Origin of the sequence: Rhodoferax sp. U2-2l (assembly GCF_020594515.1) — a bacterium.
GTDB lineage: Bacteria > Pseudomonadota > Gammaproteobacteria > Burkholderiales > Burkholderiaceae_C > Rhodoferax.
In genome coordinates this window covers 1-57188 of sequence record NZ_JAJCTH010000012.1, presented here as the reverse complement: position 1 = coordinate 57188, position 57188 = coordinate 1, and the positions used below count along the sequence as shown (strand labels likewise).

General features: G+C 60.6%; 51 protein-coding genes, 2 tRNA genes and 2 riboswitches. Of the genes, 33 read left to right on the top strand and 20 right to left on the bottom strand.

Annotated elements, in window-relative coordinates:
* Window positions 1-79: 79 nt before the first annotated feature.
* Complete coding sequence (locus tag LHU53_RS11960) at window positions 80-1450, top strand: tryptophanase (protein WP_227332884.1); 1371 nt, start codon at window positions 80-82, stop codon at window positions 1448-1450.
* Here the strand turns inward: LHU53_RS11960 and LHU53_RS11955 are convergent, their stop codons facing one another.
* Complete coding sequence (locus LHU53_RS11955) at window positions 1451-2218, bottom strand: sulfite exporter TauE/SafE family protein (RefSeq protein WP_227332883.1); 768 nt, start codon at window positions 2216-2218, stop codon at window positions 1451-1453.
* 235 nt (window positions 2219-2453) lie between these two features.
* Here LHU53_RS11955 and LHU53_RS11950 point away from each other — a divergent pair, with 235 nt between their 5' ends.
* Together LHU53_RS11950 and LHU53_RS11945 are read left to right on the top strand one after the other, a co-directional pair.
* On the top strand, window positions 2454-3239 hold the full coding sequence (locus tag LHU53_RS11950) for a hypothetical protein (protein ID WP_227332882.1): 786 nt from the start codon (window positions 2454-2456) through the stop codon (window positions 3237-3239).
* A 234-nt stretch (window positions 3240-3473) separates the two neighbouring features.
* A complete protein-coding gene (locus LHU53_RS11945) occupies window positions 3474-4004 on the top strand; it encodes a GNAT family N-acetyltransferase (protein WP_227332881.1) in 531 nt (176 codons plus the stop codon).
* A 57-nt stretch (window positions 4005-4061) separates the two neighbouring features.
* On the opposite strand, the gene LHU53_RS11940 is transcribed toward LHU53_RS11945, so the two are convergent.
* Complete coding sequence (locus LHU53_RS11940) at window positions 4062-5183, bottom strand: beta-ketoacyl-ACP synthase III (protein WP_227332880.1); 1122 nt, start codon at window positions 5181-5183, stop codon at window positions 4062-4064.
* 147 nt (window positions 5184-5330) lie between these two features.
* Here LHU53_RS11940 and LHU53_RS11935 point away from each other — a divergent pair, with 147 nt between their 5' ends.
* Complete coding sequence (locus tag LHU53_RS11935) at window positions 5331-6251, top strand: DUF808 domain-containing protein (protein WP_227332879.1); 921 nt, start codon at window positions 5331-5333, stop codon at window positions 6249-6251.
* Between the two features lie 5 nt (window positions 6252-6256).
* Here LHU53_RS11935 and LHU53_RS11930 read toward each other — a convergent pair whose 3' ends face one another.
* Window positions 6257-6727 carry an SRPBCC family protein gene (locus tag LHU53_RS11930; protein WP_227332878.1) on the bottom strand — a complete coding sequence of 157 codons (471 nt, stop codon included), beginning with the start codon at window positions 6725-6727 and terminating at the stop codon, window positions 6257-6259.
* A gap of 160 nt (window positions 6728-6887) precedes the next feature.
* On the opposite strand from LHU53_RS11930, the gene LHU53_RS11925 reads away from it, so the two are divergent.
* The 3 genes from LHU53_RS11925 (at window position 6888) to clpA (ending at window position 10649) form a co-directional block, all read left to right on the top strand.
* A complete protein-coding gene (locus tag LHU53_RS11925; RefSeq protein ID WP_227332983.1) occupies window positions 6888-7868 on the top strand; it encodes a tRNA-dihydrouridine synthase in 981 nt (326 codons plus the stop codon).
* Between the two features lie 9 nt (window positions 7869-7877).
* Window positions 7878-8240 carry an ATP-dependent Clp protease adapter ClpS gene (gene clpS / locus LHU53_RS11920; protein WP_227332877.1) on the top strand — a complete coding sequence of 121 codons (363 nt, stop codon included), beginning with the start codon at window positions 7878-7880 and terminating at the stop codon, window positions 8238-8240.
* Window positions 8241-8321: 81 nt separating this feature from the next.
* Window positions 8322-10649, top strand: a complete 2328-nt coding sequence (clpA, locus tag LHU53_RS11915; RefSeq protein WP_227332876.1) for an ATP-dependent Clp protease ATP-binding subunit ClpA — start codon at window positions 8322-8324, stop codon at window positions 10647-10649.
* Window positions 10650-10939: 290 nt separating this feature from the next.
* On the opposite strand, the gene LHU53_RS11910 is transcribed toward clpA, so the two are convergent.
* A complete protein-coding gene (locus LHU53_RS11910; protein ID WP_227332875.1) occupies window positions 10940-11485 on the bottom strand; it encodes a phasin family protein in 546 nt (181 codons plus the stop codon).
* A 195-nt stretch (window positions 11486-11680) separates the two neighbouring features.
* Between LHU53_RS11910 and LHU53_RS11905 the strand changes: the two genes are divergently transcribed.
* The 19 genes from LHU53_RS11905 (at window position 11681) to LHU53_RS11815 (ending at window position 28742) form a co-directional block, all read left to right on the top strand.
* The gene (locus LHU53_RS11905; RefSeq protein ID WP_227332874.1) at window positions 11681-12625 is read left to right on the top strand and encodes a histone deacetylase; all 945 of its coding nucleotides are present in this window, start codon (window positions 11681-11683) and stop codon (window positions 12623-12625) included.
* Between the two features lie 26 nt (window positions 12626-12651).
* Window positions 12652-13464: a (Fe-S)-binding protein gene (locus tag LHU53_RS11900; RefSeq protein ID WP_227332873.1), complete on the top strand. Its 813-nt coding sequence runs from the start codon at window positions 12652-12654 to the stop codon at window positions 13462-13464.
* Entirely contained in the window at window positions 13461-14135 is a 675-nt protein-coding gene (locus tag LHU53_RS11895) for a lactate utilization protein C (RefSeq protein ID WP_227332872.1), read from the top strand. The genes LHU53_RS11900 and LHU53_RS11895 overlap by 4 nt, the downstream gene beginning before the upstream one ends.
* A complete protein-coding gene (locus LHU53_RS11890) occupies window positions 14132-15565 on the top strand; it encodes a LutB/LldF family L-lactate oxidation iron-sulfur protein (RefSeq protein WP_227332871.1) in 1434 nt (477 codons plus the stop codon). The genes LHU53_RS11895 and LHU53_RS11890 overlap by 4 nt, the downstream gene beginning before the upstream one ends.
* A 38-nt stretch (window positions 15566-15603) precedes the next feature.
* A complete protein-coding gene (locus LHU53_RS11885) occupies window positions 15604-16326 on the top strand; it encodes a nitroreductase (protein WP_227332870.1) in 723 nt (240 codons plus the stop codon).
* Between the two features lie 245 nt (window positions 16327-16571).
* The gene (locus tag LHU53_RS11880; RefSeq protein WP_227332869.1) at window positions 16572-16844 is read left to right on the top strand and encodes an HU family DNA-binding protein; all 273 of its coding nucleotides are present in this window, start codon (window positions 16572-16574) and stop codon (window positions 16842-16844) included.
* A 15-nt stretch (window positions 16845-16859) separates the two neighbouring features.
* Window positions 16860-16935 (top strand) — tRNA-Val (locus tag LHU53_RS11875).
* A 59-nt stretch (window positions 16936-16994) separates the two neighbouring features.
* Window positions 16995-18917, top strand: a complete 1923-nt coding sequence (locus LHU53_RS11870) for a SurA N-terminal domain-containing protein (RefSeq protein WP_227332868.1) — start codon at window positions 16995-16997, stop codon at window positions 18915-18917.
* A gap of 48 nt (window positions 18918-18965) precedes the next feature.
* A tRNA-His gene (locus tag LHU53_RS11865) sits at window positions 18966-19041 on the top strand.
* Window positions 19042-19178: 137 nt separating this feature from the next.
* Window positions 19179-21308 carry an excinuclease ABC subunit UvrB gene (gene uvrB, locus LHU53_RS11860; RefSeq protein ID WP_227332867.1) on the top strand — a complete coding sequence of 710 codons (2130 nt, stop codon included), beginning with the start codon at window positions 19179-19181 and terminating at the stop codon, window positions 21306-21308.
* A gap of 191 nt (window positions 21309-21499) precedes the next feature.
* On the top strand, window positions 21500-22033 hold the full coding sequence (locus tag LHU53_RS11855; protein ID WP_227332866.1) for a Fe-S cluster assembly transcription factor: 534 nt from the start codon (window positions 21500-21502) through the stop codon (window positions 22031-22033).
* A gap of 31 nt (window positions 22034-22064) precedes the next feature.
* Entirely contained in the window at window positions 22065-23285 is a 1221-nt protein-coding gene (locus LHU53_RS11850; RefSeq protein ID WP_227332865.1) for an IscS subfamily cysteine desulfurase, read from the top strand.
* A gap of 130 nt (window positions 23286-23415) precedes the next feature.
* On the top strand, window positions 23416-23814 hold the full coding sequence (gene iscU, locus LHU53_RS11845; protein ID WP_227332864.1) for a Fe-S cluster assembly scaffold IscU: 399 nt from the start codon (window positions 23416-23418) through the stop codon (window positions 23812-23814).
* Between the two features lie 67 nt (window positions 23815-23881).
* On the top strand, window positions 23882-24205 hold the full coding sequence (iscA, locus tag LHU53_RS11840; protein WP_227332863.1) for an iron-sulfur cluster assembly protein IscA: 324 nt from the start codon (window positions 23882-23884) through the stop codon (window positions 24203-24205).
* Between the two features lie 18 nt (window positions 24206-24223).
* Window positions 24224-24745 (top strand): Fe-S protein assembly co-chaperone HscB, encoded by a 522-nt coding sequence (gene hscB / locus LHU53_RS11835; RefSeq protein WP_227332862.1) that lies wholly within the window; start codon window positions 24224-24226, stop codon window positions 24743-24745.
* A gap of 38 nt (window positions 24746-24783) precedes the next feature.
* A complete protein-coding gene (gene hscA / locus LHU53_RS11830) occupies window positions 24784-26724 on the top strand; it encodes a Fe-S protein assembly chaperone HscA (protein ID WP_227332861.1) in 1941 nt (646 codons plus the stop codon).
* Window positions 26725-26784: 60 nt separating this feature from the next.
* Window positions 26785-27123, top strand: a complete 339-nt coding sequence (gene fdx / locus LHU53_RS11825) for an ISC system 2Fe-2S type ferredoxin (protein WP_227332860.1) — start codon at window positions 26785-26787, stop codon at window positions 27121-27123.
* A gap of 224 nt (window positions 27124-27347) precedes the next feature.
* Window positions 27348-28067, top strand: a complete 720-nt coding sequence (gene dnaQ / locus LHU53_RS11820) for a DNA polymerase III subunit epsilon (protein ID WP_227332859.1) — start codon at window positions 27348-27350, stop codon at window positions 28065-28067.
* Window positions 28068-28121: 54 nt separating this feature from the next.
* Window positions 28122-28742, top strand: a complete 621-nt coding sequence (locus LHU53_RS11815) for a CHRD domain-containing protein (RefSeq protein ID WP_370632284.1) — start codon at window positions 28122-28124, stop codon at window positions 28740-28742.
* Between the two features lie 86 nt (window positions 28743-28828).
* On the opposite strand, the gene LHU53_RS11810 is transcribed toward LHU53_RS11815, so the two are convergent.
* Window positions 28829-29578 (bottom strand): NAD(P)H-binding protein, encoded by a 750-nt coding sequence (locus tag LHU53_RS11810; protein ID WP_370632283.1) that lies wholly within the window; start codon window positions 29576-29578, stop codon window positions 28829-28831.
* Between the two features lie 218 nt (window positions 29579-29796).
* Window positions 29797-29894, top strand: a riboswitch (TPP riboswitch).
* A gap of 39 nt (window positions 29895-29933) precedes the next feature.
* On the opposite strand from LHU53_RS11810, the gene thiM reads away from it, so the two are divergent.
* The 3 genes from thiM (at window position 29934) to thiD (ending at window position 32365) form a co-directional block, all read left to right on the top strand.
* Window positions 29934-30782 carry a hydroxyethylthiazole kinase gene (gene thiM, locus LHU53_RS11805; protein WP_227332858.1) on the top strand — a complete coding sequence of 283 codons (849 nt, stop codon included), beginning with the start codon at window positions 29934-29936 and terminating at the stop codon, window positions 30780-30782.
* A gap of 3 nt (window positions 30783-30785) precedes the next feature.
* Window positions 30786-31451 (top strand): thiamine phosphate synthase, encoded by a 666-nt coding sequence (gene thiE / locus LHU53_RS11800; RefSeq protein ID WP_227332857.1) that lies wholly within the window; start codon window positions 30786-30788, stop codon window positions 31449-31451.
* Window positions 31452-31531: 80 nt separating this feature from the next.
* Window positions 31532-32365, top strand: a complete 834-nt coding sequence (thiD, locus tag LHU53_RS11795) for a bifunctional hydroxymethylpyrimidine kinase/phosphomethylpyrimidine kinase (protein WP_227332856.1) — start codon at window positions 31532-31534, stop codon at window positions 32363-32365.
* A 4-nt stretch (window positions 32366-32369) separates the two neighbouring features.
* Here the strand turns inward: thiD and LHU53_RS11790 are convergent, their stop codons facing one another.
* The 7 genes from LHU53_RS11790 to fdxA form a co-directional block, all read right to left on the bottom strand.
* Window positions 32370-33311, bottom strand: a complete 942-nt coding sequence (locus LHU53_RS11790; RefSeq protein WP_227332855.1) for a thiamine phosphate synthase — start codon at window positions 33309-33311, stop codon at window positions 32370-32372.
* 126 nt (window positions 33312-33437) lie between these two features.
* On the bottom strand, window positions 33438-34259 hold the full coding sequence (locus LHU53_RS11785) for a thiazole synthase (protein ID WP_227332854.1): 822 nt from the start codon (window positions 34257-34259) through the stop codon (window positions 33438-33440).
* 18 nt (window positions 34260-34277) lie between these two features.
* Complete coding sequence (thiS, locus tag LHU53_RS11780) at window positions 34278-34475, bottom strand: sulfur carrier protein ThiS (protein WP_227332853.1); 198 nt, start codon at window positions 34473-34475, stop codon at window positions 34278-34280.
* Window positions 34472-35638, bottom strand: coding sequence for an FAD-dependent oxidoreductase (locus LHU53_RS11775; RefSeq protein WP_227332852.1), 1167 nt, complete (start codon window positions 35636-35638; stop codon window positions 34472-34474). The genes thiS and LHU53_RS11775 overlap by 4 nt, the downstream gene beginning before the upstream one ends.
* Complete coding sequence (locus tag LHU53_RS11770; protein WP_227332851.1) at window positions 35635-36945, bottom strand: cytosine permease; 1311 nt, start codon at window positions 36943-36945, stop codon at window positions 35635-35637. Before LHU53_RS11770 ends, LHU53_RS11775 begins: the two co-directional genes overlap by 4 nt.
* 77 nt (window positions 36946-37022) lie before the next feature.
* A riboswitch (TPP riboswitch) is annotated at window positions 37023-37131 on the bottom strand.
* A gap of 195 nt (window positions 37132-37326) precedes the next feature.
* A complete protein-coding gene (locus tag LHU53_RS11765; protein ID WP_227332850.1) occupies window positions 37327-38373 on the bottom strand; it encodes an NAD(P)/FAD-dependent oxidoreductase in 1047 nt (348 codons plus the stop codon).
* A gap of 23 nt (window positions 38374-38396) precedes the next feature.
* Window positions 38397-38726: a ferredoxin FdxA gene (fdxA, locus tag LHU53_RS11760; RefSeq protein ID WP_227332849.1), complete on the bottom strand. Its 330-nt coding sequence runs from the start codon at window positions 38724-38726 to the stop codon at window positions 38397-38399.
* A 271-nt stretch (window positions 38727-38997) separates the two neighbouring features.
* Here fdxA and LHU53_RS11755 point away from each other — a divergent pair, with 271 nt between their 5' ends.
* The gene (locus LHU53_RS11755) at window positions 38998-40368 is read left to right on the top strand and encodes a TrpB-like pyridoxal phosphate-dependent enzyme (RefSeq protein ID WP_227332848.1); all 1371 of its coding nucleotides are present in this window, start codon (window positions 38998-39000) and stop codon (window positions 40366-40368) included.
* Here LHU53_RS11755 and serB read toward each other — a convergent pair.
* The 5 genes from serB to LHU53_RS11730 form a co-directional block, all read right to left on the bottom strand.
* Window positions 40365-41078 (bottom strand): phosphoserine phosphatase SerB, encoded by a 714-nt coding sequence (gene serB / locus LHU53_RS11750; protein ID WP_227332847.1) that lies wholly within the window; start codon window positions 41076-41078, stop codon window positions 40365-40367. The two genes, LHU53_RS11755 and serB, sit on opposite strands and share 4 nt — an antisense overlap.
* Before the next feature lie 94 nt (window positions 41079-41172).
* A complete protein-coding gene (locus LHU53_RS11745; protein ID WP_370632282.1) occupies window positions 41173-41790 on the bottom strand; it encodes an energy-coupling factor ABC transporter permease in 618 nt (205 codons plus the stop codon).
* A gap of 67 nt (window positions 41791-41857) precedes the next feature.
* Entirely contained in the window at window positions 41858-42622 is a 765-nt protein-coding gene (locus LHU53_RS11740; protein ID WP_227332845.1) for an NRDE family protein, read from the bottom strand.
* A 10-nt stretch (window positions 42623-42632) separates the two neighbouring features.
* Complete coding sequence (locus LHU53_RS11735; protein WP_227332844.1) at window positions 42633-43121, bottom strand: DUF1854 domain-containing protein; 489 nt, start codon at window positions 43119-43121, stop codon at window positions 42633-42635.
* On the bottom strand, window positions 43118-45400 hold the full coding sequence (locus tag LHU53_RS11730) for an ABC transporter ATP-binding protein (protein ID WP_227332843.1): 2283 nt from the start codon (window positions 45398-45400) through the stop codon (window positions 43118-43120). The genes LHU53_RS11735 and LHU53_RS11730 overlap by 4 nt, the downstream gene beginning before the upstream one ends.
* Window positions 45401-45539: 139 nt before the next feature.
* On the opposite strand from LHU53_RS11730, the gene cphA (LHU53_RS11725) reads away from it, so the two are divergent.
* Both cphA (LHU53_RS11725) and cphA (LHU53_RS11720) read left to right on the top strand, forming a co-directional pair.
* Complete coding sequence (cphA, locus tag LHU53_RS11725) at window positions 45540-47699, top strand: cyanophycin synthetase (protein WP_227332842.1); 2160 nt, start codon at window positions 45540-45542, stop codon at window positions 47697-47699.
* A gap of 14 nt (window positions 47700-47713) precedes the next feature.
* Window positions 47714-50284, top strand: a complete 2571-nt coding sequence (cphA, locus tag LHU53_RS11720) for a cyanophycin synthetase (RefSeq protein WP_227332841.1) — start codon at window positions 47714-47716, stop codon at window positions 50282-50284.
* A 72-nt stretch (window positions 50285-50356) separates the two neighbouring features.
* Here cphA (LHU53_RS11720) and mfd read toward each other — a convergent pair whose 3' ends face one another.
* A complete protein-coding gene (gene mfd / locus LHU53_RS11715) occupies window positions 50357-53875 on the bottom strand; it encodes a transcription-repair coupling factor (protein ID WP_227332840.1) in 3519 nt (1172 codons plus the stop codon).
* 189 nt (window positions 53876-54064) lie between these two features.
* Between mfd and ispD the strand changes: the two genes are divergently transcribed.
* On the top strand, window positions 54065-54790 hold the full coding sequence (gene ispD / locus LHU53_RS11710) for a 2-C-methyl-D-erythritol 4-phosphate cytidylyltransferase (protein WP_227332839.1): 726 nt from the start codon (window positions 54065-54067) through the stop codon (window positions 54788-54790).
* A 52-nt stretch (window positions 54791-54842) separates the two neighbouring features.
* Here ispD and LHU53_RS11705 read toward each other — a convergent pair whose 3' ends face one another.
* Both LHU53_RS11705 and LHU53_RS11700 read right to left on the bottom strand, forming a co-directional pair.
* Complete coding sequence (locus tag LHU53_RS11705) at window positions 54843-56069, bottom strand: glycosyltransferase (protein WP_227332838.1); 1227 nt, start codon at window positions 56067-56069, stop codon at window positions 54843-54845.
* 73 nt (window positions 56070-56142) lie between these two features.
* Window positions 56143-57111 carry a hypothetical protein gene (locus LHU53_RS11700; protein ID WP_227332837.1) on the bottom strand — a complete coding sequence of 323 codons (969 nt, stop codon included), beginning with the start codon at window positions 57109-57111 and terminating at the stop codon, window positions 56143-56145.
* Window positions 57112-57188 lie beyond the last annotated feature (77 nt).

The following is a 57188-nucleotide window of genomic DNA, read 5'->3' as shown; positions in this document are numbered from 1 at the left end:
ACAGTGTTGGAATTAACCGACACCATGTGGTTAAACCCGGTGCTACCTTCTCGCCTCCTTTTCCTGAGACGAGAACGCCATGCCCAAAACCCTGATCGAACCCTTCCGCATCAAAAGCATTGAACCCATCCGCATGACGACCCGTGAGGAGCGGGTGCAGTTGCTGGAAGCCGCCAAACTCAACGTTTTTAAACTCCACGCCGAAGACGTGCTGATCGACTGGTTGACCGACTCCGGCACCGGCGCCATGTCCAGCCGCCAGTGGGGTGCCATCATGGAGGGTGACGAAAGTTACGCCGGGGCGCGCAGCTTCTACAGATTAGAAAAAGTCATCCAGGACATCACCGGCATGCAGTTTTTTGTGCCCACGCACCAAGGCCGTGCGGCAGAAAAGGTGCTGTTCACGGCTGTCTGCAAAAAGGGCGATGTGGTGCCCAACAACTGCCACTTTGACACCACCCGCGCCAACCTGGAGTTTCTGGGCATTGAGGCGCTGGACCTGGTGATCGCGGAAGGCCTGCAACCCGCCACGATCCACCCGTTCAAGGGCAACATCGACCTGGAACGGGTTGAAGCGCTACTCAAAGAGCGTGGCGACCAGATTCCGTTCGGCATGATCACCGTCACCAACAACACCGGTGGCGGGCAACCGGTGTCGATGGCCAACATCCGCGCTTATGCCGCTTTGCTCAAGAAATACGGCAAACCCTTCATCATGGACGTGTGCCGCTTCTCGGAAAACGCCATGTTCATCAAGATGCGTGAATCGGGTTATGAGAACACGCCGATCAAACAAATCGTGCAGGAAATGTTCTCCTATGCCGACGGCGCCACCATGAGCGCCAAGAAAGACGGCATGGTCAACATCGGCGGCTTCATCGTGCTGCGTAGCGAAGAATGGATGGACGCGGTGCGCAACGTGCTGATCATGACCGAAGGTTTTCCCACCTACGGCGGCTTGGCCGGGCGCGACCTGGAAGCGCTGGCCGTGGGGCTGGAGGAGGGTATGCAGGAAGACTACCTGCGTTATCGCCTGCGCACCGCCGAATACCTGGGCGAGCGCCTCGACGCTGCGGGCGTGAGCTTCGTCAAACCCACCGGCGGCCACGCCGTCTACATCGACGCGCGCACCGTGCTGCCGGATATGCCGGTGGCGCATTACCCAGCCTGGGCGCTGTGCAACGCGCTGTATCTGGAGGGCGGCATTCGCGGCGTAGAAATTGGCTCGGTGATGTTTGGCAAACGCTTGGCGAACGGAGTCGAGACCTACCACAGCATGGAACTGGTGCGCCTGGCCTTCCCAAGGCGCATGTACACGCAAAGCCACTTTGACTACGCGGCGGAAGTGATTGCCGAGGTGAAGGAGAAGGCGGCGTCGATTCGGGGTGTGAAGATCACCAAACAGCCGCAGTTTCTACGGCACTTCACCTGCGAGTGTGCTTGGGTCTGATCATGGACGGACCAAATCCAGTATCAGCTTGCCTAGCAGGCTGATGACCAGGACCAAAAACAACCGCCGTAGCCAACGGTTGCCGCCCTTCATGGCCAGATGGCTGCCGACGAACGAGCCGGCAATCATGGCCACTGCCATCGGAATGGCGAGCTTGAAGCTGACAAAACCGGCCGGAATAAAAAACGCCAGCGCGCCCAGATTGGTCGCCATGTTGACCACTTTGGCACAGGCGGTGGCGCGCATGAAGTCAAAGTGGAAGATGCGCACGAACAGAAAGATCAGGAAACTGCCGGTGCCGGGGCCAAAAAAGCCGTCATAAAACCCGATCGCTGTACCGATCAACACGCCGCGAACCTTGTCGTTGCGGGTCACCGGCATGTTGGCATCCTGCTTGCCAAACTCGGGCCGGAACCAGGTGTAGATCAGCATCACAAACAGCAAAAACACCACAAATGGCTTGATCCATGCGCTGGGCAAGACGGCAATGGCGCGCGCGCCGAAAAAGCCGCCACAGAAAGCCGTCCCGGCAGTCAACAGCAGCAGGCCCCAGGGCAACTGCATGCGTCGGGCGTACTGGAGCGTGGCGGTGGCCATGCCGGTCACCGACGCGAACTTTTCGGTGGCCAGCAGGCTGGCGGGGGCCGCTGCTGGAAACAGGGCGAACATGCCGGGTATCAGTACCAGGCCGCCGCCACCAACCGAGGCGTTGAGCATGGCCGCCACAAACGTCAGCGGTAGCAGGAAATAGAGTTCAGTGATCCACATGGGGGTGACGTCGGCACCTCAACAATGACCGGGCCAATCCATGAGGACAAACGCACGAACACCATCACTAGCCGATTAAAAAATAATTACAGAGACGTATTGTCCCTGATGAGCCAGAACCTTCGGCTTGTGCCCATCCAGCCGCCCTCTCGTTTTGACCAATGGCGTGCCTGCGGTATAACGTGCATCGGAACGCGCCACTGCTTTGTTCCGAAACCCATTTCAGGAGGATGTGATGGCAAGCACTGACGAGACCGAATTGTTGCTTCGTGTACCCCTGGTGGATGCGGTGCAAGCCGTGCAGCTGCAGAGTTTGCTGGCAGGCATGACGGCGCTGTACACAGCCGTGTGGTTGCTGCAAACGCACGATGCGTCGTCCGAAGCATCGATTGATGCCGGTGCTGCCACGGCCACGGAAAGTGATGTTTTGTGGATTGAAGAGCTGGTGATCGGTACACCCAACGAGCTGAAGTTGCGGGGCAAAGGCAAGGCCATCCTTGGCGTGCTCTCCATCGCAGCGGCAGCGTTGGCCCTGCCAAATCTCCAGGCCGAAACCGAACACACGCATGCTGAAACCGTCAAGATCCACGTCGAGACCGTGGCTGCAGAACTGGACTTGCTGGAGAAAGCGCATCGCCTGCTGTCCGAGGGCAAGATCACCCAAGCTCAATATGACAGTGTGGTGCGTTCGCTTCAGGTCGGCAAGGAGACGTTGCGCAGCGTCTCCGGACTGGTGCGTGATGACCTGACCACGCTGGACCCCAAGGAACATGCGCGGCAAAAGCACATGCTGCAAGTCCTTCAGCGTGCACGGGCCCTGGGCGTGGCTGACCCGGCGGCTGACATGTGGATCGGCCTGCTCTCAAGTGACATGGCGGTGCTGCGCCGTGCCCTGGACTCGGGCGCGGATCCCAACCGGACGTTCGAGGACGTTGTCAACGCTATCTTGCCCAAGGTGCGCGATGACGAGGTGTTCCGTGACGTGCTGGCCAGTTACCTGATCGCGCGCGGGGCGGGTTAGTGTCTGACGTGAACGCTGTTTTTGGCCTTGTTGACCGGAAGGCCCATGACCCTGGGGCGCAGGGGCATTTGGTTTTTTCTGACGTCTTTGGATGTTATGGCGGGCCTGAGTTAGCCACGCTGCCACCGGGCGGTGGGATGGCGGATCACGTCTTCCAAGACAGCCGGTCTTAGTGCGGCGACAATCCAGCTCCTTTTTGAAACTTTGCCGGGCCTGACCCCGGCCTTTTTTTGCATGTCTGAATCCATTGAAGTTGAAGTCCGTCCCGCCAAAGAGCGCGACGCCCAGGCCATCGCCCAAATCCAGGCGGCCGCCTCACAAGCCGCGTTCAAGGCGCAGTTTCCCGGCGAGCCGATGCCGGAATTTGATTCGTTAAAAAAGAGCCAAAGCTACTGGCGCGAAGCCATCGAGTTTGCCGACCCGCAGGTGCTGGTGGCCGTGGTGGACGGCGAAGTGGTGGGGTTTGTCGGGTTCGATCGCTCACGCGACCCCAAGACACCCGCCACCATGGGCGAAATCTGGGCGCTCTTCGCTCGCCCCACCGTTTGGGGTCAGGGTGTTGGGCTGGCGCTGTGGGACGCCGCCCGTGAAGGCCTGATTGATGAAGGTTGCACCAAAGTCACCGCCTGGGTGCCGCTGGGCTACGAGCGTGCCCTGCGCTTTTTTGATATGGCCGGTTTCAAACGCGAGATGACCAGCATCAAAACGGTGCTGGTTGGCTTGACGCGGATCGAAGAGATCCGTTTCAAACGCGATTTAAATTAAAGGCCTTGCGGGACAGACCGCAGTTACGCCAGGCGAACCAGCTCTGTCCCCAACTGATCAAGCCAGCCGGCGCACCACCACGCTGCCGATCGAGTAACCCGCGCCAAACGAGCAGATCACCCCCACCTCACCCGCGGCGATGTCTGCATGGTGGCGGTGGAAGGCGATGATCGACCCCGCCGAGGCGGTGTTGGCAAATTCGTTCAGGATCACCGGCGCGTCATCGGCCATGGCCTCGCGCCCGAGCAGGCGCCGGCCAATCAGCTGGTTCATCGCCAGGTTGGCCTGGTGCAGCCAGAAGCGGCGCACACCGCTGGGGGCCATGTCCAGCGTGGCCAGGTGGCTGTTGATGTGCTCGGCGGCCATCGGGCAGACTTCCTTGAACACCTTGCGGCCTTCCTGGTAGAACAATTGGTCGCGGTCGTCCGGGTTGCGGTCTTCGCTGCGCGACATAAAGCCAGCGTTGTTGCGGATGTTGTTGGAAAACGAGGTCACCAGTTTGGTGCCCAGCACTTCAAACGCGCCGGCCGGCGCGGTGTCTTGCCGCTCCACCAGGATGGCGGTGCACACGTCACCAAAGATGAAGTGGCAGTCTCGGTCCTTCCAGGCCAGGTGCGGCGAGGTGATTTCAGGGTTGACCACCAGCACCGCGCGGGCCGAGCCGCATTTGACGGCGTTGACGGCCATCTCAATGCCAAAGGTGGCCGACGAACAGGCCACGTTCATATCGAACCCAAAACCGGTGATGCCCAGCGCCTGCTGGATCTCGATCGCCATCGCCGGGTAGGCACGCTGCATGTTGGCGGCAGCGCAGATCACACCGTCGACATCGGCAGCGGTTTTACCGGCGCGTTGCAAGGCGTCAAGCGATGCGGCCACGCTGATCTCGGCCATCAGGGAGATCTCGGCATCTGGCCGGGCGCTTAAGCGCGGGCGCATGCGGGTCGGGTCCAGCACGCCAGACTTTTCCACCACATAACGCTGCTGGATGCCCGATGCTTTTTCAATGAACTCGACGCTGGAATGCGCCACGGCGGCGCGGCTGCCTGCGGCGATTTCGGTAGCGTGTGCGGCGTTGTCCAGGTCGGCAAACTGGTTGAAGGCGGCCACCAGCTCGGCATTGCTGATGGTGAAGGGGGGCACATACAGCCCGGTGCTGCTGATACAAACGCGATGCATGACTGATCTTTCTGAAGGCGGGACAGGTCCCATGACACATTGGCGGGTGCCATTATCGAACTTGCCGCAAGCCAACTGGTGCCAGGCCATCAACGACAATGCAGCGCGCGACTTTCGCCACGTTTTTCAGACCTTGGAGTGTTTCAGATGGCCAGTAGCCTGCTTGTTTTGTTGGACGACATCGCCACCATCCTGGATGACGTGGCGCTTTTGACCAAGGTGGCGGCCAAAAAGACCGCTGGTGTGCTGGGCGACGACCTGGCGCTGAACGCCCAGCAAGTGTCCGGTGTCAAGGCCGACCGCGAGTTACCCGTGGTATGGGCGGTGGCCAAGGGCTCATTCATCAACAAGGCGATTCTGGTGCCCAGCGCGCTGGCGCTGAGTGCTGTGGCCCCGTGGTCGATCACACCGCTGCTGATGGCAGGCGGCCTTTTTTTGTGTTTTGAAGGCTTTGAGAAGGTGGCGCACAAGTTTTTGCACAGCAGCCACGAAGTCGAAGCCGAGCACGCGCAGCTGGTCCAAGCCCTGAGCGACGAGTCGGTGGATCTGGTCGCACTTGAGAAAGACAAGATCAAGGGTGCGGTGCGTACCGACTTCATTTTGTCGACCGAGATCATCGTCATCACCCTGGGCACGGTGGCGGCGAGCCCGTTTGTGACCCAGGTCAGTGTGCTGGCTGGCGTGGCCCTGTTGATGACGGTGGGTGTTTACGGGCTGGTGGCGGCGATCGTGAAGATCGACGACCTGGGCCTGTGGCTCACGTTGCGCCCTGGGCAGCCGGGCTGGCAACACAGGCTGGGCCGGGGCTTGTTGCGCGCCGCGCCACTGCTGATGAAAAGTCTGACCATCCTGGGCACGCTGGCGATGTTTCTGGTCGGCGGCGGCATTCTGGCGCACGGCTGGCACAGCGCTGGCGAGTGGCTCGAGAGCATCAGCCTGCTGGCGGGTGCTGCGGCACCGGTGGCGTCGGCGGTGCTAAGCGGTGTGTTCGGATTGTTGGCTGGAGGTGTGGCGCTGGCAGGGGTCCAGGCCGTCAGTTGGGTCAAGTCGGCGTTAACCAGGAAATAGAGGCCTCAGACCTCGCCGCCAAACTTTTTGGTGAGGTTGGCGATGTACTGCTCCACCAGCTTTTCAAACTCAGCTTGCACGGCGGGCACCACGATCATTTTCACCATGCCGGGCAGCGGCATCATCACCTCGCCTTGGATGTGCAGCGTCAGATGGGTGGATTTTTTCTTGTCAACCACCTTCCAGCTACCCGACACCAGGGCGTTGCCTTCACCTGCTACCGGCGTCCAGATGACCGTGCCTTTGGCCGGGTTCGCCACATACTTGGAGGCGTAGATGGTTTGCAGGACAAATTTGGCAACGCCAATTTTGGCCATTTCCCAGCGGTACACGCCGTCACCCAGGTCCACCAGCTTGTCCAGCTTGGGGAAGTGGCTGGCCGATTGGGGCACATCCGAGAGCAGCGCAAACACCGTGTCATACGGGGCTTTAACGGCAAATTCATAACCCAAATCGAGGTTGACGGTGATTGCCATCGTGTGCTCCAGTCCTGTGGTGTGGTCAGTCTGCGCGCTGCGGCGCGCGCTTTGACAAATCATAGCCCGACGCGTGTGGCCTTCCGCCTGCCTTGAATCACGCCACAATCCGCCGGTGCCAAAAGAACCTGATCTGTCCCCTGTCTTGCTGCTGGCCCCGATGGAGGGGCTGCTGGACTTTGTACTGCGTGACGTGTTGACCCGCGTGGGCGGGGTCGAGCGTTGCGTCTCCGAATTCATCCGCATCACCGACACCTTGTTGCCGGAGCGCGTGTTTGAGCGGCTGGTGCCCGAGCTGACGCAAGGTGGCAACACAGCCACTGGCGTGCCGGTGCGCCCGCAGTTGCTGGGGTCTGACCCGGCATGTTTGGCCGACAACGCAGCGCGCCTGGCCAGCTTGGGGCCACATGGTGTTGACTTGAATTTTGGCTGCCCGTCGCAGGTGGTGAACCGGCACCGGGGTGGCGCCGCGTTGCTGGACGAACCTGAACTGTTGTTCCGGATCGTCTCTGCGGTGCGTCGCGCCGTACCGGCACAGCAGGCGGTGTCGGCCAAGATGCGGCTGGGCTTGCACGATGACACCCGTGCCGAAGCATGTGCGTTGGCGATCGAGGCGGGTGGTGCCTCCGAGCTGGTGGTGCATGCGCGCACCAAATTGGACGGCTACCGTCCACCTGCGTATTGGGAGCGTGTGGACGATATCCGCCAGGTGGTCAAACTGTCGCTGGTGGCCAATGGCGAGATCTGGACCGTGGCCGACGCGCTGGCTTGCCGCGCCGCGAGCGGTTGCCATGCCTTGATGTTGGGGCGGGGCATGGTGGCCAACCCGGGGCTGGCGCTGGAGATTCGCGGGGGCCAGACCCAGCCGCTGTCCTGGGCGCAGGTGCTGCCGCTGATTGCCGATTTTTGGCATCTGGTGGGCCAACATCTGCGGGTGGACCAGCGTACCGGGCGGCTCAAACAGTGGCTCAATTTGCTGCGCCGGGCGTACCCGCAGGCGCAACAGGCGTTTGAAGCCGTCAAGACGTATCACCGCCCGGCAGATGTGGATGCCTGGCTGGCTTTCCAAATGGCAGGGCTTGAATCTTGCGTCAGTGGCACCATGTCACCTGGGTCCGCAGCGCAGGAAGCGGCTCGATAGAATGTTTTCATGAGCACAAAAATCCCAAAAATCATTCCGCAACCGCCTGCAAAACCTCAAGTGGATGACACGGACGGCACAGTAGTGCTGGAGCGGCGAACCCAGAAAACCAAGCCGCCCAAGCTCTACCAGGTGGTCATGCTCAATGATGACTACACGCCGATGGAGTTCGTGGTGATCGTGATTCAAGAGTTTTTTGGCAAGGATCTGGAAACAGCGACCCAGATCATGTTGAAGATCCATCTGGATGGGCGGGGCGTGTGTGGTGTGTATTCGCGTGACGTGGCCGCCACCAAGGTGAACCAGGTGATGGAAGCCGCCAACAAGGCTGGCCATCCCTTGCAGTGTGTCGCAGAACCGCTGGATTCGTGAGTGACTGAATCCCTGCAGAGCCGCCCTGATTTCAAATCAGATTACAGTTAACCATCGAATCGAAGCTAACAAAGGAACACCATGATTGCCCAAGAACTGGAAGTCAGTCTCCACATGGCGTTTGTGGAGGCGCGCCAACAGCGCCACGAGTTCATCACGGTCGAGCATTTGCTGCTGGCCTTGCTGGACAACCCCAGCGCTGCCGAGGTGCTGCGCGCCTGCTCAGCCAATGTGGATGACCTGCGCAAATCGCTGGTGACCTTCATCAAGGACAACACGCCGCAAGTGGCGGGCAGCGATGATGTGGACACCCAGCCCACGCTGGGTTTTCAGCGCGTGATCCAGCGCGCCATCATGCATGTGCAGTCCACCGGCAGCGGCAAAAAAGAAGTCACCGGCGCCAATGTGCTGGTCGCGATTTTTGGCGAAAAAGATTCCCATGCGGTGTATTACCTGCACCAGCAGGGTGTGACGCGCTTGGACGTGGTCAACTTCATTGCCCACGGCATCAAAAAGAGTGACCCGCCGGAACCCATCAAATCCGGTGAAAGCCCGGCCGAGGCCGATGACGCGGCAGGTGAGAAGAGCGACAAGGCGTCGCCCCTGGAGCTGTACACCCAAAACCTCAACCAGTTGGCCAAAGACGGCAAGATCGACCCGTTGATTGGTCGTGACTACGAGGTGGAACGGGTCATCCAGATCCTGTGCCGCCGCCGCAAAAACAACCCGCTGCTGGTGGGTGAGGCCGGTGTGGGTAAAACCGCCATCGCGGAAGGCCTGGCCTGGCGCATCACACAAAAAGACGTGCCCGATATTCTGGGCGAGTCGATTGTGTATTCGCTTGACATGGGCGCGCTGCTGGCGGGCACCAAGTACCGCGGAGATTTTGAGCAGCGTCTCAAAGGCGTGCTGAAATCGCTCAAGGACAAACCCAACACCATCCTGTTCATCGATGAAATTCACACCCTGATTGGCGCTGGTGCGGCATCGGGCGGCACGCTGGATGCCTCCAACTTGTTGAAGCCTGCGCTCAGTTCGGGTGCGCTCAAGTGCATTGGCGCGACCACGTTCTCAGAATACCGGGGCATCTTCGAAAAAGACGCGGCGCTGAGCCGCCGCTTCCAGAAGGTGGATGTGGTGGAGCCCACGGTTGAGCAGACGGTGGACATCCTCAAGGGGCTCAAATCGCGCTTTGAAGAGCACCACAACGTGAAGTACGCACTGGCCGCCTTGCAGGCCGCTGCGGAGCTGAGCGCCAAATACATCAACGACCGCCATTTGCCCGACAAGGCGATTGATGTGATTGACGAGGCGGGTGCGGCCCAACGCATCCTGCCGGTGTCCAAGCGCAAAAAGATCATCAGCAAGGCCGAGGTGGAAGAAATCGTGGCCAAGATCGCCCGCATTCCCCCGGCCAATGTGTCCAATGACGATCGCGGCAAACTCAAAACCCTGGAGCGCGATTTGCGCAACGTGGTGTTTGGCCAGGATGCGGCGCTGGACAAGCTCGCGTCCAGCGTCAAGATGGCACGTTCAGGCCTGGGCAAGGGCGACAAACCCATTGGTGCCTTCCTGTTCAGTGGCCCCACGGGCGTTGGCAAGACCGAAGCGGCCAAGCAGCTCGCCTACATCATGGGCATTGAGCTGATCCGTTTTGACATGAGTGAGTACATGGAGCAGCACGCGGTGAGCCGCCTGATTGGCGCGCCGCCCGGCTACGTCGGTTTTGACCAGGGCGGGTTGTTGACCGAAGCCATCACCAAGAAGCCGCATTGCGTGCTCTTGCTTGATGAAATTGAAAAAGCCCATCCGGCCATCTTCAATGTGTTGCTGCAGGTGATGGACCACGGCACCTTGACCGACAACAACGGCCGCAAAGCGGATTTCCGCAACGTGATCATCATCATGACCACCAATGCGGGTGCCGAGACCATGAACAAGGCCACCATCGGCTTCACCAACCCGCGCGAGGCGGGTGACGAAATGGCCGACATCAAGCGCCTGTTCACGCCCGAGTTCCGCAACCGGCTCGATGCCATCGTTAGCTTCAAGGCGTTGGACGAAAACGTGATTCTGCGGGTGGTGGACAAGTTCCTGCTGCAGCTGGAGGCGCAACTGGCCGACAAGAAGGTGGAAGTGACGTTCACCGACAAGCTGCGCAAGCATTTGGCCAAGAAGGGGTTTGATCCGCTGATGGGCGCGCGTCCGATGCAGCGCCTGATTCAGGACACCATTCGGCGTGCACTGGCTGATGAGCTGTTGTTTGGGCGTCTGATGGACGGCGGGCGGCTGACCGTGGACCTGGACGACAAGGATGAAAGCAAGACCGAGGTGTTGCTGGAGATCACGCCCCTGCCCAAGAAGGAAGGCAAGTCCAAGCCTGAACCCCAGGAGGCAGCGGTCGGCTAAACAGACTGAGGCTTCATCTTTTCAAACCGGTACCGGCCTGCAAGGTCTGTACCGGTTTTTGTTTGGTCTCTTGGATTGGGCCAAGGCGTGAAAAAAAAGGGCCGGTCTTGCGACCAGCCCTTAAGGGATCCCTGAACCTGATGGTTTCGAAAGGACCCGAGGAGACAACCTGCTGAAACCGTGAGGTTTCTGAATTCCGTACTTTTAGGAGTATCTCAGGGTTTTCCCTTGATCGTTAGAGGTGGGTACTTATTTTGATGCTTATTGACTTCAAGCAAAAAAGATGCCGATCAACGCTTTTTGGTCGCCGACTTGGTCACGTTGGCTGCCGTGTTGGTCATGGCGGTGAAATTGGATTCAGCAACATCCGTGGCTTGTTTGACGGCTTTCTGGACCGACTCCAGCGCGTTGGTGGCAGCGGCGACAGCACTCTTCATGACGGCCACAGCAGCTTCAGAGCCAGCGGGCGCGTTTTTGGAAGCGGAGTCGAGCATGCCGGTGAACTGTTGTTGCGCCTGAGCGGCCTGGCTTTCCATGGCCTTGGTGAATTCGCTGGTGGTGCCAGACGCGATTTCATACAGGTGACGGCTGTAAGCAGCGGTCTTTTCAGCCAGGGGCTGCATCAGGCCAGATTGCAGGGCCAGCAGTTCTTGGGCGTCTTTCACGCTGAGCATGGCCTTGGCGTTTTCGCCAGACTCGGCCAAAGCGGCCTTGGAGGCGGCCATGTTGAGTTCAACAATCTTCTCAACGCTTTCGAAAGCTTTGGAAGTCAAACCCAGCAGGGTTTCCATGTTGGCTTTTTGCGCGGCCAGAACTTGTTCTACGGTCATCATCATTTTCATATCTCCAGAGGGTTACTAAAAAAAGGTGTCTGCCCCGTCACTGAGTCTGACCCAGGTTTATGTTGCAGTGCAGCATGAGTGAATTATAGAGATAAGTTTCACGGGCGCAAGACTTTTTTGCTGCATTGCAACAAATTAGTTGTGACTGACTAAATGGCGATCGTTTCAACCAGACGACACAATCCTGTGATGGATGCGTTTTATTCAGATCACTTCGTCTTGCCCCTGCCGGATGGCCACCGCTTTCCAATGCAGAAGTACGCCATGCTGCACACCGCACTGCGAGCCCAATTGCCCCAGATCGTTTTACATGAAGCACCCACGGTGACCGATGCGCAATTGGCGCTGGTGCACGGCCAGGGTTACATCCAAACCATTGCCACCGGGGAAAACGCCACGGCTTACATGCGCGAGATTGGTTTTCCGTGGAGCGAGAAGATGGCCGAGCGCGCCCGCAGGTCGGTAGGCGCCACCGTGGCCGCCGTGCAATCGTCGCTGAAGCGGGGACTGGCAGCCAACCTGGCGGGTGGTACCCACCACGCTTATGCCGACAAAGGTGGTGGTTTTTGCGTTTTTAATGACGTGGCGGTGGCTGTGCGATGCGCCCAACAGGACGCGCTCCAGCGCGCCATGAGACCGTTACAGGTCGTGGTGATTGATCTCGATGTCCACCAGGGCAACGGGACCGCGCATATTTTTCGTGATGACCCGAGTGTTTTCACGCTATCCCTGCACGGGGAGAAAAATTTTCCGTTTCGCAAGGAAGCCAGTGATCTGGACATGGGCTTGCCCGATGGCTGCACCGATGATGACTACTTGACGGCCTTGGATCAGGCGCTGCACATCCTTGCCGAGCGACCGGTGCCAGGGTTGGTGATTTATCTGGCGGGTGCCGATCCGTTCGAACGTGATCGCCTGGGCCGATTGAAACTGACGGCGGCTGGCCTTCAGGCGCGTGATGAGCGCGTGTTTGCCTGGTGTTGGCAGCGGCAAGTGCCGGTGGCGTTTGTGATGGCCGGTGGTTATGGCGTGGATATTGGTGAGACGGTGCATTTGCAGGTGAACACCTTCAGGGTGGCCTTGAGTTATTGGCAGCGGGCGCAAGCCTCGAAAATCGCCAACAATCCGCGCTGACACGCAACCTGATCAGGAGACAAACCATGGGCCCATTCGGCGCGGCTGCGCGGACCTATCCCGACAAACCCAGCGACGTGTATCTCTTTGCCACCTGCCTGATTGACCAGTTCACCCCGCAGGCGGGCCTGGACACGGTACGCCTTCTGGAACGCGAAGGCATTCGGATGCATTACCCGCAGGCGCAAACCTGTTGCGGACAACCGGCGCACAGCAGCGGTTATCCTGACGAGGCACGTGCTGTGGCACGGCATCAGTTGAACCTGTTTGACCAACTCTGGCCGGTGGTGGTGCCTTCGGGGTCTTGCGGCGGCATGATGCGTCTGCATTACCCGCACCTGTTTGCCGACGACCCGGTGCTTCACGCTAAAGCGCAGGCTTTGGCAGAGCGGGTGTTTGAATTGAGCGAGTTTTTGGTGCATGTGGTCAATTTCAAGCACGAGGACCTTGGCGGGGACTGCACGGTGGCGCTGCACACCTCTTGCCACGCACGCCGGCAGATGGGTTCCCACGAGACCAGTGCTGCCCTGTTGCAGACACTTGCGCAGGTGAATGTGGTGGAACAGTCGCGTATTGAGGAGTGTTGCGGTTTTGGCGGCACTTTTTCGCTGCTGCATCCGGAAATATCGGAAGCCATCGTCACCGACAAGGTGGCCAGCATCCGGGACACGGGCGCTCAATGCGTCGTGAGTGCGGATTGCGGCTGTCTCCTCAACATCACCGGCCGGGCCGCCAGGCAGGACGAACTGATGGGTGTCAGCGAGCCAACCCTACCTGGTGAACACCTGGCCAGTTTTTTATGGAACCGCACCAACCCGCCCGCCGGAGCCAAGCCGTGAGCGCGCGTGAGGACATTCTGGGGCGGCTGCGGGCTGCACCCATCGCGCAGGCAATGGCATTGCCCGATGTTGCTGGCTGGTATCACGCGCAAGCGCGCAACGAGGACAACACCCAGCGCCTGGCCCGTTTGCGCGCGGCCCTTGAAGCGGTCAGGACCGAAGTCCATGAAGTGACCTCGGCCAACTGGGTCAGCGTACTTTTGAGCATTGCTGCCAGCAAAGGACTGAGGCATGTGCTGATTGGCAGTGACACGCCCCATGGCGACGAACTGGCATCCTGTGCACCAGATGGGCTGGCCATCGTTCGTTATGACCGCCCCATCGAGGCCTGGCGAGACCAACTTTTTGAGGGCATTGACGCTTCGTTGACACTGGCGCGCGCCGCCGTGGCTGAGACGGGCAGCCTGATCCTGTGGCCGACACCCGCCGAGCCCCGGTTGATGTCGCTGGTGCCCTCGTTGCACTTTGTGTTGCTGGAAGCCGACACCGTTCACGCTGACCTCTATGCGACCATGCTGGCCGAGGGCTGGGCAACCGGCATGCCGGCCAATGTGTTGCTGATCTCAGGCCCGTCCAAGACGGCCGATATCCAGCAAACGCTGGCGTATGGCGCCCACGGCCCGCGCGAACTGGTGGTGTTGCTGCGCCATCCGGCAGGGGGTGCCACATGAACAAGGTGATAAGCATCAACCCGACACAGGACTTCAAAGCGCGCAGCCGCCAAGTGCTGGACGACCCGGCGCAGCGCCAAAATTTTCGGGGTGCCATGGATTTTTTGCAGGCCAAACGGCACGCCCAGTTTCCAGATCAGAACGAGTTGCAAGGCCTACGCGAACTGGGGTCACAGATTCGGCGTTATAGCCTGGCCAACCTGCCGCGTTTGCTGGAACAGTTGGAAACCAATCTGATTGCCCAGGGCGTACAGGTGCACTGGGCACAAACACCCGCGCAGGCGAATGCGATCGCCCTTGATATCGCCCGCCGCGTGGATGCCAAACGCATCATCAAGGGCAAATCGATGGTCAGCGAGGAAATCGGCTTCAACCTCGCCATGGCCGCGGCGGGCATCGAAGCGTTTGAGTCGGACATGGGTGAGTACATCGTGCAACTGGCGGGCGAAGCGCCATCACACATCATCATGCCCGCCATCCACAAAACCAAGCAGGACATCGCCCAGCTGTTTGCAGATGAAGTGCCTGGCGTGACGTACACCGAAGATGTGGACGCGCTGATCCAGATTGGCCGCCAAGTGCTGCGCCGCAAGTTTGCCGAAGCGGACATCGGCTTGTCGGGCGTGAACTTTGCGGTGGCGGAAACCGGCACCCTGTGCCTGGTCGAAAACGAGGGCAATGGTCGCATGTGCACCACCGTACCCCGCGTGCACATTGCCATCACCGGCATTGAGAAGGTGGTGGAAAAGCTGGAGCACCTGCCGCCCTTGCTCAGCTTGTTGATCCGTTCCGCCACCGGGCAGCCGGTGACCACCTACGTCAACCTGATCAGCAGCCCCCGCAAGCCAGGTGAAAAGGATGGCCCGCAAGAGGTGCACCTGATCTTGCTGGACAACGGACGCACCCAGGCCTATGCCGACGCGGACCTGCGTGCCACCCTGCAATGCATACGCTGTGGTGCCTGCATGAACCATTGCCCGGTGTATGCCCGCATCGGCGGTCACGCCTATGGCACCACTTACCCGGGACCGATTGGGGCGATTGTGTCGCCGCACATGCTGGGTTTGGAGTCGACCTATCCGCTGGCTTTTGCGTCCACCCTTTGTGGCGCGTGCAATGAGGTGTGCCCGGTCAAGATTCCCATCACCGACATCTTGGTGCGTTTGCGCAACGAGGCTCAGGCCCGGCCGCAAAGTGATAACGCTTCATTGCGCGGCAGTGGGGCGGGGCGGCGCACGTCGATCTCGGCGGTGTGGCGGGTCTGGGCACAGGTGTACAGCAAACAGGGCCTGTATAAGGTGGCTTCCTGGTTCATGAGTCGGGGCAGGGCGCTGTCACCTTCCGAGCAAGGTGCCTGGACGCGCAGTCGCACACCACTGGTGCCCGCACCTCGGCGCCTGCGTGACCTGCTCAAGGAGCATCCAGAGTAAAACCTGCCGTTTGATATTTCCAACTTGCTTAAAAAACCATGACTCCAACCCTTGAATCTCAGGCTGACCTGGCCAGTGTCGTTGAAGATGCCATCACGTCCCGCATGTCGGTGCGCGCCTTTTTGCCGCGTGAGGTGCCGCGCAGTCTGCTTCAGCACCTGCTGGAAGTGGCCAGCCGGGCGCCGTCCGGCACCAACACCCAACCCTGGAAGGTTTATGTTCTGACAGGCGCCAGCCGGGATGCGTTGGTGGCGAAGGTCTGCGCCGCGCATGATGCGCTGCGTGCCGACCCGGCATTGGCCGCCAATTTTCGCGAGGAATACGACTATTACCCGGAGAAATGGGTCAGTCCCTACATCGACCGGCGGCGTGAAAACGGCTGGGGCCTGTATGGCTTGCTGGGGATCGGCAAGGGTGACAAGGACATGATGCACGCCCAGCACCAGCGCAATTACCGTTTTTTTGATGCGCCAGTCGGACTCATGTTCACCATCGATCGTGTCATGGGGCGGGGATCGCTGCTCGATTACGGCATGTATCTTCAAAGCCTGATGGTGGCGGCCCGTGCGCAGGGTCTTCACACCTGTCCCCAAGCGGCCTGGAATGGTTTTGCAAACATCATCCTGCCGCATATTGGTGCCGATGAGGGTGACATGCTGGTGTGTGGCATGGCGCTGGGCTATGCCGACCCAACAGACCTCGTCAATACGTTCCAGACGCCCAGAGTGGCCGTGAACGACTTCACAACATGGCTGGATTGACCCGTTCAGGCAGGCTGCAGGCAGCCAAGGGGCGTGTGATGCTGGCCTGTTGGTGAAGGCGTCAGCGCCAGAAATCTTTGCGGCACCGAATCGTTGCCTATTTAAATCCGCTTAGAATCCCGGGCGGCGTGGCGGTATCGGTTGACAAGAACTGATGTCTGAGAGACAAAAAGCCATTTTTGCAAAGCAATACAAATGCTTGAAGCAACAAATTCGTAAACGCCAATTTTCCTAAGAGGTAGGTTGTGAATAAAACAGAACTGATTGATTTCGTAGCGTCTGATGCAGACATTCCCAAAGCGGTTGCAGCACGGGCGCTCGAGTCGACAATTGCGGCAGTTAAATTGACTTTGAAGCAGGGCGATTCCGTGTCGCTGGTCGGTTTTGGCACCTTCGCTGTTGGCAAGCGCGCGGCGCGCGTTGGGCGCAATCCTCGCACGGGTGCTTCGATTAAAATCAAGGCTGCCAAGGTTCCCAAGTTTCGGCCCGGCAAAGCATTGAAAGATGCGATCAACTGAACGTTGTTTTCGGTGGGGTGATTAGCTCAGTTGGTAGAGCGGCGCCCTTACAAGGCGTAGGTCGGCGGTTCGAGCCCGTCATCACCCACCACCCATGCAAAGGCGAACTCACAGTTCGCCTTTTTTGTTTGCTTGCAGGAGAGTTTTCACATGTTCGACATTTTTCGCAAACACACCAAAATCATGATGGTTTTGCTGGTTTTGCTGATCATTCCCTCTTTTGTGCTGTTCGGTATCGACGGGTATCAAAAGATGAACCAGACAGACACCATTGTCGCGAAGGTCGGAGCGATTGAGATCACGCAGGCGCAATGGGATGCAGCGCACAAAAATGACGTTGACCGCCTGCGGGCCTCTCGGCCGGAACTGGATGTCAAGCTGTTTGACTCTCCGCAAGCCCGATACGCCACACTCGAACGCTTGGTGCGTGACACGGTCCTGCAAGTTGCAGCTGAAAAATCCAGCCTGATCACCAGTGACGCGAGACTGGCGCGCTTTCTGCAGGAAGATCCCACCATTGCGTCGCTACGCCGAGCAGATGGCAAACTCGACATGGAGCGCTATCGGCAACTCGCAGCCAGCCAGGGGTTGACACCAGAAGGTTTTGAAAACACGGTGCGCCAGGACATTTCAAAACAACAGGTTGAAGCTGGCGTGATACAGACCGGCTTGCTGACAACGGCACCGGCCGATGTGGCACTGAACGCTTTTTTTGAACGCCGCGAGATTCAGGTCGTGAACTTCCTGGCCAGGGACTATGCGGCAACTGTCAATCCGTCGGATGCTGATCTGGAGGCTTTTTACCAAGCCAATGTGTCCCAATTCAAAGCGCCCGAGCAGGCCCAGGTCGAATACGTTGTTCTGGACATCGATGCTGTCAAAAAAGACATCAAAGTCCCGGAAGCAGACCTGAGATCGTATTACGAGCAAAACGTGGCCAGACTCAGCGGCAATGAGGAGCGCCGGGCCAGTCACATCCTGATCAACGCCCCCAAGGATGCCCCCGCGCCACAGCGGGAAAAAGCCAAGGCGCAGGCAGAATCCTTGCTCCAAACAGTTCGCGCAGCGCCCGACAGCTTTGCCGACGTTGCCAAGAAGAACTCGCAGGATGCTGGTTCAGCGCCCAAAGGTGGCGATCTGGACTACTTTGGACGTGGCGCGATGGTCAAACCGTTTGAAGATGCAGTCTTTGCCATGAAAAAAGGCAGCATCAGCGAGTTGGTTGAGTCGGATTTTGGCTATCACATTATCAAGCTGACCGACGTCAAAGAACCGAAGCAGCGGTCGTTTGACGAGCTGCGCCCCGGGATCGAGAGCGATCTGAAAAATCAACAGGCCCAACGCAAATTTGCGGAGGTGGCAGAGTTGTTTACCAATACGGTGTACGAGCAGTCAGACAGCCTGAAGCCCGTGGCCGACAAGCTCGGACTCGAGGTTAAAACGGTTGCTGCAGTGACGCGTCAACCTGCGCCCGGTGCCTCTGGTGTCCTCGCCAGTGAAAAGTTTCTCGCTGCGTTGTTTGCGGCGGACAGCATCGAGAAAAAACGTAACACAGAAGCCGTCGAGACAGCCGTGAACCAGTTGGCCGCGGGGCGCGTCATCACTTATAACCCCGTCAAAACGCTGACCTTGGCAGAGGTGCGTCAACAAGTGCGAGACGGTGTTGTTGCTGCACGCGCCACAGAACTTGCCAAAAAAGAAGGGGCAGAAAAAATGGCCTTGTGGCAAAAGGCGCCAGAGAAAGCCGTGTTGCCCAGCGCTCTGACAGTGGCCCGGGATCAAATGCAAAATCTCCCCGCACAAATTGTGACGGCAGCACTCAGGGCTGATGCCAAGGCCTTGCCAGTCTGGCAAGGCGTCGATCTTGGTTCTGCCGGGTACGCTGTGGTGCGCACAAACAAGGTGGTGCCGCGTGATGAAGCCAGCCAGCCCACTGCGGCGCAAGATCGTGCGCAGTATTCTCAGTGGTGGACGGCTGCTGAAGCGGGCGCGTATTACGCTTCCCTTAAGGAAAAATTCAAGGTGGCGTTTTTGGTGAGTCAACCGTCGCAGAATGTGACCACTTTGCCGTAGTTTGGGTTGTTTGAAGTTGATGCTCTTGCGCTATAATTTACGCTTACGGTGGCTGTAGCTCAGTTGGTAGAGTCCAGGATTGTGATTCCTGTTGTCGTGGGTTCGAGCCCCATCAGCCACCCCACCTAACATAAAAAGCCTGCTGTCAAAAAGACAGCGGGCTTTTTCGTTTGGTGGCTCATGTGGCCACCCTGTCGTCAAGCTTGCTGCAGAGGAGTTGGATAACATGCTCGGTTGCCTTCAACCGATTGCACCCACCACATGTCTGCGCCTACACCGATCACGCTTGTTTCCACTGACGATGCCGAGCACATTCGCACCGGCCAGTTCGTCAGCTTTCCTGGCTCACCGTTTGAGCTGTACCAGCCGTATCCGCCTGCTGGCGACCAGCCCGAAGCCATCAGGCAGCTGGTCGAAGGTGTAGAAGACGGTGAGGTGTTCCAGACCCTGCTGGGTGTGACCGGTTCGGGCAAAACCTTCACCATGGCCAACGTGATCGCGCGCCTGGGCCGCCCGGCGATTGTGTTTGCACCGAACAAAACCCTGGCAGCACAGCTGTACAGCGAGTTCCGCGAGTTTTTTCCGAAGAACGCGGTGGAGTATTTCGTCAGTTATTACGACTACTACCAGCCCGAGGCCTATGTGCCGCAGCGCGACCTGTTCATTGAAAAAGACAGCGCCATCAACGAACACATCGAACAAATGCGCCTCTCGTGCACCAAGAGTGTGCTCGAGCGGCGTGATGTGGTGATTGTGGCCACCGTCTCGGCCATCTACGGTATTGGCCAGCCCGAGGCGTACCACAAGATGGTGATGACGCTGCGCGCAGGCGACAAAATGGGCCAGCGCGACATGATTGCGCAGCTGGTGCGCATGCAGTACCAGCGCAACGACATGGATTTTTCACGGGGCGCTTTCCGCGTGCGCGGCGACACCATCGACATTTTTCCGGCCGAACACTCCGAGATGGCGATCCGCGTCGAGCTGTTTGACGACGAGATCGAATCGTTGCAGCTGTTTGATCCGCTCACTGGGCGCATCCGGCAAAAAATCCCGCGCTTCACGGTGTACCCCAGCAGCCATTACGTCACACCCAGAGAGCAGGTGTTGTCGGCGGTGGAAGCGATCAAAATTGAGCTGGCGGACCGCATCAAGGAGTTTGTCAGCCAAGGCAAGCTGGTGGAAGCCCAGCGCCTTGAGCAACGCACCCGGTTCGACCTGGAAATGTTGTCTGAGGTCGGCCACTGCAAGGGCATCGAAAACTACTCGCGCCATCTGAGCGGCGCCGCCCCCGGTGAGCCACCCGCCACACTCACCGACTACCTGCCCAAGGACGCGGTGATGTTCCTCGACGAGTCGCATGTGTTGATCGGCCAGTTTGGCGGCATGTTCAATGGCGACCGCTCGCGCAAGACCACGCTGGTGGAGTATGGCTTTCGCCTACCCAGCGCGCTGGACAACCGGCCACTCAAGTTTGAAGAATTTGAGACGCGCATGCGCCAGGCGATTTTTGTCTCGGCCACCCCCGCGCAGTGGGAAAAGGACCACGCCGGGCAGGTGGTGGAGCAGCTGGTGCGCCCGACCGGTCTGGTTGACCCCGAGGTCGAAGTGCGCCCGGCGAGTAGCCAGGTGGACGACGTGTTGCAGGAAATCCGCATCCGTGTCGAGAAAAACGAGCGGGTGCTGATCACCACCCTGACCAAACGCATGGCCGAGCAGCTCACCGACTACCTGACCGACAACGGTGTCAAGGTGCGTTATCTACACAGCGACATCGACACCGTAGAGCGGGTCGAAATTCTGCGCGACCTGCGCCTAGGTGCGTTTGATGTGCTGGTGGGCATCAACCTGCTGCGTGAAGGGCTGGACATTCCCGAGGTGTCGCTGGTGGCGATTCTGGATGCGGACAAAGAGGGCTTTTTGCGCTCCGAGCGTTCGCTGATCCAGACCATTGGCCGTGCCGCGCGTAACCTGGAGGGCAGGGCGATCCTGTACGCCGACAAGATCACCGACTCGATGGAGCGCGCTATCGGTGAGACCCAGCGCCGCCGCGCCAAACAGGTGGCGCACAACCTCAAGAACGGCATCACACCACGCTCCATCGTCAAACAGATCCGCGACCTGATCGACGGCGTCTACAGTGAAAAGGCGGGCAAAGAGGCCGAGAAGCTTGAGCGCGACGCGATGCAGCGCGCCCAGGTCGAAGAGATGAGCGAAAAAGACATCTCGCGCGAGATCAAACGCCTGGAAAAACTCATGATGGAACACGCCCGCAACCTGGAGTTCGAAAAGGCCGCACGGGTGCGTGATCAGCTGGCGATTTTGAAAGAACAGGCCTTTGGCGCCCCGGGCAGCGATAACATTACGCTGCTGGTGCCTGCTGGAAAGTAAGCTAAAACTGGCCTCTAGCCCTTTTATATCAATGGCTAGGTGCTATCTAATTCATAAGAAGCCGCTGAATACCCTTACAAAATTACCATTCAGTCTATTTACCCGACTGCAGCGCTGGGTTTTTGGTATACTTGAGTGCGTTAGTCGACAAATCTGTCGGCTGGTTTTCAACAAAACGTCAGGAGCTTGCCATGCGTCTCACCACCAAAGGCCGTTTTGCGGTTACTGCGATGATTGATCTTGGGCTGCGCCAATCGTCGGGGCCCGTCACGCTTGCAGCCATCAGCCAGCGCCAGCAGATTTCGCTGTCTTACCTTGAGCAGCTGTTTGGCAAGCTGCGCCGCCACGCGTTGGTGGAGTCGACCCGCGGCCCGGGCGGCGGCTACACATTGGCCAAGTCGGCCAACAATATCACCGTTGCCGAAATCATCACCTCGGTCGACGAGCCGATGGATGCAACCCAATGCGCAGGCAAGGGTAATTGCCTGGGCGAAGGCCACCGCTGCATGACGCACGACTTGTGGGACTCGCTCAACGTCAAGATGGTGGAGTTTCTCGATTCGGTCAGCCTGCAAAAGCTGGTGGACGAGCAACTGGCCAAGGGTTTTGAGCTGGAAGAAAAGCCCAATCTCAAGCGCGCCATTGCCAGCATGCCGATCAAGCCGATGCGGGTGAATGCCCCCAACTCGGTATTTGCCCTGGGCAACGCCTTCTCCAAAATCTAAGTTTTCACGTCAACCTGCCAGAGAGTTACCTATGGACAGCACACCGCACTTTCCGATTTACATGGATTACAGCGCCACCAACCCCTGCGACCAGCGGGTGGTGGACGCGATGATCCCCTGGTTGCGCGAGCATTTTGGCAACCCGGCGTCCCGCAGTCACGCCTGGGGCTGGGAGGCTGAAGCCGCTGTCGAGAAAGCCCGTGAGCACGTGGCCGCCTTGATCGGCGCCGACCCGCGCGAGATTGTCTGGACCAGCGGCGCCACCGAGTCCAACAACCTTGCCTTGAAAGGTGCCGCGCACTTTTATCAGTCCAAAGGCAAACACATCATCACCGTCAAAACCGAGCACAAGGCGGTGCTGGACACCTGCCGCGAGCTGGAGCGCCAGGGGTTTGAGGTGACTTACCTGGATGTGCAGGCCGATGGCTTGGTTGATTTGGAGGTGTTCAAAGCCGCCATTCGCCCCGACACCATCCTGGCCAGCGTGATGTATGTCAACAACGAGATTGGCGTGATTCAGGACGTGGCGGCCATCGGCGCCATTTGCCGTGAAAAGGGCGTGATCTTTCATGTGGATGCGGCGCAAGCGACCGGTCGCGTGGCGTTTGACATCAGCAAGATGCCCATTGATTTGATGAGCCTGACATCGCACAAAACCTATGGCCCCAAAGGCATTGGTGCATTGTTTGTGCGCCGCAAGCCACGCATCCGCATTGAGGCGCAAATGCACGGTGGCGGTCATGAGCGCGGCATGCGTTCTGGCACTTTGCCAACGCACCAGTGTGTGGGCATGGGCGAGGCCTACCGCATTGCCAAGGAAGAAATGGGTGAGGAAAACGTCCGCATCCAGGCACTGCATGACCGCATGCTGGCCGGGCTGCAAGATGTAGAGCAGGTGTTCATCAACGGCCACCTCACCCAGCGTGTGCCGCACAACCTCAACATGAGCTTCAACTATGTGGAAGGTGAATCGTTGATCATGGGCATCAAGGGCTTGGCGGTCAGCAGCGGTTCGGCCTGCACTTCGGCCAGCCTGGAGCCCAGCTACGTGCTGCGCGCCTTGGGCCGCAGCGACGAACTGGCCCACAGCAGCCTGCGCATGACGATTGGCCGCTGGACCACCGAGGCTGACATCGACTACGCGGTCGAGACCATCAAGCTCAATGTGGCCAAGCTGCGCGAGTTGAGTCCGCTGTGGGACATGTACAAAGAAGGCATTGATATTTCCACGATCCAGTGGGCAGCACATTAGACAAACACCCCTGTGTCGGCTGGCGCCGCCTCCCCCTCAAGGGGGCGATGCCAGCGGCCCGGCAAAGCCGGTTCCACGGCATCTCTGGCTTAGGCCGCGTTTTTTGAGACAGATTTGAAGGAGAACAACCATGGCATATTCTGAAAAAGTAGTCGACCACTACGAAAACCCCCGCAACGTTGGCTCGTTTGACAAGGGCGACGACTCGGTCGGCACCGGCATGGTGGGCGCACCGGCCTGCGGCGACGTGATGAAGCTGCAGATCAAGGTCAACCCCGAGACCGGCGTGATTGAAGACGCACGCTTCAAGACCTACGGTTGCGGCTCGGCCATTGCGTCCAGCTCCTTGGTCACCGAGTGGGTCAAGGGCAAGACGCTGGAGCAGGCCGCCGCGCTGAAAAATAGCGAGATTGCCGAAGAATTGGCCTTGCCACCTGTCAAAATCCACTGTTCGATTTTGGCGGAAGACGCCATCAAGGCCGCAGTCAACGACTACCGCCAAAAACACACTGACGCATTAACCGCTTAATCTCCATCACCCCGCCCCGGCCTGACCTGGCTGGGGTGGTGCACTGAATCAAAGATCTCAAGACACCATGGCTATAACGCTGACAGACAAGGCGATTGCGCAGCTCGCCCGCTACCTGACCAAACGTGGGCAGGGTGTGGGCGTTCGATTGGGCGTCAAGACCACCGGCTGCTCGGGCATGGCCTACACGCTGGAATATGTGGACAGCGTCGGTGAGGAAGACATGGTGCTTGACTTGCCCGGTGTCAAGGTCATCGTGGACCCCAAGAGTTTTGTGTACCTGGATGGCACCGAACTCGACTATGCGCGCGAAGGGCTCAACGAGGGCTTCAAGTTCAACAATCCGAAGGAGCGAGACCGTTGCGGATGTGGCGAGTCTTTCCGTGTTTGAAGCGACGGTGCGACTCAATTGAAATCCCTCCAATCTGACGATTTTGAGCTGTTTGGGCTGGTGCGGCGCTTTGGCCAGGACCGTACTGCCATCGACGCCCGCTGGAAGGATCTTCAGCGACAGGCCCACCCGGACAAGTTTGCCGACCAGGGCGCTGCCGCCCAGCGGGTGGCCATGCAGTGGTCGGTGCGTATCAACGAGGCTTACCAGCGCCTGAAAGACCCGCTCAAACGCGCAGCCTATCTGTGTGAACTCAACGGCGCCCCGGTCAATGCCGAAAACAACACGGCCATGCCTCCTGCTTTTCTGATGCAACAGATGGCATGGCGTGAAGAACTCGACGAGGCGCAAGGTGCACAAGACCTTGAACGAATCAGCCAGCAGGTGCAACGCGCCAAGCGTGACATGCTAAAAGACATAGAGCGTCTGATTGACGACCAGCAAGCGTTTGACCAGGCTGTGGCCCAAGTGCGCGCACTGATGTTTGTTGAGCGTTTTGAAGACGATGTCAACACCCGACTCGACCAGATTGAAACCTGAGCCTCCGGCCCCACGGGCCCTGTCACCTTTTAAGAACCATGGCGTTACTCCAAATTTCTGAACCAGGCCAGACGCCTGACCCGCACCAGCGCCGCATTGCGGTCGGCATTGACCTGGGGACCACCCATTCACTGGTGGCCTCAGTACGCCACGGCGTGGCTGAATGTCTGCCAGACAGCGAAGGCCGGGTCATCTTGCCCTCGGTCGTGCGTTACCTGCCCGGTGGCGCGCGGCAAATTGGCTGGGACGCGGTGGCGGCGGGGACCGATGACCCGGTCAACACCATTGCCTCGGTCAAGCGGTTCATGGGCCGCGGCCTGAAAGACGTGGCGCTGGCGGGCAAGTTGCCTTACCAGTTTGTGGACCACGCTGGCATGCTGGGCCTGCAAACCGTGCAGGGTGAAAAGTCGCCGGTCGAGGTGAGTGGTGACATCCTGGCCACCTTGCGCTACCGCGCCGAAGACACCTTCAACGACGATTTGTATGGTGCGGTCATCACCGTGCCGGCCTATTTTGATGACGCCCAGCGCCAGGCCACCAAAGATGCCGCGCAACTGGCAGGCATCAACGTGCTGCGCCTGATCAACGAGCCCACCGCGGCAGCCATCGCCTACGGGCTGGACAACGCCAGTGAGGGCGTTTATGCCATCTTCGATTTGGGCGGCGGCACGTTTGACATCTCGATCCTGCGGCTGACACAAGGCGTGTTTGAGGTGGTGGCCACCGGCGGCGACTCGGCCCTGGGTGGCGACGATTACGACCACGCTTTGGCCGACTGGGTGCTGGCACAGGTGGCCGAGCCATCTGCAAGCGCCGTCAACGTGTGCAGCAATTTGGGTGTGGAGCCCCAGTGCGCCGCCAGTTGCGCCAACTACGGCAACGCGACCAGCCGCAGTCCGGCCGACAAAGCCGCCCTCAAAGCCGCAGCCCGGGCCTGCAAAGAAGCGCTCACGGCGGCAGAGTCAGCCACATTTCACGCCGCATTGACGGAAGGTGAAGTCACTTTTAACGTCAAACGTGCGGACTTTGACGCCGCCACGCAGCCGCTTACCACCCGCGCCCTGAGCGCGGTGCGCAAGGCGCTGCGCGATGCCAAGCTGTCGGCTGATGACGTCAAAGGTGTGGTCATGGTCGGCGGCTCCACCCGCATGCCGCACATTCAAAAAGCGGTGGGTGCATTCTTTGGCCAGCCGCCGCTCAACAACCTGAACCCTGACGAGGTGGTGGCGCTCGGCGCTGCCATCCAGGCCAACCAGCTGGCTGGCAACAACCCCGGCGGCGATTTGCTGCTGCTGGACGTGATCCCCTTAAGCCTGGGGGTTGAAACCATGGGTGGCCTGGTCGAGCGCATTGTGCTGCGCAACGAAACCATCCCCACCGCCAAGGCGCAAGACTTCACCACCTATGTGGACGGCCAGACCGCGCTGGCGTTGCACGTGGTGCAGGGCGAGCGCGACCTGGTGAGTGATTGCCGCAGCCTGGCGCGCTTTACCCTGCGCGGTATCCCGCCAATGACCGCTGGTGCGGCGCGCATCCGCGTCACCTTCACCGTGGATGCCGACGGCCTGCTGAGTGTCTCGGCGCTGGAGCAGGTCAGCGGGGTCGAGGCGCACATCACCGTCAAACCCTCTTACGGCCTGGGCGACGAACTCATCACCCGCATGCTGCAAGACAGCTTTACCTCGGCCGAGCGCGACATGTTTGTGCGCGCCGTGGTCGAGGCCCGTGTGGACGCCGACCGTATGATTCTGGCCACCCAAAGCGCGCTGGCGGCTGACGGTGATTTGTTGGATGCAACCCAGCGCGCCGAGATCGAGCAACTCATGCGCCAGGTGCGTGCCGCGTGCGATCTGGAAGACCCGGCCGCCATCGAAGCCATCACCGCGGTGCTGGCCAAAAAAACCGAAGCCTTTGCCGCGTTGCGCATGAACCGCGGCATCCAGCGCGCGTTGTCCGGTAAAAATATCGAAACAATCTAAGGACATTGTGGGTCAGGCCACTTTGCGCGGCCAAAGTGCTCTGACCCCAACAATTTAACTATGCCCACCATCAAAATCCTGCCCCACGCCGAATACTGCCCACAAGGCGCCGAGGTGACTGCTCCGGCCGGCACCTCGATCTGCGAGGCGCTGCTGGAGCACCACATCAACATCGAACACGCCTGCGAGATGAGTTGTGCCTGCACCACCTGCCATGTGATCGTGAAGGAGGGTTTTGACTCTTTGGCGCCGTCTGAGGAAGAAGAAGACGACTTGCTGGACCGCGCCTGGGGCTTGCAACCGCAGTCGCGCCTGAGCTGCCAGGCGATCCTGGCGCAAAAAGACGTGGTGATTGAGATACCCAAGTACTCGATCAACCACGCCAAAGAGAATCACTGAGGGTCTTCGCCGTCGACCTTTCGCGCTTGTTTTAACCCGCAGCGCACGCTGGGCGTCCGACTCCGCGACTGTCCCCCGGCTTGCGGCTGCGCCTTAAGCCTCCTCCTTTGTGTCGCTGCGCCGGACACCCAACGCACGCTGCTAGCCGTTCGCTGTTTTTGGCACCAGCAGATTGGGTGGGCGGTACGCCCTGCGAGTTAGACTCCTTTTTTTGATCCGAACCCATGCGCCAAATTTTCCTCGACACCGAAACCACTGGCCTGTCTGCCGACAACGGCGACCGCATCATCGAAATCGGCTGTGTGGAGATGGTCAACCGCAAACTCACCGGCAACAACCGCCACATCTATGTGAACCCGGGGCGTGACAGCCATGAAGAAGCGCTCAAGGTACACGGCATCACCACCGAGTTCCTCAAGGACAAACCCAAGTTTGAGGAGATTGCCGACGACCTGCTGGCCTACCTGACCGGTGCCGAGGTGATCATCCACAACGCGCCGTTTGACCTGGGTTTTCTGGACATGGAGTTTGGCAAACTCGGCCACCCCAAGGTGCGCGAGATTGTTGCCAGCGTGACCGACACCCTGGTCATGGCCAAGGAGCTGTACCCAGGCAAACGCAATTCACTCGACGCCCTGTGTGACCGCCTGGAGGTCGACAACTCGGGCCGCACCTTGCACGGTGCGCTGCTGGACGCCGAGCTGCTGGCCGACGTGTTCATCAACCTCACGCGCGGGCAAAACGTGTTGCTGATGGACGACAGCTCGGCCAACGAGGCGGCTGGCAACGGCGCCCCGCTGATGGACCTGCGGGTGTTTAACCTACCGGTGTTAAGCGCCAACGAACAGGAACTGGCCGCCCACGAAACCGTGTTAAAACAGATCGACAAGGACAGCAAGGGGAAAACGGTTTGGCGGGTGTTGGAGCCGGTGACGGCGGGGTGATTCGGTTGACCTCGACGCTTTGGTATTGACATCGCCGAATCTGCTTGCTATTTGATGGCCTCGCAATCGCTGGTTGCCAAGTCATATGCGGAGGTTGCTGGTGCAGTGGCCCTATTGTGGTCGTGGTTGAAAAATGACCTGCTTTTCAAAAAAGGGCATTTTGCGAACATGGCAGCTGAAAGCCGCAAAGCCGAATTCCCGGTCAGGCCATCACCTCCGAAAGGAAAAATCATGTTCAGTCAATCCAGTGCCAGGAGCAAACGAATTGTTTGTGCTGCCTTGTTGGCATTCACCGGTTACGCAAATATCGCCTATGCCGCCGATACAGTTGCCCTGAATGGAACATTTTCTGTCGCCCCCAACGCCACCAGCGCAGGCATGGGAACGGTCGAAGCGACTTTGAATACGGGTTCCAATGAGTTGACATGGAAAGTGGTCTACTCAGGTCTCAGTGGTCTTGCTGGAGCGGCCCATTTTCATGGGCCAGCTGAGCCGGGTCAAAATGCAGGTGTTGTCGTAGGATTCAAAGGCAGTGTCGAAAGCCCCATCGTGGGGCAGGCCACTATTACGCCAGAGCAGGCCAACGATCTGTTGAGTGGCAAGTGGTACGTCAATATACATACCAAGGCTTACCCGGGTGGTGAGATTAGGGCCCAAGTCATGCAGGCAAAATGACTACGTTGGGGTTCTTAAGGTGGACGGCATCATGGAAAACCCATGCAATCCCACGAGTTTCAACTTTTAGGACTTGGCGTATGCCGTCATGCGCCCTGCATTTCACCTGACAAAAGCGTCACCACGCCTGGCTTGGCCGCCTTGACCGCCCGGACCAGGGCATGCGCCACATCTTTGGCCAGAATGGCCCGGTAGTTCGCAGGCAGCAAGACCCGCAAGCGGCGCGCCAGCAACAGCCCAAAATCCTCGCCACCACGTTCTGGTTGACCCAGTGCCGCCCTGTTGCCATCCAGCAAGGACGGTCGCGCAAGCACCAGGCATTGCAAGCCCAAGCTGGTCAGTGCAAGCTCCATCTCACCCTTGATGCGGTTATAAAAAACACGAGATTGCGCGTTGGCACCCATGGCGCTGACCACGCCCAATTTTGTTGCACCGGCTGACTTGGCCGCCCTGGCGACTGCCACAACAGCATCCAGGTCGACCGATTTGAACGCTGCCTGACTGCCAGCCACCTTGATGGTGGTACCCAACGCAATAAAGCATTCATCAACCTTGGGTAACGACGGCAACGCAGCAAAATCGACCACAAGAACATGGAGTTTGGGGTGCTTTAGCGCCAGAGGTCGGCGGCTCAGACAGTGAACCACGTCCACCGACTTGTCTGCCAACAGCGCTGCGATGATTTCCCTGCCCACGAGACCGGTAGCGCCGGCCACCAAAACGATCCGCCCATCACCTGTTGGCATATCCACCTCCGTATCCGTACCTAGTTTCAAGAGTACCGCATCACAGCAGCGGATTTCTGAGTGTTGCCACCAATTGCCAAACTGTGCCACCCTTGACCAGCCTCAAGTCTGCCGACCATTGCTCGTCTTGCCTGCCTTCAGGTTACACGGGGGGCTTGATAGAAAAACAAACGTTGGTGCCAAGCCGCGTTTGTTGTTTTAAATATCGCAACTGGGTGAGAAGCAGGCTTGGCAATTCGATGAATCGGCGGCTTCAGGAAACTTCATCAGACTGTGTTCAACGGATGGCGCTGCTCATCCGTCATAATCCCCCCCGCTAGAGGTGCCGCCCGGTTCGGGTGGCTGAGAAATACTCTTAGAACCTGATCTGGGTCGTGCCAGCGTAGGAAAGCGTCAAAAACTTGCTTAGCGTCGTGCGACTTCGGGTCTTTAACCTGTGACGGCCATGACGATTTCTTCCAACGCTTTAACCCCTTCTGACATCTGGGCTGACGTGCTCGCGGTGCGCTCGCAGCGCCCGCTGGTCCACTCCATCACCAACCTGGTGGTGATGAACTACAATGCCAACTTCCTTCTGTCCATGGGCGCCTCACCCGTGATGGCGCACGCGCACGAAGAGGTGCGCGACATGGCGGCCATCGCGCAGGCGCTGGTGCTCAACATCGGCACCTTGGAGCCGTACTGGATCGAGAGCATGCGCCAGGCGCTGGCCATTGCCGCCCAACGTGGCATCAAAACCGTGCTGGACCCTGTTGGTGCGGGGGCTACCAGCTATCGTAACCAGAGCATTGCTGCCTTGCTGGCCCAGGCCAGCCCGTCGGTGATTCGGGGCAATGCGTCCGAGATCATGAGTGTGGCGGGTGTGGCCGTGCAGACGCGCGGGGTGGACAGCGGCGCTGCCGTCAGCGACGCCCTGCAAGCCGCACGCGATCTGGCCGCCAGCACCGGCGGTGTGGTGTGTGTCAGTGGTGAGGTGGACCATGTGTTGGACGCCAGTGACCGCCACGTGAGTCTGTCCAACGGCCATGAGTGGATGACGCGCATCACCGGCGTGGGTTGTTCGGCCACCGCGCTGGTGGGGGCGTTTTGTGCGGTGCAGCCCGATGCCTGGCGCGCCACGGTCTCGGCCATGGCGTACCTGGGCGTGGTGGGGCAGGTGGCCACACAGCAGGTGCAGGCCCAGGGTTTGGGTGTGGGCAGCTTGCAAATTGCTTTGCTGGACCAGTTGCAGTTGATGGATCAGGTGACGTTCGAATCTGTGCTCAAAATGGCCTCTGGCCCAATCAGTGCTTGAGCCATGCACTCTGATTTTGTGAGTGATATGGCGCGTCCGGGCCGCGTGGCGGTGGCCGATCTGGTGCGGCTGTATCTGGTGACCGACCAGCAGGCGCTACGGGGTCGCAACCTGACGGACGTGGTGATGGCGGCGGTGCAGGGCGGCGTCACCTGTGTGCAGCTGCGTGAAAAAACCAGCAACACGCGCGACTTTGTCGCGCTGGCCTGTGCGCTCAACGACTTGCTGACCCCGCTGGGTGTGCCGCTGGTGATCAATGACCGCATTGACGTGGCGCTGGCCTGCGGCGCGCAGGGTGTGCACCTGGGCCAGTCGGACATGCCCGTTGCGTTGGCGCGCCAGTTGCTGCCAGCGCAGGTGTTCATAGGCCTGTCGGTCGAAACGCTGGACGATGTGCACCGCGCTGCCAGCTTGCCGGTGGACTATTTGGGTGTCAGCCCGGTGTTCCCGACCCCCACCAAAACAGACACCGCGCCGCCCTGGGGGCTGGCTGGTTTGTCTGCCGTGCGGGCTGTGACCCAATTGCCACTGGTGGCCATTGGTGGCATCCATCTGAGCAATGCGGCCGAGGTGTTGGCCGCCGGGGCCAACGGGCTGGCGGTGGTCAGTGCGCTGTGTTCAGCGGATGACCCGGCAGCGGCGGCGCGGGCTTTTCGGGCGCTGTTTTGATCTAACAGACAGCGCCCAGGTTTCTCATATCTTGTAAGCCTTTTTAGCCTCTAGCCCTTGTGGCATAAGGACAGTTTGTTATGACGTTTGAACTGAATCAGCGCTACCCGCATGTGTTGTCGATTGCCGGCTCGGACAGCGGCGGCGGCGCGGGCATCCAGGCGGACTTGAAGACTTTTGCCGCCTTGGGCTGTTTTGGCATGACGGCGATCACCGCACTCACCGCACAAAACACCTGTGGGGTGCGCAGCATCCACGGTGTGCCGCCGCAGATTCTGCGTGACCAGATCGACGCGGTGATCGAAGACATTGGCGTGGACGCGGTCAAGATCGGCATGTTGCACGCGCCTGACATTGTGCGCACCGTGGCCCAGGCGATGGACAAACACCAGCCGCCGCATGTGGTGTTTGACCCGGTGATGGTGGCCACCAGCGGCGCGGTGCTGATCGACGCTGAGGCCATCCATGTGCTGGTGGCCGAGCTGTTTGCCCGTGTGGCGCTGATCACTCCCAACCTGGACGAGGCCGGTTTGCTGGTGGGCAAGCCGCTCAGCAACGTGCAAGACATGTTGCCCGCCGCCCAGCTGCTGCTGGGCCAGGGCGCGCGGGCGGTGCTGCTCAAGGGTGGCCATTTGCCGGGTGATGAGGTGGTGGACCTGCTGCTGGCATCGGGCGCCGAGCCAATCTGGATGCACGGCCCACGCATCCACAGCCCCAACACCCACGGCACCGGCTGCACCTTGTCGAGCGCCGTGGCCGCCTATCTGGCCCTGGGCCACACCCTGCCAGACGCGGTGTTACAAGCCAGAGAATTTGTGCGCCAAGCCATGGCAGCCGGTGCCACCGTCAAAACCGGCCAGGGCAGCGGCCCGCTGAACCACGGCTTTGCGCCGGTGGTGATGCGCTTGCTCTGAGGATTTAGACCCAGGCCGCTTGAAACGCGCGCACTGCCGCTTCGGGCTGGTCTGCCGCCACCAGCGCTCGCACCACCCCCACAGACCCGACCCCACACGCCAGCACGGCGCCCAGGCGCGCCAGGTCGATGCCGCCAATGGCCACGGTGGGGTAGTGGCGCAGCAAGCGGCTGTAGACCTGCAAACGCGCCAGACCTTGGGGTGGGGTGGCCATGCGTTTGAGGGTGGTGGCAAACACCGCACCCATCGCGATGTAGCTGGGGCCACATTGGGCAGCGCGCAGCATCTCGGCATAACCGTGGCTGCTCAGGCCCAGACGCAACCCGGCGCGGCGGATGGCGCCCAGGTCGGACTCGCTCAGGCTACTCAGGTCTTCCTGCCCCAGGTGCACACCGTAAGCCCCGGCCTCGATGGCAGCCTGCCAATGGTCGTTGATGAACAGCAGCGCCGGGGTACCGCGCACCGCCTCGACCGCCGCACGCACCTCACGGGTGATGGCCTGGGCATCGTCGGATTTAAAACGCAGTTGCACCGTGGGCACCCCGGCGCGCGCCATTCGACCAACCCAGGCCGCATCGGGCAACACCGCGTACAGGCCCAGCTGCTGTGGACAGGGGGCAAACGCTGCGGCATCTGGCCGGGAGAGCAAGCCAAAGTCGACCGGCTCGGTGGGCCAGTGGTGTGCGTCAAACTGACCGGTGCGCCGCGTTTGTGCTTGCCAGGCGCGGGCTATTGACTGGGCATCGGCCTCGTCAAAATCGAGCGCCAAACTGGCCAAGTGGGCGGCCTGGTAGACCTCGGCGTCTGACTCATTGTTGATAGCTGTTGGCCCCTGATGGATAAGGGTTAGAGGCTCAAAAGCCTTGGAACTCTTGGGGGTGCCAAGTGCCAGCGCGGCATGGGCATTAACTATGGCTTGCGCCAGGTGGCTCACGGTGTGGGTCATGGTGCGGGATGGGTTGGGCTGTGCGTATTCCGTTTCCAAATCATTCGTGTCTAGGCGCGAAGCCGTAGGCAGTGCTGACGCACGACAAGGCGAAGCAACAACGACACGGGTGATTTAGAAATGGAATCAGGTCTGGTGCCAGAACGGTGTGCCCAGCACCGGTGTGCTGGGCTCGGCGGAGGCTTTTTCGGCCATGGTGCCAGCCAGAAAAGCATCGCGCCCGGCCTGGGTGGCGGCGGCAAAGGCACCGGCCATACGCACCGGGTCGTTGGCCAGCGCCACGGCGGTGTTGAGCAAGACGCCGTCAAAGCCCCATTCCATCACCTGCGCCGCGTGCGACGGCCGACCCAGGCCTGCGTCCACAATCATCGGCACCTGCAGGCGTGCGCGCAGAGTCTGCAAGGCGTAGGGGTTGATCGGGCCTTTGCCGGTGCCAATCGGTGCGGCCCAGGGCATCAGCGCCTGGCAACCCACGTCCACCAGCCGCTGGCATAGCACCAGGTCGTCGGTGCAGTAGGGCAGCACCTTGAAGCCGTCGTTGATCAGCTGGCGGGCGGCGTCCACCATGTTCAGCGTGTCGGGCTGCAGCGTGTAGTCGTCACCAATGAGTTCAAGCTTGAGCCAGGGCGTGTTGAAGACCTCACGCGCCATCTGCGCGGTGGTGATCAGCTCGGCCACCGTGTGGCAACCGGCGGTATTGGGCAACACCGGCACACCCAGCTCGGCCAGCAGTTGCCAGAAGCGGTTGGGGCTGTTGCTGCTGTCCAGGTTTTGCCGACGCAGCGAGGCGGTCAACATGGCAGGCTGGGCGCGTTTGACGGCCGCCTGCAAGATGCCGGGTGAGGGGTAACGCGCGGTGCCCAGCATCAGGCGGCTGGCGAAGACCTCGCCGTACAGCACCAGCGGGTCGTTCAGTGGGGTGTCAGGGGACACGTGATCTGTGTTCATGGGTTTAACTGTGTGGGTTCAGCCGCCCACCACCGGGGCGATCAATTCAATCTGGTCACCCTCTTGGAGTGGGGTCTGTGCATACTGGGTGTTGGGCACAAACTGCCGGTTCAGCGCAGCCGCAAAAGGCGGTGTTACCTGGCTGGTCGCCACTGCCTGGGCCAGCGTGGCCCCGGCGGGTAACTCACACGCTTGTTGGTTGAGGAACACCTTCATGGCGCGGCCTCCAGGCAGGCCGAGAGCATCGCGCCGCGACTGTAATCACCCTCTCCCGCCTCGGGAGAGGGCTGGGGTGAGGTGGCACTGGTTTGGACCAAACCGGTTAGCCCCAGGCCTTGTGCCAGGGGCGAGCTGCCGCTGGCCATCAGCTCCAGCACCACATCGTGCATCGCGGGGGCGATCAAATAACCGTGCCGGTACAAGCCGTTGACCTGCAAACAACGTGTGCCGAGCCAGTGCACCGTGGGCAGGTTGTTGGGCAGGGCCGGGCGGCACTGCGCTACCAGCTCCACAATGCGGGCCTCGCCAAAACCGCTGTCCACGGTGTAGGCGGCGCTGAGCAGCTCCAGTGCCGAGCGCAGGCTCATCGGTGAGGTGTCGTCCGACTCGATCTCGGTGGCGCCCACCAGAAAGTAGCCCTCTTGCTTGGGCGCGATGTAGATCGGGTAACGCGGATGGATCAGCCGGGTCGGGCGCGACAAGCGCACCTGGGGCGCGTGCAAGGTGACGATTTCGCCACGCACACCGCGTAACTCAGGCCACTGCGGCTGGGCACCCAGGCCGCGGCAATCGAGCAACCAGTCGGGCTCACCGGCTTGGCCGGGGCAGAAGTCAAGCGGGCCACGCGGGCTGGTCCAGTGCAAGTCCACACCCAGGCGCAGCATCTGAAACAGCAGCGCGTCCATCAGCTGGTGGTTGTCGAGTTGACCTTCACCGGGCAGGTACAGGCCGTGGGCAAACCGGCTGCCCATGCCGGGCTCCAACACCTCCAGCGCGGCGCTGTCCATCGTTTGTGGCTGCGGCAGCTCTGGCAGGCGTGAGCCAGTGGCGGCCAGCAGCTGGCCAAAACGCTGCGCATCCGGCGCGTCCTGGCGGTGCCAGACCACCAGTGTGCCTTCGCGCTGGAAAAACACCGGGGTGTCGAGCGCGGCGATCAGTTCGGGCCAGCGCGTCAAGCTGTGTTGGCCCAGGCGCACCACTTCGTCCTCGGCCACGGCCGACTCGGCCAGTGGCGCCAGCATGGCGGCAGCGGCAAAAGCGGCGGCACCGCGCGAATCTGCCGCGCGTTCTTCAAACACCGTCAGTGTGTGGCCAGCGCGTGCCAGTGAACACGCCAGCAGCCGACCCATCAGGCCGGCACCCAAAATCGTGATGTTCATGCGTGGACCTCACGCAAGGCAGCAGCAGCCGGGCGCGTCAGCCAGGCCAGGGTGAAAGTTATGGCCAGCGTGGGCAGGGCAGAGCCCCATTGCGGCGCGTAATTGGCCAACAGGTGATAACAAGTTATGCCCAGCAGCCACAGGCCAGCGGCCATCCAGTCCACGGCTTTGTTGGATGCGGTCAGGCTGGGTGAACCCAGCGCCAGCCGCCCCAGAATCACCCCATACAGCGGCACAAACACCGAGCTGAGCAACAGCAAAAACGGCTCCAGACTGTGCATCGGCAACACCAGCGCCAGCGCGGTACACAGCACCGCCAGCACCAGGCCCCATTGCCGGATGCTCCAGCTGCCACGCAGGCTTTGGCCCGACACCGAGGCGGAATACACATCGCCATAAGCGTTGTCGATTTCATCCACCAGAATCAGGCTCAACGCCAGCAAACCACCTTGAGCCAGCAGCAGCGCGGTGACCAGGTCGGTGCCCGGCTGCGCCACACTCACCACCATCACCCCCAAGGCGTAACACCAGATATTGGCCAGCGCGTAACCGAGCCAGGTGCCACTCATCGCGCTGCGGCCGTTTTTGCCGTGGCGCGCGTAGTCGGCCACCAGCGGCAACCAGGACACCGGCATGGCGATCACCAGATCCATCGCCGACAACATGCCCATGCTGCCGTCCCCCTGGCGTGCCCAGAAAGCAGCGAGCCCTTGGGCCTGCAACTGGCTGCCAAACTGCCAGCTCAGCCACAGCAGGGAGGCAATCACCAGCGGCAGAGCGATGCGGCTGATGAGTTGGCGCACCAGCCGGGTCATGGACCCCACCAGCAGCGCCACCAGCACCGCACCCCAGAGCAGGGTGCTGACAAGCAGGCCGCTGGTGCCACCCAGGTCCAGCCCGAAAGATTGCAGGGTGATCGCACGGGTGCCGTCGCGCATGATCACCAGCTCAAAGGTGGTCCAGCCGACCAGTTGCACCATGTTCAAAAGCACCGGCAGACGCGCAAAGTGGCTGCCAAAGCTGGCGTGCATCAGCCCGGCGCTAGACAGGCCGGTGGTGCAGCCCAGCCGTGCGGTCCAGGCCAGCAGGCCGGCGCCGACCAGGGAGCCCAGCACAATGGCCACCGCCGCGTCGCGGCTGCCCACGGCGGGCACCAGGTAGGCGCCAATCTGCATCACCAGCAGGCCCACACCCAGGCTGAACCACAGGGCAGTGTGGTCGCGCCAGCTGAAAACCCGCTCGCTGGCGGCGATGGGTGAGAGCGCCGAATTTGACGCCGGGTTGGGTGAAATAGGTTTGTTTGCCATCCGTTTGCTCCATGCAAAAAGTTGGCAGGTCAGCGTCGATCGTGACGGGTAAACGTTGTCTGAGAAGGCGGCAACCCCCGTGCTTGGACCAGCTTCCCTGCGCGAGGATTACCTCAATCAGGTTCAAAGGGACTCTCTCAGTCGGCCCACAGCGTGTACTGCGGGCCAACACCCCTAGCGTGTGCGCCATGTGACTGGCGCGAGGCGGATTCTAGCCTGCGTGACCAAACACTTGGCTGACATCCCATGTTGGATGCCAAATTGTCTTCTAGCCCATATGTTATATGGGTAGATAGCTATTAAAAGTGATAAATCTGGCCAACCGCCGCTGCGTTGGCCCCAGGGTGTTGGGCATCAAGCTGGGTGGTGCCCGGCCCGTTCTCAGGGCGCTGGCAAAACCCCAAGCCGCTGCTGCAACAGCGCGCTGCTGGTGGTGTATTGCAACACCGTCGAGGCTTCCGGGTGGACCAGCGCGGCCGCTCCAAACGCGGCCAAGGTAGCCTCATGGAAACCGCAGACGATCAGCTTCTTTTTGCCGGGGTAGGTGATCACATCTCCCACCGCAAAAATCCCCGGTGCGCTGGTGGCAAAGGTGGCGGTGTCCACGGTGAGCTGTTTGCGCTCCATGGCCAGACCCCACTGCGCCACCGGGCCGAGCTTGGGGCTGATGCCCTGGAACACCAGCAACAGGTCCAGCGGCAGGTTCAGGGCCTGGTCTTCTGGGGTGCTGACCGTCACACCGGTCAATCGCTGGTGGTCAGTCTGGATACCGGTGACTTGCCCGGCTTGAAAGTGGATGCGCCCCGCGTCGCGTAATGCGGCAAATTCAGCCAGGGCGGCTTCGCTGGCCTGCAAGACCTCACGCCGGTAGACCAGGGTGATGCTACGGATCTGGCCACCTTGGGCCAAGCGGATAGCCTGGGCCACGGCCTTGTCTTCACCACCCACCACCACGATGTGTTGGCCACTGACCAGCTCGGGCGGCGGTGTTTTGTAAAACAGCTGCTGGCCCAGAAACGCGCCCAGGCCGTCGAGCTTGAGTTCTTTGGGCACAAACGCACCCACGCCAGCTGCCACCACCACGGTGCGCGCCAGGAACTGTTGACAAGGCTGGTGGTTGCGCTCAGTGCTGATCAACCATCGGCCGTCGGCCTGCAACTCCAAGGTGCTGACCATCTGGTCCCCGTGAAAACCGGGTGAAAACGGGGCGATTTGCCGCAGCAGGTTCTGCGTCAGCTCACGCCCGCTGCACACCGGCACACCGGGAATGTCGTAAATGGGTTTGTCAGGGTACAGCGCGGCGCACTGGCCACCGGGCTCGTCCAGCACATCCACCACCTGGGCTGCCAAACCTTGCAGGCCCAATTGAAAGACCGTGAATAAACCGACCGGCCCGGCCCCGATGACCAGTGCGTCGGTTTCAATCACGGTGGTGTGTCAAGGGAAGCGGGTCAGCGTTGCAGGTGCGGCAGCTTGTCGGTGCGGTCTTTCCACTCTTCGGCTTCCGGCAGCGGCGACTTGCGCTTGGTGATGGTTTTCCAGCTGGGCAGCAAGGCCAGCTCAGCGTTGATCTGGGTCATGTGGCGCTGGTTTTTCGGCACATCTTCTTCTGCATAGATGGCGTTCACCGGGCACTCGGGGATGCACACAGCGCAGTCAATGCACTCATCGGGGTCGATGGTCAAGAAATTCGGGCCTTCGCGGAAACAGTCCACGGGGCAAACGTCAACGCAATCGGTGTACTTGCACTTGATACAGGCTTCGGTGACGACATGGGTCATGTTGAGTGATCTACGGTTGGATTGGAAAGGCGCGATTTTAAATGCTTGCGAGACGCAGGCCGCGAGGATAGAAGATCGGCCTTGCAGTCGCATTGATGTGCGTCAATTCACGCTGCGGCGCACAGGATGTTGACGGTCCATCTTGCCCACCGTCACCCGGTCGAAGGCGTAAGACCGTGTCGGTAGAAGGGTTTTCCTGAGGCACAATTTGCGCGGCTGATACCAAGCTATCGGCACTTTTTCCTCCTTTTTTGACCTATCAGGAACCACCATGAGCCAGCAGACCAAGTTTTTACTCAACGAAGACCAGATGCCCAAGGCCTGGTACAACCTGCAGGCCGACTTTCCCCAGCCACTGCCGGCGGTGCTGCACCCCGGCACCATGCAACCCGTGGGGCCGGACGACCTGGCGCCGCTGTTTCCGATGTCGCTGATCCAGCAAGAGGTGACCACCGAGCGCGAGGTGGAGATTCCCGAGCCGGTGCGCGACGTCTACCGCCTGTGGCGCCCGGCGCCGCTGTACCGCGCCCATGGCCTGGAAAAAGCCCTGGGCACCTGCGCCAAGATTTATTACAAGTACGAAGGCGTCAGCCCCGCGGGCAGCCACAAGCCCAACACCGCCGTGCCACAGGCGTTTTTCAACAAGCAAGCCGGTGTCAAACGTTTGGTGACCGAAACCGGCGCCGGCCAGTGGGGCACCTCACTGGCCTTTGCGGGCGCGCACTACGGGCTGGAGGTGGAGGTGTTCCAGGTGCGCGTGTCGTATGACCAAAAACCGTACCGCCGCGCCATGATGGAAACCTATGGCGCGCGCTGCGTGGCCTCACCGTCGAACGAAACGGTCTATGGCCGTTCGGTATTGGCCAAACACCCCGATCACCGTGGCAGCCTGGGCATTGCGATCTCTGAAGCGGTGGAGCTGGCCGTGCAGCGCGATGACACCAAATACGCGCTGGGCTCGGTGCTGAATCATGTGATGCTGCACCAGACCATCATCGGGCTGGAGTCCATGCAACAGATGGCCATGGCCGACACTTGGCCGGATGTGGTGGTGGGCTGCACGGGGGGCGGCTCCAACTTTGCCGGGATGGCTTTCCCGTTCATTGGCCACGGCCTGCGTGGCGGGCCCAAGCCACGCATCGTGGCGGTGGAACCGGCCGCCTGCCCGTCGCTGACGCGCGGCAAATACGCCTACGACTTTGGCGACACCGCGGGCATGACACCGCTGACCAAAATGCACACGCTGGGCGCCCAGTTCACACCGCCGGGTTTTCACGCCGGTGGCCTGCGTTACCACGGTATGGCGCCCATGGTGTCACACGCCAAGGAGCTGGGTTTGCTCGAAGCCGTGGCCTACGACCAGGTGGCGTGTTTTGCGGCAGGTGTGTTGTTTGCCCGGGCTGAAGGCATCGTGCCCGCGCCGGAAGCCAACCACGCCGTCAAAGGGGCGATTGAAGAAGCCTTGCGCTGCAAACGCGAGGGCAAGGCCGAGACCATTTTGTTCAACCTCTCGGGCCATGGCCACTTTGACATGGCGTCCTACCAAAAGTACTTTGCCGGTGAGTTGACCGACGAGACGTACGACGAAGCCGAGTTGGCGATGGCCTTGTCGGGCTTGCCCAGCGTGCCCGAGCCCGTTTAAGCCTGCATCAGTTCCAGCAGCCGGTCGAGCCCGCCGGACTCGATGGAGACCTTGGCCTGTTCCCGCACGGCGGGTTTGGCGTGGTAAGCCACGGAGAGGCCGGCCACACCCATCATCGGCAGGTCGTTGGCACCGTCGCCCATGGCAATCGCCTGGCTGGGGTCGATCCCGAGTTGGGCGCAGGTGTGCAACAGCATGGTCCGTTTCTCGGCGCCGTCGCAGATGTCACCCCAGGCCTGGTCCACCATGTGACCGGTGAGGGCGCCATCGGCCACCTCCAACTGGTTGGCCCGTGTGAAGTCGATGCCCAAGCGGTCGCGGATGCGGTCGGTGAAGTGGGTGAAGCCGCCTGAGACCAGCAGCACCTTGAGCCCGGCCTGTTTGCAGGCGGCCACCAGCTCGGCAGCACCGGGGTTCAGGCGCAAGCGCTCGTGGTAGATCTGGTCCATCTGCGCCAGCGTCACCCCTTGGAGCAGGGCCACGCGTTGGCGCAGGCTCTCTTTGTAGTCGCTGATGTGGCCTTGCATCGCGGCCTCGGTGATCGCGGCCACCTCGGCCTTGCGACCCACCGCGTCGGCAATTTCGTCAACACACTCGATGTTGATCAGGGTCGAGTCCATGTCAAAAGCAATGAGCTTGTAGTCGGACAGGCGCAGCGGCGGTGTGATACCTGCGATGCGCAGGCCGGGAGCAAATTCGGTGGAGGTCATGAAATGGAAAATACTATGAATAAAGTAGCTAACAGCGCCGTGTATCAAAGGGCTAGGTGCCGATTTTCCTTGAAAAAATGCAGCGTCGTGTGTGTCACGGCTTTTTCAGGTAGAGCCGGTCCGACCAAGTGGCCAGCCAATCGGGTTTGTAAGCGACCAGGATCGCGGTGGCCAGGCCGGTCAAAAACGCGTCACCCCAGGCGATGAGCCAGTGTGCCACCAGGCTCAGGTCATCATCCACACCCGGCAGGTTGTGACCGGCCCACTGGCCCAGCACACCGGCGGCAAACACACACACCACCGTGCCCAGAAAAGCGCGGCCCAGAATGTAGACAAACAGGTGGTGCCCGACCCAGCGGCGCACGGCCAGGCCCAGCCCCAAGGCCAGCGTGGCGGGCACCAGGCCGAGCCAGACCGTCAGGTCCAACGCGGTGTCCCAGCCCATCGGTGAGATCAGCGCGGCTAGCACACCCACACCACACAAGACCGGCACCGCCAGTGGCCAACCGAGCATCAGCACCAGCAGGCAGGCGCCCGAGCCCTGCAACTGCAGCGGCATCTGGTGCAGGCTGGGCAGGGCCCACAACCAGGGCAGCAGGGTGAGAGCCGCGAGCATTGGTGTCAACCGGGTGGCGCCTTTCAGCAACTGCCATGGGCGCAGCAGCAGCGCAACGCTCAGGCACAGTAGCAACACAACAAGGTTGATGGACAAGGCCGACATACTACTGAAGTTGTAGCGACTTGGGCTTATTGAATAAGGGCTGGAGCCACATTTGTTATCAGGCTTTGGGTGCGAGTTTCGCTCGCAGGTGTCGCGCCTGCAGTGGCCCCTTGGCGTCAAAACCCTGTTCGGTGAAGTCGACGTGGTCACCACTCAGACGCACCACACTGCTGGCGCGCGTGCCGTAGTCTGGCAAGGCCACAAAGACGGCGGACAGGGCGCGCTCCAGCGGCAGCGGTACGCCGGTGGTGGGCAAATCGGCATCGGCGGCGATGCGCCGGTCCTGCAACAGCGCCAGCAACTCGGTATCACTGTGCTGACCCTGACTGAGCTGCTGTTGCAGGCCCTTGGTCAAACCATTCAGCTTGGGCCAGGGCGTCTGAAAATCGGCGTTGGACACCGCGCCCATACCTTCGGACAGGGCCAGCACCCGCGCGTGGCGGCTCTCCAGCCCCATCAAATGGTTGCCGTCGTAGACCAGCAAGTTGAACGGGTTGTAGTTGTTGGCCTGTGAACGCAGTTCGCTCAGATAAGCCTCGGCGCTGAGATCACTGCGCAAAAAAGCGCTGACCAGTTCACCCCGTGAGGGGGCCTCAAAGCGTTGTTGGGTCGGGTCACGGTGGTTGGTCAGCGCTGCCAGACGCCCCGTGCGGCTGACCCCGAGCCAGGTGCCACCGGCTTGCAAATCACGCCCGGCCAGGATGTCGGCCTCGGCCCACGCATGCAGGGGCGCAGTGGGGCGGGCGTAAAACTCGTCGCGGTTGGCCACCAGCAGCAGCCGCTGCGTGCTGCCGGGTTGCCAGTGCCAGGCGATCAGGCACATCGTGGGTGGGCTACAGGAACCGGTCCAGGATCTTGCGGCTGCCGCGGCTCAACGTGGTCGCATCCCGAATCAGGAACTGGATGCCGTGGGAGTCTGTCACCAGCAGGATGGTTGGGCCGACGCGGCGGATGTCTTCGTCACCGCGCAACACAAAACTGGTGTCGCCCCGGTCGGTTGTCACCTGCCAGGTGCAAGGGGTGGAGAAGCTGGTGACGCTCTCGATGCTCAGGATGCTCGGCATGAATTCGCGGGTCTGCAACTCTTCGCGGATCAGGCTTTGCGCGGGTTCATGCAAGGCGGCCAGGTCGTCCACCCAGGCCACTTCATGGCCGTCGGTGTGGACCAGCGAGATACCGTTCTCGGGCGACTGGATCGGGAACGCGCGAACCGGCACCACGCCTTCCACCTCGTCGCCCTGCGGTGTGGTCAAGACGAGGCGGCCAAACGGGTTGCGCATCAAAGTGAAAGAGGTCGGGGTCATGGCGGTGGGGGTGGTCATTGGTCGTCCCTGCGGCGGTCTTTCTCGTCGTCCATGTCCACATCCATGTTGCGCGCCTGCGCCTGGTACAGGTTGTAGTAGGCGCCCTCGGCGGCCATCAGCGCGTCGTGGGTGCCCACTTCCACAATCTTGCCGCGGTCCATCACCACCAGCCGGTCGGCGCGGTGCAGGGTCGAGAGCCGGTGGGCGATGGCGATGGTGGTGCGGCCTTTGACCAGGTTTTCCAGCGCGTTCTGGATTTCTTTTTCGGTCTCGGAGTCCACCGACGAGGTGGCTTCGTCCAGGATCAAAATGCGCGGGTCGATCAGCAAGGCGCGGGCAATCGAGATGCGCTGGCGTTCACCACCTGAGAGGCCCTGGCCACGTTCCCCCACCATCGAGTCGTAACCTTGTGGCAGCCGCAGGATGAATTCATGCGCGTGGGCGGCGCGTGCGGCGGCAATGATCTCGGCCCGCGTGGCATGGGGTTTGCCGTAGGCGATGTTCTCGGCAATGGTGCCAAAAAACAGGAACGGCTCCTGCAGCACCAGCCCGATGTGGCGGCGGTAGTCGGCCACCGGCAAGGCGCGCACGTCCACACCGTCGACCTTGATCGAGCCTTCAGACACGTCGTAAAACCGGCAGATCAGGTTGACCAGCGTGCTTTTGCCCGAGCCGCTGTGGCCCACCAGGCCAATCATTTCGCCAGGCTGGATGGTGAAGTTGATGCCCTTGTTGACCTCGCGGTTGCCATAACGGAAGCTCACATCGGTGAGGTCAATACGGCCCTCGACCCGCGCCAGCTTCACCGGTTGGGTGGGTTCCGGCACGCTGGAGACGTGGTCCAGGATGTCAAAAATGCGTTTGGCCGCTGAAGCCGACTTTTCGGTGACCGAGACAATCCGGCTCATCGAATCGAGCCGCCCGTAAAAGCGGCTGATGTAGGAGATGAAGGCCATCAGCACACCGACGGTGATCTCGGATTGGGACACCAGCCAGATGCCAAAGCCCCACACCACCAGCAAGCCCAGCTCGGTCATCAGTGAAATGCTGGGCGCAAACACCGACCAGATCTTGTTGATCTTGTCGTTCACCGCCAGGTTTTGTTTGTTGGCCTCCTTGAAGCGGGCTGATTCGCGGTCTTCCTGGGCAAAGGCCTTGACCACGCGCACGCCAGGAATGGTGTCCGCCAGCACACTGGTCACGGCGGACCAGACCCGGTCAATCTTCTCGAAACCGGTTTGCAGCCGGAAGCGCACCGAGCGGATCATCCACACAATGAACGGCAGCGGCACCAGCGTCACCAGCGCCAGCATCGGGTTGATCGAGACCAGAATCACCGCCGTCATCACCAGCATCAGCACATCCGAGGCAAAGTCCAGCAGGTGCAGCGACAAAAACACGCAGATGCGGTCGCTCTCACTGCCAATGCGCGACATCAAATCGCCGGTGCGTTTGCCGCCAAAGTACTCCAGCGACATACGCAGCAAATGGTCGTAGGTGGTGGTGCGCAGGTCGGCGCCAATCCGCTCTGACACCAGCGCCAGGATATAGGTCTTGGCCCACGACAAGCCCCAGGCCAACAGCGCTGCGCCAAACAGTCCGGCCAGGTAACCGGCCACCAGCATCGGGTCGATGTGTTGGCCGTTCTGGAACGGGATCAGCACCTCGTCCATCAGCGGCATGGCCAGATACGGCGGCACCAGACTGGCGGCGGTGCCCAGCAGGGTGAGCACCAGGCCGGCGAGCAACTGGCCTTTGTAGGGTTTGGCAAAACGCCACAGCCGCAGCAGCGTCCAGGTGGACGGCGGGGTGTGGATGACCTTGGTGCAGATCGGGCACTCGTCTTCGTCCGGTGCCAGCGGGGCCTTGCAACTCGGGCAGCGGTGACCTTCTGGCACCACGGGTGGTGCCCCGGACTCGAAACTGGTCTGGTAAATCTGGAACTGGTCCACCAGCCGGGTGGCGTGCAGGTTGTGCGTGAGGGTGAAGCGCCAGACGGCCAGACGCGCGTGGGCGTCCATCAACTCCAGATGGCCAACGCCCGCGTGGTCGTGCAGCTTCAGGGCAAGACCACGGCGGTAGGGCCAGCTTTGCCACGTGCCGTCTGGCGCACGGCTCAGCAGGCGCTGGTTGGTCAGCAGGACCAAGGCCTGGACAAAATGCAGTTTGTCGTCGAGATCAGCCACCAGAGAGGCCAAAGCGCTCTCATGATTTTGAAGTTGCGCCGCGGCCTCGGCGCGCAGCGCGGGGGGGAGGTCGTGCAGCGCAGGATCGGGGGCAAGCAAGTCTGGGGTCATGGAGGCCAATGTTGGGACGATGGGGCGGCTGCCGTGGTTGACAAAATATTTATGCTTTTGCTGCTCAAACAGGGGCCGTTGTTAACCAAAAGAACTGAAAATCCGGCACCGATACGTAACGGGTGACCTAATAAAACTCATGACGATGAAGACCATTCAATTGCTGCGTGTGGCTCACTTGCGCGGTCCCAATATCTGGACCTATCGCCCCGTGATCGAGGCCTGGTTGGACATTGGCGACCTGGAAGACTATCCCTCCAACACGTTGCCCGGATTTTATGAGCGTTTGACCGCATGGCTGCCCGGCTTGGCGGTGCATCGTTGCGGGGTGGGTGAGCCGGGGGGGTTTCTGGCGCGCCTGCGCGAGGGCACCTGGGCTGGCCATATTCTGGAACACGTGGTGCTGGAGCTGCAAAACCTGGCCGGCATGCAAACCGGCTTTGGCAAAACGCGGCAAACCTCGGTGCGCGGTATTTACAAGATGGCGTTTCGCACCCGTCAAGAACAAGTTGGCCGCGCCGCCCTGAACGAGGGCCTTGACTTGGTGCACGCCGCCATCCACGACACCGCGTTTGATTTGCCTGCCGCCGTCCTGCGGCTACGTGAGCTGGTGGATGTGCATTGCCTGGGCCCCAGCACCGCGCACATTGTGGAGGCCGCTACCGAGCGCGGCATTCCGCACAGCCGTCTGACGGATGGCAACCTGGTGCAACTGGGGCACGGCGCCCACCAACGCCGCATCTGGACCGCCGAGACGGATCACACGAGCGCCATTGCCGAAGAAATTGCCGGTGACAAAGACCTGACCAAAAATTTGTTGCGGTCGGCCGGTGTGCCGGTGCCCGAGGGCCAGGTCGTGCAAACGGCTGCTGAAGCCTGGGAAGCCGCCGAGGACATTGGTTTGCCGGTGGTGGTGAAGCCGTACAACGGCAACCACGGGCGCGGTGTGTCGCTGGATCTGACCACCCGCGAGGACATCGAGGCGGCGGTTGTGGTGGCCCAGCGCCAAGGTGGCAACCGGGTGATTGTGGAGCGCTACGTGCCGGGTAATGAACATCGCCTGCTGGTCGTGGGCACCCAGGTGGTGGCTGTGGCGCGCGGTGAGACGGCCTGGGTCACGGGTGACGGCGTGGCCGATGTGTTGGGGCTGGTGAACCAGCAGATCAACACCGACCCGCGTCGCGGTGCGACCGAGGAATTTCCCCTCAACGTGGTCAAGCCGCATGAGTCGGCCGAGATCATTCTGGAACTGGAGCGCCAGGGCCTCACTGCGTATTCGGTGCCTGCAGCGGGTGCCCGGGTGCTGATCCAGCGCAACGGTAATGTGGCCTTTGACGTCACCGATCAGGTGCACCCCAGCGTGGCGGCCACCGCGGCGCTGGCCGCGCGCGTGGTCGGGCTGGACATAGCCGGGGTGGACATGGTGCTGGAAGATGCCGCCCGCCCGATGGACCAACAGCGCGGTGCGGTGGTGGAAGTGAATGCCAGCCCCGGGCTGCTGGCGCACCTCAAACCCGCCAGCGGTCAACCACGGCCCATCGGGCAGGCCATCATGGCGCACATGTTTGCCCCGGGTGACACCGGGCGCATCAAGCTGGTCGGCATCACCGGTCAGACCCACACCACGCTGATTGCCCGGTTGGTGAGCTGGATGCTCTATATCCAGTCACAAAAAGTCGGGTTGGCCTGCCGCGACGGCTTCTATCTGGGGGTGCGCCGGGTTGACGCGCGTGACGGCGCCCATTGGGACGCCGGGCAAAACCTGCTGATGAACCGCTCGCTGGAGGTGGCGGTGTTTGAGCACACGCCGCAAGGCATCCTGAGCGATGGCCTGGCATACGACAAATGCACCGTGGGTGTGGTGACCGATGTGGGTGACTTTGCTGCGCTGTCAAATTTTTATATCGACAGCGCCGACAAGCTCTATAACGTGATGCGCACCCAGGTCGATGTGATCCTGCCGCACGGCACGGCGGTGCTGAACGCGGCCGACCCGCAGGTGGCCGAGATGGCCCCCTTGTGCGACGGTCAGGTGATCTTTTACGCCGCTGACCCCACGGTGCAGGCGCTGGCTGCGCATCAGACTGCCGGCGGGCAAGTGGTGTTTCTGCAGGACGGCCATTTGGCGCTGGCGCACGGGCTCACCTCTTCGGCGCGTCTGCCGCTGGACACCTTGCCCGCCTGGCCGGACGACAAGCTGGATGTGGTGCTGGCAGCAGCTGCTGCTGCCTGGGCGCTGGGCATGACGCCCGAGCTGATTGGCGCAGGCCTGCGCACCTTCCAAATTCCTTCACAATAAATCGCTGTGGTGTCATGAAGTTATCCCGTATCAGAGCCCTTCGCGGCCCCAACCTCTGGACCCAGCACACCGCCATCGAGGTGGTGGTGACTTGCACGCCCGCTGAGGCCAGCATGACCGATGTGCCCGGTTTCGAGACCCGCCTGCGCGAACGTTTTCCTGCCCTCAGTGCCTTGCGCCCGGTGGGGCAGGATGGCCCCGTGCCGCTGGCCCATGTGCTGGGCATGGCCACGCTGGACCTGCAAGCCCAGGCCGGCTGCCCGGTGACCTACCGGCGCACCACGCCCACGCTGGACGCCGGTGTGTTTCAGGTGATTGTGGAATACACCCAGGAGGCGGTGGGCCGCCTGGCGCTGGAACTGGCCCAGACCTTGTGCCAAGCCGCGCTGGATGACAGCCCGTTTGATCTGCCGCAGGCGCTGGCGCAGTTGCGTGAGCTGGACGAAGATGTTCGCCTGGGGCCCAGCACGGGTGCGATCGTCGACGCGGCGCTGGCGCGGGGCATTCCGTGCCGACGCATGACTGAAGGCAGCATGGTCGCGCTGGGCTGGGGCAGCCGTCAGCGTCGGATCCAGGCCGCTGAAATCGATGCCACCAGCGCCATTGCCGAGGCCATCGCCCAGGACAAACAGCTCACCAAAAAACTGCTGGCCGCTGCCGGTGTGCCGGTGCCGCAGGGCCGCCAGGTGTACAGCGCCGATGATGCCTGGGCGGCAGCGCAAGACATTGGCCTGCCGGTCGTGGTCAAACCCAAGGACGGCAACCAGGGCAAAGGTGTCACCGTCAATATCTGCACCCGCGAGCAACTCGCAGCCGCCTACCAGACGGCCACCGCCTTCAGCAGCCGGGTGCTGGTCGAGCGCTTTCTGCCGGGTCACGATTACCGCTTGCTGGTGGTGGGCGACAAGCTGGTCGCTGCCGCACGCCGTGAGGCCCCGCACGTGGTGGGCGACGGTGTGCTGACCGTGCGGGAGCTGGTGGACAGTGTCAACAGCGACCCGCGGCGCGGCTCCGGACATGCCACATCGCTGACCAAAATCCGTTTTGATGACATCGCCCTGGCCTGCCTGGCCGATCAGGGGCTGCAGGCCGAGTCGGTCCCGGCGCTGGGCCAGCGCGTCACGCTGCGCCGCAACGCCAATTTGTCCACGGGTGGCACCGCCACCGACGTGACCGACGATGTGCATGCCGACGTGGCCGCCCGCGCGGTCGAGGCCGCCAAAATGGTCGGTCTGGACATTTGTGGTGTGGACATGGTGACCGACAGCATTCACCACAGTCTGGAAGAACGTGGCGGCGGCGTGGTGGAGGTGAACGCCGCACCGGGCCTGCGCATGCACATTGCGCCGTCGTTTGGCAAGGGCCGGGCGGTGGGTGAGGCCATCGTTCAAGAAATGTTTGGCCCCCACGACAATGGCCGCATTCCGCTGGTGGCGGTGACTGGCACCAACGGCAAAACCACCACCGTGCGCCTGATAACCCACCTGTTGACGCAAAGTGGCCTGCGCGTGGGCATGACCAATACCGACGGCGTCTACATTGCCGGGCAGCGCATCGACACCGGTGACTGCAGTGGCCCCAAAAGCGCCCGCAATGTGCTGCAGCACCCTGACGTGGACGCCGCTGTGCTGGAAACGGCGCGTGGCGGCATGTTGCGCGAAGGCCTGGCTTTTGACCGCTGCGATGTGGCCGTGGTCACCAACATCGGCAGTGGCGACCACCTGGGCCTGAACTACATCACCACGCTGGAAGACCTGGTGGTGCTCAAGCGGGTCATCGTGCAGAACATCGCCCCCAACGGCACGGCGGTGTTGAACGCGGCCGACCCCGCCGTGGTGGCCATGGCCAAACACTGCAGCGGCTCCGTTACTTATTTTGCGCTGGACCGGCAGCACCCGGTCATGGCCACCCACCTGGCCCTGGGCCAGCGCGCGGTGTATGTGCAGGGCGGCGATCTGGTGGCTGAGCACGGCACGCAGCTTTGGCGCCTGCCCTTGTCTGGCGTGCCGATCACGCTGGGTGGCAGCATCAGTTTCCAGGTTGAAAACGTGCTGGCAGCCGTGGCGGCTGTCTGGGCGCTGGGTCTGGACTGGGCTGTGGTGCGCAGCGCGCTGGCCAGTTTTGTCAACGACAGTGACAACGCTTTGGGTCGTTTTAACCTGTTTGAGTATCGCGGTGCCACCGTGATTGCCGATTACGGCCACAACCCCGATGCCATGACCGCCCTGGTGCAGGCGGTGCAGGCTTTGCCAGCCAAACATCGTTCGGTGGTGATCAGCGGTGCCGGTGACCGGCGCGACGACGACATCCGCCAGCAAACCCAAATCCTGGGTCAGGCGTTTGATGAGGTGGTGTTGTACCAGGACCAATGCCAACGTGGCCGCGCTGACGGCGAGGTGATTGCGCTGCTGCGTGAAGGTCTCAACGGCGCTGCCCGCACACACTTGGTGCAGGAGATCACAGGCGAGTTTCTGGCGATTGACACCGCCATGGACAAGCTGGGTGAGGGCGATTTGTGCCTGATCCTGGTGGACCAGGTGGAAGAAGCGCTGGCGTACATTCGCGCCAAGATTGCGGCAGGCTAAAGCTTTTCCGGTGTGTTCAGAGACTGCGCCCCTGGCTTCAAACCCAGGGGCGCCGTGTTTTGGTGGCTACCCTCACACAGTGGCTTTCTCCTGCGCCAGCGGTTGTCCCAAATTCTTGAGAATGTCACGCACCATCTGGGCCCGGTCTTTGGCCTCGGGCAGTTCGCGCTCGATGCGTAATTTTTCATTGCCTGCCAGTTTGATGTGTTTGTTTTTCTGGATCATGGCAATGATCTTCATCGGGTCAATCGGCGGGTTTTTCTTGAACGTGATGCTGATCACACCGGGCGCGGCATCCACCTTGGTCACACCATAGGGCTGGCTCAGCACCCGCAGCCGATGCACGTCGATCAGGGTTTGTGCCTGGGCGGGGAGTTTGCCAAAGCGGTCGATGATTTCCTCGAGCAGGCCATCAATCTGGTTTGTGGTTTTGGCGGTGGCCAACTTTTTGTAGAACGACAGGCGCAGGTGCACGTCCCCACAATAGTCGTCCGGCAACAGCGCCGGGGCGTGTAAGTTGATGTCGGTGGCCACATTGAGCGGGTTGAGCAGGTCGGGCTCGATACCGGCCTTGAGGCACCGCACCGCCTCGCTCAGCATCTCGTTATAGAGCTGGAAGCCCACTTCGAGCATGTTGCCGCTCTGGTTTTCACCAAGCACCTCACCGGCACCGCGGATTTCCAGATCGTGCATGGCCAAATAGAAACCGCTACCCAGTTCTTCCATGGCCTGGATCGCGTCCAGGCGTTGCTGGGCCTGTTTGGTCAGGCCTTCCAGATCGGGCACCATCAGATACGCGTAGGCCTGGTGGTGGCTGCGGCCAACCCGGCCACGCAGCTGGTGCAACTGGGCCAGGCCAAACTTGTCGGCGCGGGCCATCACGATGGTGTTGGCGGTGGGCACGTCGATGCCGGTCTCGATGATGGTGGAGCACAACAACACATTGCTGCGTTGCGCCACAAAGTCACGCATCACCGCCTCCAGTTGGCGCTCGGGCATCTGGCCGTGGGCCACGCTGATGCGGGCCTCGGGCAGCAACTCTTCGAGCTTGGCGCGGCGGTTTTCAATGGTCTCGACCTCGTTGTGCAGGAAGTACACCTGGCCACCCCGCTTGAGTTCACGCAGCACCGCCTCACGGATCACGCCATTGCCTTCGGTGCGCACAAAGGTCTTGATCGCCAGGCGGCGCTGGGGTGCCGTGGCGATCACGCTTAAATCACGCAAGCCTTCGAGTGCCATACCCAGCGTGCGCGGGATGGGTGTGGCGGTGAGGGTGAGCACATCCACCTCGGCACGCAGGGCTTTCATCTGTTCCTTGTGGCGCACGCCAAAACGGTGTTCCTCATCGATGATCAGCAAGCCCAGGTCCTTGAACTTGGTCGATTCGCTGAGCAGCTTGTGCGTGCCCACCACGATGTCGATGGTGCCATCGGCCACGCCCTTGAGCGCAGCGGTGATCTCCTTGCCGGAGCGAAAGCGGCTCATCTCGGCCACTTTGACCGGCCATTTGGCAAAACGGTCCACCAGCGTCTGGTAATGCTGCTCGGCCAGCAGCGTGGTGGGCGCCAGAAAGGCCACCTGTTTGCCACCTGTGATGGCAATGAAGGCGGCACGCAGGGCGACTTCGGTTTTGCCAAAACCCACGTCACCACATACCAGCCGGTCCATCGGGCGCGGGCTGATCATGTCCTGGATCACCGCATGGATAGCCGCCTTCTGGTCGGCGGTTTCTTCAAAGCCAAAGTCATTGGCAAAGGTCTCGTAGTCGTTCGGGCTGTAGCGGAAGGCGTGGCCTTCACGTGCGGCGCGGCGGGCGTAGATGTTGAGCAACTCGGCGGCGCTGTCGCGCACCTGCTCAGCGGCGCGGCGTTTGGCCTTGTCCCACTGGCCGCTGCCGAGTTTGTGCAACGGCGCTTCATCCGGGCTCACGCCGGTGTAACGGCTGATCAGCTGCAGCTGGCTGACCGGCACATAAAGGGTTGCCTTGTCGGCATATTCCAGATGAAGAAACTCTTGTATCTCCGCATCGCCATTAGGTAATTTGTTGCCCAAGTCCAGGTTGATCAGCCCCCGGTAACGGCCAATGCCGTGAGCGCTGTGCACCACCGGGTCACCCACCTTGAGTTCACTCAGGTCCTTGATCAGCGCTTCAACATCGCTGACCTGCTCCTGTTTTTTGCGTTTGCGGGTGGTTGGGCTGGCGGCAAACAGCTCGGTCTCGGTGACAAAGTCGACCCCACTTTCCAGCCAGCTGAAGCCGGTGGCCAGGCTGCTGGTGGCGATGCCGATCTTTTCGTCGCTGGCCAGGAACTCCTGCAAAGAGTCAAAGGCTGGTGGGTCAAAACTGCTGGCATGTAAAAAATCGAGCAGGCTGGCGCGCCGGCCCTCACTCTCGGCCAGCACCAGCACGCGCTGTTGGGTGTTCCGAATGTGGCTTTTGAGGCGGGCCAAGGGGTCTTCGGCGCCCCGCACCACGGTCAGCGGTGGCAAGGCCTCGAACTCGGCGTAGGCTGACAAACCGTCGCCCGGCGCCAGTGGGTCGGCAGGGGTATGGGCCTGCGTTGGCCGCAGCGCCAGCTGCGCATGCTGGTTGACCCGCGCGTAAAACTGCTCGGCGCTCAGGAACAACGCATCGGGCGGCAATACCGGGTGTTCCGGGTCACCTTGCACCAGGCGGTAGCGTTCGCGTGTGTCTTGCCAGAAATGGGCAAACGCCGGTTCCAGGTCACCATGCAGAACCACGGTGGCGGCGTCGCCGAGGTAGTCGAAAACGGTGGCTGTGTCTTCAAAAAACAGCGGCAGGTAGTACTCGATGCCTGCGGTGGCCACGCCATTGCCAATGTCCTTGTAGATGCGGCTGCGCGTGGGGTCCCCTTCGAGCAGCTCGCGCCAGCGGTTGCGAAACCGTGCGCGTGCGTCCTCGTCCATTGGGAACTCGCGCCCGGGCAAGAGACGCACCTCGGGCACCGGGTACAGGCTGCGCTGGCTGTCGGGGTCAAAGGTGCGGATGGAATCGATCTCGTCGTCAAACAAATCCACCCGAAACGGCACGGGGGAACCCATCGGGAACAGGTCGATCAGCCCACCGCGCACCGCATATTCACCGGGGCTGACGACCTGCGTCACATGGCTGTACCCGGCCAGTGTCAGCTGCGCCTTGAGTTTGGATTCGTTGAGCTTCTGTTTGACTTTGAAGTGAAAGGTGGTGCCCGCCAGAAAACTCGGCGGCGCCAACCGGTACAGCGCGGTGGTGGCCGGCACCACCACCACATCGGCGCCGGTGTCCTTGTCATGCTGGCTGATGCGCCACAGGGTGGCCAGGCGTTCACTGATCAGGTCCTGGTGCGGTGAGAAGGTGTCAAACGGCAAGGTCTCCCAGTCCGGGAACAACACACAACGCAAGTCGGGCGCAAAAAACGCCATCTCGTCGATCAAGCGCTGGGCGTCGGGTGCATCGGCGGTGACGATGGCTGTCACCTTGCCACTGGCTTTGTCACGCAAGGCCAGTTGGGCCAGCAGCAGCGCGTCGGCCGACCCGGTGGGGCGGGGCAGGGTGTAGCGCTTGCCGGGGTTAAGTTTGGGTAAGTCCATGTCTCAATCAATCGTGTCGTCGTTGTGTCGTCTTGACTTGCGTCTGCTTTTGTCTGCGGCTTCATGCACAGACAAGAACGGCTTGGACATGGCATTGATCCACGTCAGCAACGCAATGGCAAAAACGCCAAAACCCTGCTCGGCTGGCGGCAGGGTGTGTGCGGGCGATTTTAGAATGCGGGCCACACCATGACCGAACTCACCGACATCACCCTCAAACCCACCGCCACACCGCGCTGCTGGGCCCTCATTCCTTGCGCAGGCACCGGTTCACGTGCGGGTGCTGCGGGCCCCAAGCAGTACCAGGTGCTGGTCGGCCAGCCGATGGTGATGCACACGCTGGCCGCTTTTGCCGAGGTGCCACGCATTGACCAGACGCTGGTGGTGGTGTCGCCAGACGATCATTTTTTTCAGGCACCGCAGTACGCCAACACCTCGTTTTTGGTTGCGGCCTGCGGCGGCTCCACCCGGGCTGCAAGTGTTTTCAATGGTCTGAATGTGTTGCTGGCAGAGGGTGCGGTCACACACGACTGGGTGCTGGTGCACGACGCTGCGCGATGCCTGATCACGCCTGAGCAGATCAACCAGTTGCTCGACGCTTGTCTGCTTGATGAGGTGGGCGGCCTGCTGGCGCTGCCGTTGCCTGACACACTCAAAGCTGCACAGGCGGGCAGGGTGGCTGCCACGCTGCCCCGTGTCGACAAGTGGCTGGCGCAAACCCCGCAGATGTTTCGCATCGGGAGTTTGCGCGAGGCACTTGAACTGGCGGGTGATGCCGTCACCGACGAGTCCAGTGCGATCGAGGCGATGGGCCTGGCGCCCAAACTGGTGCCAGGCAGCGCACAGAACTTCAAGGTGACGTACCCCGAGGATTTTGAGCTGGCGCGGGCGGTGCTGGTGGCACGGGAGGGGTGAGGGCTTGCCCGGCGGTCGGCCGCCAACGCGTCGGTGGTGGCTGGATGTTGGCTCAGTACAGCCCCAATTTTTTCTTGTTGATCGCTGTCTGAAAAATATCAAGATACCTTTGTGCGACCGTACTGATATGAAAGCGTTTGTTGGCGTCTATTTCGGCAGTCTTGCCTAAATGCGCATAATTTTCTGGCGCATCAATCACCTTGGTGGCCATACTTGCCCAAAGCGCGATGTCGGCGTAGGGACATAACAAACCGTTATACCCATGCTGGATGACTTCTGGCACGAAGCAGCGATTGCTTCCAATGATGATCTTGCCACGAAAAGCAATTTCAAATAGTCCCCAGTTGGCTGATCCGAATTGTAAGGGGTATAGAAAAATATCCATTGCTTCAATATATTCAGCGAATTGATCGTACGCGGCGTAATCGACGTGCTCGAAGGGTGAGTCTTCACCCAGCGTGATCCCTTCCCTGTTCAGAATATATTGCATGAAAGATTCCGGACGTTGGTCTTTCTCGAAATTATTCTGAAGAAAAGCGACTTCATAGCTGTAGAGGACTTTTGGCGAGCCGCAAAAGACAAATTTGACGTTCTTTCTTGTTTTTAGAATTTCCTTGGCAATGAGAAGGAATTGCTCAAATCCCTTGGCTGATGACAAATCCCTTGCGGCAAATCCTATATAAAATAAACCGTCTTTCTTTTTGAATTTTGTGGCTTTCCGAGTAATTTCAAACCCCTCCATTTGAGGAACGATCCGTTCATGCAAACAGGTAGGGAACATCGTCTTTGCATATGCGCTTGGAACAATCACCAGGTCACTTTTCAGTACCTGATGAAAACTCGTCATTTCAAATATTTTGTCTTTGTAGGTGGCGTAATCAGGCTGAGGGTACTTTGGATCGCATCCATGTAGCGAAAAAGAAGGAAATTCAATGTAAGAGATGATTGGTATATTAAATTCGTCAAAAAGTTGTAGCGGAAAACCACCGGAACCGTGTGCAACAATAATATCTATTCCAGATTTTTCGAGGTACTCATTCAACGATTTTTTAATAAAAAATGATCTTTGAGTGCGTGCTTCAAGATTCTTTACATAAAAGTAAGTTTTTTCATTTTCCGCCACTGCTTGAAAAGACAAAAGATTGGGGATCTTGTCTTTGTTGGCGTTGTAGACGCCTGTTGAGCACATGAATGATGAATGAGCCAGTCCTTGCGCATTCAAATAGAGATGCAATTTTTCGAATTGCCCCAATCCTTCATGAATAAACAAAATTCGCATACCAATTCCTAGATATTATTTCTGTGCGCAAGAAAAGGCGGGGATCACCCCGCCAAAATTTGATCGTTGGAGCTTAATTGATGGGGTTATCACCTTGCGTCAATAACCTGTTCACCAAATCTTGGGCCACTGGATCAAAGGCAAGAGGCTCTGTTTCGGTTGTGCTGACGAGTGGTGGCGTTGGGGTGTTAGCCAATGAACTGTCAGGTTGGGAAAGGACATCATTCGCCAGAATGGCCTGGAATGACGAAGGTTCTGGAGAGGTTAAACCAGGGTCCGTCGTCGTGATTGTTTCTGTATAGGATTCTGTCGTAACTGTTTCGGTTACTTGGGAGAAAGTGACCGTTTCGGTGAAGGCCGAGCCAGTGGTTGTTTCTGTGTACTCCGTGACCGTGAATGTCTCGGTGTATTCGGTAACCGTCACTGTTTCAGTTGGTCCCGCTTCGATTGACGTAGAACTCGTGACTGTTTCAGTTTCGACGTTCACGGTTTGTGTGCCGGTCGTGACCGTGGGGGTGCTGGTCTCCACCGGTACGGTCACGGTGCCTTCGGTGACGGTCACCGTTTGGGTGTCGACATCAACCGTTTGGGTGCCGGTCGTGACCGTGGGGGTGCTGGTCTCCACCGGTACCGTCACGGTGCCTTCGGTGACGGTCACCGTTTGGGTGTCGACGTCAACCGTTTGTGTGCCTTGGGTGACGGTAGGCGTCAGGGTGGTGCCGGTGACTGTGCTGGTGCCTTCGGTGACCGTCATTGTTTGGGTGTCGACGTCAACCGTTTGGGTGCCTTGTGTGACGGTAGGCGTCAGGGTGGTGCCGGTGACCGTGCTGGTGCCTTCGGTGACGGTGGCTGTTTCGGTGGGCACGTTGACGGTTTGTGTGCCTTGGGTGATGGTGGGCGTCAGGGTGGTGCCGGTGACCGTGCTGGTGCCTTCGGTGACCGTCACTGTTTGGGTGTCGACGTCAACCGTTTGGGTGCCTTGTGTGACGGTAGGCGTCAGGGTGGTGCCGGTGACCGTGCTGGTGCCTTCGGTGACCGTCACTGTTTGGGTGTCGACGTCAACCGTTTGGGTGCCTTGGGTGATGGTAGGCGTCAGGGTGGTGCCGGTGACCGTGCTGG

Excerpts from the sequence above, each read along its gene's own strand:
- LHU53_RS11960 (WP_227332884.1), top strand. The coding sequence starts at position 80 with ATGCCCAAAACCCTGATCGAACCCTTCCGCATCAAAAGCATTGAACCC.
- LHU53_RS11955 (WP_227332883.1), bottom strand. The coding sequence starts at position 2,218 with ATGTGGATCACTGAACTCTATTTCCTGCTACCGCTGACGTTTGTGGCG.
- LHU53_RS11950 (WP_227332882.1), top strand. The coding sequence starts at position 2,454 with ATGGCAAGCACTGACGAGACCGAATTGTTGCTTCGTGTACCCCTGGTG.
- LHU53_RS11945 (WP_227332881.1), top strand. The coding sequence starts at position 3,474 with ATGTCTGAATCCATTGAAGTTGAAGTCCGTCCCGCCAAAGAGCGCGAC.
- LHU53_RS11940 (WP_227332880.1), bottom strand. The coding sequence starts at position 5,183 with ATGCATCGCGTTTGTATCAGCAGCACCGGGCTGTATGTGCCCCCCTTC.
- LHU53_RS11935 (WP_227332879.1), top strand. The coding sequence starts at position 5,331 with ATGGCCAGTAGCCTGCTTGTTTTGTTGGACGACATCGCCACCATCCTG.
- LHU53_RS11930 (WP_227332878.1), bottom strand. The coding sequence starts at position 6,727 with ATGGCAATCACCGTCAACCTCGATTTGGGTTATGAATTTGCCGTTAAA.
- LHU53_RS11925 (WP_227332983.1), top strand. The coding sequence starts at position 6,888 with ATGGAGGGGCTGCTGGACTTTGTACTGCGTGACGTGTTGACCCGCGTG.
- clpS (WP_227332877.1), top strand. The coding sequence starts at position 7,878 with ATGAGCACAAAAATCCCAAAAATCATTCCGCAACCGCCTGCAAAACCT.
- clpA (WP_227332876.1), top strand. The coding sequence starts at position 8,322 with ATGATTGCCCAAGAACTGGAAGTCAGTCTCCACATGGCGTTTGTGGAG.
- LHU53_RS11910 (WP_227332875.1), bottom strand. The coding sequence starts at position 11,485 with ATGATGATGACCGTAGAACAAGTTCTGGCCGCGCAAAAAGCCAACATG.
- LHU53_RS11905 (WP_227332874.1), top strand. The coding sequence starts at position 11,681 with ATGGATGCGTTTTATTCAGATCACTTCGTCTTGCCCCTGCCGGATGGC.
- LHU53_RS11900 (WP_227332873.1), top strand. The coding sequence starts at position 12,652 with ATGGGCCCATTCGGCGCGGCTGCGCGGACCTATCCCGACAAACCCAGC.
- LHU53_RS11890 (WP_227332871.1), top strand. The coding sequence starts at position 14,132 with ATGAACAAGGTGATAAGCATCAACCCGACACAGGACTTCAAAGCGCGC.
- LHU53_RS11885 (WP_227332870.1), top strand. The coding sequence starts at position 15,604 with ATGACTCCAACCCTTGAATCTCAGGCTGACCTGGCCAGTGTCGTTGAA.
- LHU53_RS11870 (WP_227332868.1), top strand. The coding sequence starts at position 16,995 with ATGTTCGACATTTTTCGCAAACACACCAAAATCATGATGGTTTTGCTG.
- uvrB (WP_227332867.1), top strand. The coding sequence starts at position 19,179 with ATGTCTGCGCCTACACCGATCACGCTTGTTTCCACTGACGATGCCGAG.
- LHU53_RS11855 (WP_227332866.1), top strand. The coding sequence starts at position 21,500 with ATGCGTCTCACCACCAAAGGCCGTTTTGCGGTTACTGCGATGATTGAT.
- LHU53_RS11850 (WP_227332865.1), top strand. The coding sequence starts at position 22,065 with ATGGACAGCACACCGCACTTTCCGATTTACATGGATTACAGCGCCACC.
- iscU (WP_227332864.1), top strand. The coding sequence starts at position 23,416 with ATGGCATATTCTGAAAAAGTAGTCGACCACTACGAAAACCCCCGCAAC.
- iscA (WP_227332863.1), top strand. The coding sequence starts at position 23,882 with ATGGCTATAACGCTGACAGACAAGGCGATTGCGCAGCTCGCCCGCTAC.
- hscA (WP_227332861.1), top strand. The coding sequence starts at position 24,784 with ATGGCGTTACTCCAAATTTCTGAACCAGGCCAGACGCCTGACCCGCAC.
- fdx (WP_227332860.1), top strand. The coding sequence starts at position 26,785 with ATGCCCACCATCAAAATCCTGCCCCACGCCGAATACTGCCCACAAGGC.
- dnaQ (WP_227332859.1), top strand. The coding sequence starts at position 27,348 with ATGCGCCAAATTTTCCTCGACACCGAAACCACTGGCCTGTCTGCCGAC.
- LHU53_RS11815 (WP_370632284.1), top strand. The coding sequence starts at position 28,122 with ATGGCCTCGCAATCGCTGGTTGCCAAGTCATATGCGGAGGTTGCTGGT.
- thiM (WP_227332858.1), top strand. The coding sequence starts at position 29,934 with ATGACGATTTCTTCCAACGCTTTAACCCCTTCTGACATCTGGGCTGAC.
- thiE (WP_227332857.1), top strand. The coding sequence starts at position 30,786 with ATGCACTCTGATTTTGTGAGTGATATGGCGCGTCCGGGCCGCGTGGCG.
- thiD (WP_227332856.1), top strand. The coding sequence starts at position 31,532 with ATGACGTTTGAACTGAATCAGCGCTACCCGCATGTGTTGTCGATTGCC.
- LHU53_RS11790 (WP_227332855.1), bottom strand. The coding sequence starts at position 33,311 with ATGACCCACACCGTGAGCCACCTGGCGCAAGCCATAGTTAATGCCCAT.
- LHU53_RS11785 (WP_227332854.1), bottom strand. The coding sequence starts at position 34,259 with ATGAACACAGATCACGTGTCCCCTGACACCCCACTGAACGACCCGCTG.
- thiS (WP_227332853.1), bottom strand. The coding sequence starts at position 34,475 with ATGAAGGTGTTCCTCAACCAACAAGCGTGTGAGTTACCCGCCGGGGCC.
- LHU53_RS11775 (WP_227332852.1), bottom strand. The coding sequence starts at position 35,638 with ATGAACATCACGATTTTGGGTGCCGGCCTGATGGGTCGGCTGCTGGCG.
- LHU53_RS11770 (WP_227332851.1), bottom strand. The coding sequence starts at position 36,945 with ATGGCAAACAAACCTATTTCACCCAACCCGGCGTCAAATTCGGCGCTC.
- fdxA (WP_227332849.1), bottom strand. The coding sequence starts at position 38,726 with ATGACCCATGTCGTCACCGAAGCCTGTATCAAGTGCAAGTACACCGAT.
- LHU53_RS11755 (WP_227332848.1), top strand. The coding sequence starts at position 38,998 with ATGAGCCAGCAGACCAAGTTTTTACTCAACGAAGACCAGATGCCCAAG.
- serB (WP_227332847.1), bottom strand. The coding sequence starts at position 41,078 with ATGACCTCCACCGAATTTGCTCCCGGCCTGCGCATCGCAGGTATCACA.
- LHU53_RS11740 (WP_227332845.1), bottom strand. The coding sequence starts at position 42,622 with ATGTGCCTGATCGCCTGGCACTGGCAACCCGGCAGCACGCAGCGGCTG.
- LHU53_RS11735 (WP_227332844.1), bottom strand. The coding sequence starts at position 43,121 with ATGACCACCCCCACCGCCATGACCCCGACCTCTTTCACTTTGATGCGC.
- LHU53_RS11730 (WP_227332843.1), bottom strand. The coding sequence starts at position 45,400 with ATGACCCCAGACTTGCTTGCCCCCGATCCTGCGCTGCACGACCTCCCC.
- cphA (WP_227332842.1), top strand. The coding sequence starts at position 45,540 with ATGACGATGAAGACCATTCAATTGCTGCGTGTGGCTCACTTGCGCGGT.
- cphA (WP_227332841.1), top strand. The coding sequence starts at position 47,714 with ATGAAGTTATCCCGTATCAGAGCCCTTCGCGGCCCCAACCTCTGGACC.
- mfd (WP_227332840.1), bottom strand. The coding sequence starts at position 53,875 with ATGGACTTACCCAAACTTAACCCCGGCAAGCGCTACACCCTGCCCCGC.
- ispD (WP_227332839.1), top strand. The coding sequence starts at position 54,065 with ATGACCGAACTCACCGACATCACCCTCAAACCCACCGCCACACCGCGC.
- LHU53_RS11705 (WP_227332838.1), bottom strand. The coding sequence starts at position 56,069 with ATGCGAATTTTGTTTATTCATGAAGGATTGGGGCAATTCGAAAAATTG.